The organism is Gorillibacterium massiliense (genome assembly GCF_000455485.1).
Taxonomy (GTDB): Bacteria; Bacillota; Bacilli; order Paenibacillales; family NBRC-103111; genus Gorillibacterium; species Gorillibacterium massiliense.
This window is the reverse complement of sequence record NZ_CBQR020000146.1, coordinates 1-56377: the sequence shown is the minus strand read 5'-3', so window position 1 is coordinate 56377 and position 56377 is coordinate 1. Positions and strand designations below refer to the sequence as shown.

The window sequence follows — 56377 nt, the reverse complement described above, 5'->3', positions numbered from 1 at the left end:
TAGACCTATCTTCTTAGTGAACCGAAAACCCAGATACGTATACGTTATACTAACCTGATTCAATTCTTCGCCGGTAGTTCGCTGTATTCGGATTCCATAAGAAATCGGCTTACCGGAGTTTGTTGCCAACGCAAGACTGCGAAGGCGTGGTACCCTACCTAAAAATATCCCCAATCCCGTACAACCCTGCTTCTTCTTTTTGCATAATCCAATGGATGGTCTCCAGCACACCTTTGGAGAAACCTTCACGGGAATAGGCCTTATGCGATATCTCGATTCTTTCATTATCGTCTGTCGTAAGCTGGACATGATGCTCTCCAATGATGTTTCCTGCCCGCACGCTGTGCATCGTGATGTCCCGCTCGAAACCGGAATCTCTTAATGCATCGGCAATTGCTAAAGCCGTACCGCTCGGTTTATCTTTCTTGAATTTATGGTGATACTCGATGATATCGATATCTGCACTCACGCCGAACTCAACTGCCGCCAACTTAATAAGTTTGAGGAATTTATATACCCCGATGCTAAAATTCGGACACACCACAACGGGGACCCTTTCAGCCAACTGTTGAATTTTATCCATGTGGACAGGCTCAAACCCTGTAGTCGCAAAAATAACGGGCCTTTTGTTCTCGACATACGCATCATAATTATCGAGAAAAGAATCGGCGCTGGTGCAATCCATATACAGATCGCATTTATCTCCCGTCCCCAAAAGCTCATCCTCGATCACTACCCCTGCGATGCCATTGTCCGTTAACGTGCTCAGATCTTTCCCCACAAAAGAACTTCCTTTACGGGTTACAACGGCGCCAATGGAAATTTCCTTATGATCAATGAGCATCTTAACGATATCCCTGCCCAGCTTTCCCGTTCCTCCAACAATACCAACTCTCGTCATCTGATACCCCTCGCGTTAAGATTAGTTAATCGGCAACTCATGAATCATCACATCACGACCTCGTCCATTTCATGAACGTTTTTTCCTTCATACCATTCTTCTCGCAAAATCCCCATTCGAATCGAATCATAATAAATCCCCTTATATAATCTGCATTTTCTTAATTGCCCTTCCAAATGCATTCCGAGCTTTTCCGCAACTCTCATCATTCTTTTATTTCCGGACCAAGTAGCTAGCCCTATTCGAACTAATGGCAGCTCGTTCAATAAATAATCGATCCATAATCGCAGGGCTTCCGTGCCATACCCCCCATTCCAATAGCTGGGGTTATAAATGGAAATTCCAACTTCAAGCCAATTAGATTCTTTATGTACCCAGTAGTAGCTTACAGTGCCGATGATTTCGTTGTTAGCCTGAATGATGACTCTTGAGTTGGGTTGTATATTTCCGATCCGATATAGGGCCGCTTTTTGAAACTCATCGAATGGTATAAATTCCAACGGCTCATAGGGAGCATCCAACTTTGTCCACTCCGCATCCGCATCGCCATATATTTGTTTATATAATTCCTGAAGGTCATCTTCACGAATACTTCTTAAGAGAACATGATCACCCTTTATAAGAATTGGATCAAACCCCATACTTCTCCCACCCGCCTATTTGATTGGAAGCCGTTCATGCCCATAAACAAAAAAACACAACTCAGGTAAGCCATTTTTCCGCCTAATTCCTGATGTGTGTTTTTTGATCTATTTTATTGAACAAGCTGCGTAAAATCACCTTGAATCCTTTCACCACTTAACGCCAATATCCTGCTTATAATGCGTAATATCTCCGTGCAGAAGAATAGTCGGCTCATCGTTATCTATCTCGATTTTGCACAAGCACGCGGGATGAATGAATGGCGGATTCCACACATCTTTCATTAACCGGTTCTCAAAATGCGCCATGATCAGCTTAACTACGACCGTATGAGAAACAATCAAAATCGCTTTGCCCTCATTCTCCCGGACGATTTGATTCAATAGAGTAATCGCACGCTTGGAAACATCAAAAAAAGTTTCGGCGCCCTCCAATTGAAACCTCTCCGGATCATTCCAGAAAGCATGATACTCCTGAGAATACTGCTCTTTGGCTACATCCTGAAGCTGTCCTTCCCATATGCCCAGGTTGATTTCTTTTAGTTCGTCTTTTTTATTGATCGGAAGAGTTCGGCTCCCGTTGATCAATTCCGCCGTCTTCACCGCTCTGTTGCTAGAACTGGAGTAAATCACATCGATGTCTTCATTATGTAGAGATTCCCCTAACCACATCGCTTGTTGGACTCCCAATTCCGTCAAAGGAGAATCTTGATGACCCTGAAAGCGGTGCTCTATGTTCCACTCTGTTTGACCGTGTCTTACGAGATAGATAGTCGTCTTTTTGTTCATGGGTTACCTACCTTCACTAGATTAAAAATTATCTTTTATCTCATCCTTTGAATCCCACATTGACCATGCGGCTTCCAAAAGATTACCCTGGTTATCTTTAAAATAAAAATACTTAGCTTCTCCTACCCCAAGCGTGTGCAAATCATCAACCTCAACACCATTTGCGCGTATACCATTCGATCGATTCATCGATGTTTGAAGTCGGTACATAAACATAGCCTATGCGTGTGAACATGAATGATTTGCTCATCAACCAACACTCCTTCGGACATTTGAATGGAATGGCGATTTGCTTCCAGTAGATTTTAGTAATCATAACCGTTATAAATTGTATCGTCCAGAGAAAGAAGGCGCATCTCTATGCATAAACCCATCAAAAACTTTCTTCTTCCTTTTCTTGTTTTGTGCTTACTTTTTGCTGCTTCTTTTCTATACCTTCATAATTCAAAAAGCAGTGAAGCAATCAATCCTCAAATAACCCCGTCCCAGATTGCTCAAACGTGGAGAAAAGATCTTATATTAACTTATAACGGCCATCATTATGATGTCACCAACAAAAGAACTAAAAAAGTAGATAAAAAAGTTGGAGGTATCGCGTATCATGGGTTTGGATTAATGTTCGATCTATATTCGATTAAAGGCAAAGATGACAGTAAAATCGCAGTGGAAACGAAGGAAGGCTTTCTTATAGCCAACCGGCAAGATTAGCCCCTGACAAATCTAGGTAAAAATAGAGAACCGCTCATTCATGAGCGGTTCGAATCATAAAAACTACTTTATTCATCAACTTCAATGAAATCTTCTTTATGGGCTCTAATCCAGTTGTTCATTCTGCTAATAATAATTTCAGAGTGTTGAATATAGTTGTCGTATCGCTTTTTCACATCAGCAAACAGCTCATTATCGCATTCTAAATCAGATGGACTAATCGGTTTGCTCATTCTGCTGTTTCGATTTACTATAAGCATTTCTATATCATCAAATAATTCAGCCATACTACTGTCTTCCTGAAAAAATAACACTCCATTTTTGATTCCCTTCCAAGATTGAAGTTCATTTATATTGTAAGCGGAGAACCAATAAAACTCGGCCATTGTCTTAGTGTGATTATGGAATGAATAATACAAATATAGCCCCTTCTGGCCCTCGTTTAACTGATTATACATTTCCAATTTTGCTTGGAGATCTTTCCCCCGGACAGCTAAAAGCATTGGCTGAACACATAACCAACTTAAATTACTGCTAGTTAAATCATCTGGCTTGAGCTTTACCCTCATTGATTTCTCCTTCCGTTCATACGGTGCCTTACTTCTTTACTGCATCTACAATTAGAGACACAAACCCCAATACCCCATCCTGATTTCGGTGGTCGTATCGATAGGATCTATAAATAAAGCCGTCATGAGGATCCCATTCGTTAAAATGAAATTGTCCTTCCTCATCGCAGTATTCAAGTAATTGAATTTCAAAACCTGCTTCTTCAAAAACCCTGGTTAAGGTTTTATAGGTATGTACAATCTTATGACTTGCTGCCGGATGATCTTTAGGACCCGGCCCGCCTACTTGCACCACATTTTGATACCATTCATTCTTAAAATAACCATCTGGCACGGCACATCTTATATATCCATTTGGTTTCAAAAAGTCATAGCAAATCCTTGCAGCCTGAATTCCTTCCTCAAAGGATAAGTGTTCCCATACATGCTCCGATAAAATGACATCCATTTTACGGTTTCCAAAATTCTTTTCCCAATCCGACCGCTTAAGTAAGTTTAACTCCTCTTCTTGAGTTTGAATCCATCCCGGGTAGGATTGCGAAGAGGCCCCGACAATTATTTTGATTGGATCTGACGGGCTAGCATCCAGAAATTCTATCATATATAGGTTCCTTTCTTATTCACTCTCATCATAGCCCTAAAAAGAAACCATTGCCCCGTATTCATTAAAAATGGAAGTAGGATTCCAAGCGACTTCCCACAAATTATTTTCCGGGTCCATAAAATGACCATTTCTTCCTCCCCAAGATGCATCGCTTGGCTCCTTAATGATTTTTCCTCCCCTATCTTTTACTTGATTTATAATAAGATCTACCTCTGCGATTTCATCTACATTAATTGAGAAAGTTACACCTTTATATGGAACCGAAATCTCTGAAACTTCCAGCCCCGCATCTTTCAGTAAATCATCCATTGGGAAGATAGAGAGTAAGACGCCTGAAGTTTTAAAAACAGCATAATAATCTGAGCTTATTTCCGTTTCCGTCCACCCCAAATCTTGATAGAACTTTCTGAGTTGTGGCACATTCTTTGCTCCGATAGTAACTAAGCTGATTCTAGCCGGTATCATCGTCAAATCCCTCTTTCTTTAGTTTTGTCATTTATGTAGCTTAATCCTTCGCACTCAAAAAATAATGATAAAACTCTTGGTCTTTCGCATAGCCATTCCGTTCATACAAACGTTGAGCCTGTACGTTATTAATTCCGGTCGACAGTTCTATCCCTTTTGCTTTTATAAGATTAGCGTATTTCCTTGCTTCATCCAGCAATAATTGCCCCAAACCTTGCTTCCTGTAATCTTCGAGTACATATAAATCGTTTAATAGCAGTGATCTTTTCAAAGATATCGAAGAAAAAACGGGATACAATTGGGCAAATCCGCAGATCATGTTCTTTTCCGTATCCCTTATTGCAAAAATAATAGATTCTTGGTGTTCGAAACGTTCAAATAAGAAGTCATAAGCTCCTTCTACATTAGACTGCTGCCCGTAAAATATACGATACTCATTAAAAATAGGTGATAATTCATCCAAATCAGCGATTGTTGATTGATAGGCAACATACTTAGCACTCATTGTTCCTCCGACCCCATTTCAAAAGGTGCAGTCTTTTATTCGTTATCATGGCGGTTCACCGCTTTCTGCCTACGAGAAAACTCAGAGTCAATTGAGTCCTTCAATATAATCGTTTTTCGTAGCTTTCTTTCATTGAACTGGCTACTTCAGCTTCGGATAATTTTAATTTTTTCGTATGTTCGGCTATGATTGCAGATGGTTTCGGTAAGTCGTCCTTGTCGGGCCAAGAGCGATAATCCCAAAGATTGGAACGCTTAAAGGCTTTCGCACATTGGATAAACCCTTCCTCCACCTCAACACCAATTCCTATCATTGGTACTTTTCCATATGCCTCTAGGCGCTGCAGAATCTTTTTATCCTTAATTACTCTAGCTTTTCCGTTTAGTCTCAACGTTTCCTCAAGCCCAGGAATAATAAAAATCAATCCGATCTTTGGGTTCTGAATAATGTTGCCCAATGAATCAAATCTTCGGTTGCCTGGGCGTTCAGGAACGACGAGATGGTTTTCATCCAGCACAAGCACAAACCCCGGCGCATCCCCTCTAGGAGAAACATCGCAATTGCCCGACGAATCACTGGTTGCGATAAAAACGATCGGTGATTTTGCTATAAATTCACGACAGTGGTTATCCATACATGAAATAACCTTATTCTCTACTAATGGGCTGGGATCGTTAAACATTGACCGAAGCTCCTCTGGTGAATCAATGATATCTTTAAAAAATTCCGGTTCCATGTTTCACAACCTCTTATGTAGATTTTTATGATTCATTACCATGATTATACAGCCAACGGGTATCCACGACAAAACGCCCCAGCCATCGCATTAATCGCAGGCTAGGGCGTTTATTGGTTATAAAACAATCGTTTATTCCTATTTATCTTTTGCTATGACGGTATACAGGTTGTTTTTCGCATCATACTTCAGACTGACCGTTACATAATAATCGTGCATATATCCGATGACCGGCTTTATATTTTTATCAGCCATGCGGAAGGTCAGTTGATAGCCATCCGTCCAAATGAAGTTTTGCAGCAAGTAGCCGCGCAGCTCATCCTGCGATTTGATGTTCATCGGATCAATATCCACAAATACATCTTTATCCGGAGAACCCATTAACGGGGTATGATCCCTCATGAAGGTAAAGCGGTCTTTCAGGAAGTAGGTGTATTTGATTTTTCCGCTGTCATCGTCATCCCAGGTCGTGTCCACGAACAGCCATTGATTATTGACATAAACGGAATTCCAAGCGTGAGGTATATCCAAATAACCGGCTTCATAAATACAAGGAATGCCTGCTCTTCGGCACAAATGCATAAACAGCAGCGAGTAGTCTCCGCAGACGCCTCTTCCTTTGTCAATGGTTACAAAAACACTTTCAAGGGATTGCTCATCTAGGTATTTGATGTCGTACGTTACATGCAGAACCACATAGTCATGGATCGCTTTCACTTTTTGTTCCTGAGTCATATTCGGCTTGATGATCTTCGCCAAAATGGCGTCCAGCTTGGCATTCAGCTTTTTGAACGTAGAATCGATCTGCATGTTCATATCCACTTTATCCGTGCTTTTCACGACTTTCGGTTCAATCTTGTAGGGTACTCCCGGCCCGTAGACGCCTTCTTCGAGATCAAAATTCGTCGTTCCGTTTTTAACGGTAAATTTAATGCCATTTTGCGGGGTGAAGAATTCAATCAGCGCACCGCCTGTATCGATTTTTGTATAGTTGCCCGTCGGTTTGATGTTGCCTATAACCGTATCTCCATAATTATCTTCAATAAATGTTTTCATGTCGCTGGTGCTATCAAAAAGCAGTTGGAGCGTGTTTTTTCCAACGATGACTTTAGAAGCGTCGGTAATCCTAGAGGAGAATTTATACCCTCTGATAAAGAACACATCAAGCGAGTTATGATCAAGGATCGCTTCTTCTCTCGTATAGCTGCTCTGCGGTTCGAACTTATCGATTCTGGTTTTCATTCCGTGCTTAATGCAAGTGGCTACCGAAACTTGATCAGCGATGGGGATTTTCGCAGCATCCGTAACTTGTAGATCATCCCAATAATCATCATAAATAATGCCTTTCGCAAACTTTCTTGCTGCCTCCACCCGAGTCATCGGTTTGTCCAAATTCGTCGTGTCGTCGATCATCCCAAAGATATAAGCCAATTTAATGTAGTCCGGGCTGTCGGCATCGAATGCAGGATCGTCAATGACGGTCTTTTCCAGCACCTCTTTGTCGTTATCATTATCCCCTGATCCAAAATATAGCTTGGCCAATTCACCCAGCGTGATCGGCTTATTAAATCCATATGCAAAGGATTCCGGTAAACTTCCATCTATGATGTCTTCCGTTATTTTCTGTTTGGCACGAGGGGAGGGCTCATCTGCAGGGAAAACATAATACTCCAGTTGTTTTTCTTTTTCACGGTCTTCTTGAATTCCTTCGATCTGATAGTCGTAATCGTCGATAAATTCAGCAAGGGATTTCGATCCGTCATACTTATCGTATTGATAGCTTTGGCCTTCCGGAGGATAGATTTCCTTGTGGATAAGCGCGAGAGCGCGTGCTGCTTCTATCTTGGATAGTTGATGCTCTACGAACAAATTTTCAACGGCCGTAGGCAAGTTTTCAAGGATTTCCGGACTTATGGTATTCCCTCTTTGAATCGATTGATTCAAATACCGGATAATATTATCTTTGACTTGCAGATCGGCCTGATTCACTTCGTCTTTTGCTTTGCCCATTGTCGCGAATTTGCCAACCAGATCTTTGAAATCGCACATGTCCTCATCGTCAAAGCTATTAATATCCAAATACAAATGGACTTCTTTTCCTTCCGTATCCCAGCCGAAATTACTGTATTTCGCCGCAATCATAAGCTCTTTGTTAAAATGGTCGGATATCGTTTTGTAATCCTGTTGAGTGAGGCCGCCCAGTTCCTCTTCCTTGATCTCAACGGCAACTTTGATATCGTTAAGCTTCTTCTGGGCTGCCGCTTTCATTTGCTGAGCTGAAATCGGCTTTTTCGTTCTCGGTATCATATCCTTCTTGTCTTCTTCCGACCCGATGATGATGCCATAATCTTTTAAGGGCACAAGCTCATCTTTTTTGTATTGAAGAAACACCTTCTCCAATTGTTGAAACATGCTGTTCAGCGCCGAGTTGTTCGAAAAGTAAGAAGCAGCTAAAGATATCGGAGAACTAACCAACGTTGTTAGCATCACAAAAACAATAAGCAAAGCCGACAATTTCTTCATAGCCTAATCCCCTCTGGACCGTGTTTTTCCAGCCATATTCTTCTATAATATTACAAAACTTTTCAGCATTCTACATGCTAATTAATAGACAGCAAAAAGATGACCTGCTAATACAAAGGCCATCTTCGGGTTTAAGCTGGATATAACGCTGCTGCAACTACATATCGTCAATATTAAAGTCTCTTATTTTACTAATTTCCTTATCCCCCTGAGTTGAGGTTAAGTCAGTCGCCGATACTGCTGTGGTGGTTCCATCATTTGTTGGATTAGCGGCATTGTTTGCGATCTCATGATTGGAGGCTCCCTTGCATCCTGAAATAGCTGCGATTATCAACATGATACTCATTAAGTTCGATATGTTCCGTTTCACAAAGTCGCCCCCAAATTGCCCTATATAACCTTTCCCGAGTTATGGAAGCCCTCATCATTTCGCCAATGCAGATTCTACTTAAAATCAATTTGTTTATTTAGAATTACTTCTTTAATTTTTCTTTCAGCAAATAAAGCAGTCGGAACTAATGAGAATTCGAGATTCTCCAAATTTTCCGGAAGCGGTGGAATAACCATAAATTGCATTTCCGTTTGCGCTCCTCCTCCACGACTTCCGTGTCTTCGAACCGAGTACTGTTGATTATTGATAATATGTAGGAAGAGATTTGGTTTAAGATGAACCTCACCTTGGCTATTATCCAGAAGCTTAATTTCTACAAACACAATACTCGCTTTCTCATATTGCATGGCATGGGTAAGTGTATACTCACAGGATTCTGCAACTGATTTTTTCATAATAGATAATACGTTATTAAGTTCGCCAAGCTCATCTGGAAAATCAAGTCTAATTTGGTCTTGCAAACTCTGCATAATATAATGGATTTGTGATTCATCCAGTTCAAATCTTGTTGACCATTCGGCTATTTGTTCAATTGATGGATAATACCTTCTTCCTTCTACTTTCGTGCGCCTTAGGGAAATCAACTCAATAATTCTTTCGTCGATTTCCTTTATGGTTTGATTATATTCATTTGGAATTCCTCTCAGTTCGCTCCACCCCAACCGTCTCACTCCTTTGGAATTCAATAGGTTGCCAATCTCACAAAATAAAAAACGCATGAAGATCACTCGTTCTGACTGATCTTAATGCGTTATTGGTCCCAAAGAAATTCGATAGTGATTCTTCTACTAACCCTCTATTCCGTCAGGACCGTCCACAACGTCGATGACACCTACAGCCAAAGCGCCGATGGCGGCGGCTTTGACGAGATTTTTGGCCGCGCTTTTTACCTGCTTAGAGTCATTTTCTCGCAAGCCATCCACCGCATCTTTACCGTTCCGGTAGACGTATTCCGCTCCCTGCACCGTTCCCCGCGCCACACTCCGGGCAGCTCCTCCGAGATCGGCGAGCCCGCTGTCTCGCTGAACCGGATCGGCAGTGATCAGACCTGCACCCGTGTCCCATAACCCGCTGGCTGCCGTTCCAAGCGTATCCCCCGTCTTGACGGTCACCTTTTCCACGCTGTCTCCGATCTCCTTGATGAATGGGCTGCCCGCCAATTCACCAACCACCCGAACGCTGCCGCCGATCACGAGACCTGTCATCTTGCCAGTGAAATGGCCGGCTTTTTTCAGAAAATCCATGCTGTTCCCTCCTACACACACCGTAATACGGTCATCTTAGGTTTCTATCTTCTTCATATTACGCCGTGCCCGACGCATCGGTTTCAGAGGGATGAGCTGCTTCACACAGCGGCGAACTGGCTGTTATAGAGTGCCGCATAACCGCCATTCAACTCAAGCAGTTGCTCGTGCGTTCCTTTTTCTTCAATATTTCCGTTCCGCATAAAAAGGATCAGATCGGCCTCGCGAATCGTCGATAACCGATGGGCGATGATGAAGCTGGTCCGCCCCTCCATTAACCGGAGGAAGGCTTTTTGAATGCGCAGCTCGGTGCGTGTGTCGATGCTGCTGGTCGCTTCGTCCAGGATGAGCATCGGAGGATCGGCTAGCATGACGCGGGCGATGGTTAGGAGCTGTTTTTGCCCTTGCGAGAGATTATCCCCGGAAGCCGACAGGAGCGTATCGTAACCTTCGGGAAGCCGCATGATGAATCCATGGGCATGCGAGGCCTTGGCCGCCGCCATGATCTCCTCCTCTGTAGCTTCCGGCTTGCCATAGGCGATGTTGTCGCGGATGCTGCCACCAAACAGCCAGGTATCCTGCAGCACCATGCCGAAGCTTTTTCTCAGGCTATCCCGCGTTAAGCTGCGGATATCCGTTCCATCCACACGGATGCTGCCGCCATCCACATCATAAAAACGCATGAGCAGGTTGACGAGCGTCGTTTTCCCCGCACCGGTTTGCCCTACGATGGCTACTCGTGTTCCCGGTGGAACCTCCAGACTGAAATCGGCAATCAGCGGCCGGTCTGGGGTATAACGGAAGCTCACATGATCGAAAACGATGGTGCTTTGCACAGCCGGCAGTTCGCGTGCGGACGATGTGTCCGGAATTTCCGGTTCGTGATCCAATATGGCAAAAATCCGCTGCAAAGACGCAGTCGCCGCCTGGATCTGTGCCAGCACGCCGGTCACTTCGTTGAAGGGCTTGGCGAACAGATTGGAATAGATCAAGAAACTGGAGAGATCCCCGACTGTAATCCCGCCGTAGATAATATCCAGGCTGCCGATGACGGCGACGATGGAAAAAGTAATGTTATTGACAATGCGGGTGGTCGGGTTGGCCAGTGACCCGTAAAACTGCGATTTGACCCCAACCTTGTACAACTCCTCGTTGCGTTCTTGGAACTCCCGGTTAATGTGCTCCTCGTAGTGAAAAGCTTGCACGATCCGCTGTCCACCAATGATCTCCTCTGCGTACCCGTTCAGGCTGCCGAGAAATTTTGCCTGCTCGCGGAACAATTTTTGGGAACTCTTGGTGATATAGCGAGCGACAAAATAGGAGACAGGCGCCGAAAGAAGCACGACGAGGGTCATCAGCGGGCTGATGTAAAGCATGAAGCCAATCGCTCCGATAATGGTGAAGATCCCCGTGAGAAAAGTGGACATCCCCTGCAGGATTCCGTCAGAGACAGCGTCCATATCGTTGACGAAGCGGCTGATCGTATCGCCGCGGGGCGTGTTGTCATGGAACTTTAGCGGCAGCCGATTCAACTGATCAAACAAGTCGGCGCGCATCCGGTTGACCGTTTGGTAGGCGATCTTGTTCGTCCAATAAGTGAGAATCCAGGCAAACAAACTGCCGATCGCATAGATGACTCCGAGCCCCAGGAGAATGCTGCCAATCGCTCGGAAGCCCACCGCGCCAGGCCCGATCATCCGATCAACAGCCCGGCCGATCAGGAGCGGTCCGGCAACGCTAGCAGCGACGCTGACGAGAGCGGCCAGCACGGAGCCGATGGTGAGGCGGCGGTTGTTTTCGGCATAGGCGATAAGCCGTTTCCAGATTTGCCAGGTTGTCGCGTTCATTGTGCCGCCGCCTCCTTCTCGCTAGCTTCCAACTGAGACAGCGCAATCTCGCGGTAAGTCTCACTTGTACGCATCAATTCATCGTGCTTGCCGACTCCGGCTAAACGCCCTTCATCGAACACAAGGATCTTGTCGGCATGTTGGATCGTGCTGACGCGCTGGGACACGAGGAGCACCGTGGCCCCCTCGCTGTTCTCACGAATGGCTCGGCGCAGCGCTGCATCCGTGGCGAAGTCGAGGGCGCTTGACGAATCGTCAAGGATGAGAATCTCCGGCCGGGCAACCACGGCCCGGGCGATAGTGAGGCGCTGCTTCTGACCGCCGGATAAGTTGAGCCCTCCCCGAGTAAGCGGCGTGTCATATCCTTCAGGCAACTGGCGGATAAATTCATCCGCCTGGGCGATGAGGGCGGCGCTGTGCACCTCCTCATCCGATGCGTCCTCCTTGCCCCAGCGAATGTTCTCCGCCACCGTTCCGGTGAAGAGCATCGCCTTCTGTGGAACAAGCCCAATTTTACAGCGCAGCTCGGCCAGCGGGTAATCCCCCACCGGGACGCCATTTACCTTCACTTCGCCTTTCGTCGTGTCGTAAAACCGCGGAATGAGATTGATGAAGGTAGATTTGCCAGAACCGGTACCGCCGATAAGGCCCACTGTCTCGCCACGGCCTATGGCTACTGTGATATCCGCAAGCGCCAGCTCTCCTGTCGTGCTATATCCGAAGGAGACGCTAGAGAATTCGATGGCGCAGTTGGCTGTAGCTGCCGGAGTGGACAAGGATGTGGTTTCCTTGGAAGCTGTAGTAGCCCCATTTGCAACCGACGGCTCAATCGCCAAAATCTCGCTCACCCGCCCAGCGGAGGAAAACGCCTTGGTGAAAATAATCACCAGATTCGACACAACGATGAGTGCCAGCAGTATCTGCGTGACATAATTGATAAAGGCGATGATCTCCCCCTGGGACATGCGGCCGTTGTCAATCCGAATACCGCCTACCCAGAGGATGGCAATGATGCCTGCGTTGACAACCAGTGTGGTGAATGGATTCATTAATGCGGACAACCGACCGACCCGGATGCCAGTGGCTGTCAGGTCGTCGGAGGCGGCCCGGAAGCGGCCTTTCTCCCTCAGCGCTTTTGCGAAAGCACGGATAACCCGGACGCCGGACAAGTTCTCGCTTAACACGACGGCGAGGCCATCCAGTTTTCGTTGGTAGCTGCGGTAGAGTGGCGAGGTACGGCTAATAATCCAGTAAAGCAGCACGGCAAACACCGGAGCAGTCGCCAGCACCACGAGCGAAAGGGGAAAGTCGAGGATCATCGCCATGACGATCGCCCCAATGCAGATAAACGGAGCGCGGATAGCGAGCCGGATCAGCATCGCCACGGCAAGCTGCAGTTGATTGACATCGTTTGTGAGTCGGTTGGTCAAGGTGGAGGTTCCTAAACGATCCAGCTCCGCGTAGGAAAAAGACGAGATGCGGCGAAACAGCGAATTCCGCAGTAATGTGCCAAAACCCTGAGAGGCGCGTGCCGCATAGTATTGGCAGACGAGTGAGCTCAGATATCCACAAACCGTCATCGCCAGCATCACCCCGCCCATGCGCAGAACATAAGAGGAATCATGGCGAGCCACCCCGTTATTAATGATTAAAGCAACAACCGTAGGCAGCAGCAGCTCCAAGATCGCCTCCAGCAGCTTGAAAAACGGACCGATGATGCATTCCTTGCGAAAATTTTTCAAAAACCCCGTTAACTCGCGCAATTCCATTCACACCCTAGCTGTAGAGTTGACGTTTTTCTTCCATCGGTTATGATTATGGCATATTCGCTGGCATATGAAAAATATACGTTTCATATCGTTTCCATACGATTTGCATATGGATAACCGGTGGTATAAAAGGAGCAGCCTCGAATGGATATCCGCCAATTAACCTATTTTCTTGCTATAGCCGAAGAGGGCCAGATCACGGCGGCGGCCAAGCGGCTGCAGATGGCCCAACCGCCGCTTAGCCAGCAGCTGCGCCTGCTGGAGGAGGAGCTCGGCGTAAAGCTGGTGGAAAGAGAGGCGCGAAACGTCCGGCTCACCGGAGCAGGTGAACTGCTCCGTGACCGCGCACAACAAATCATCAGCCTCACCGAATCCGCCATGCGGGAGATCGAGGATTATGCCAAAGGCTTAACGGGAACGCTATCCATCGGCACCGTATCCTCTTCCGGCGCAGCGCTGCTGGAGGAGAAACTGGCCGATTTTCACCGGGCTTATGCCGGCGTCAAATTTGAGCTGCACGAAGGGAACACTTTCGCTGTCCTCGACATGCTGCGTAAAGGAATCGTGGAGGTAGGAATTGTGCGTACGCCCTTTCCCTCCGCTCCCTTTGAGTGCTTGTACATGGAGCCCGAGCCGATGGTTGCCGTCATGACGCCGGAACTCGCTTGGGAGGATGGGACATCTCCGATCCGCATTAACGAGCTTGCCCAGCGGCCGTTGATCCTCTATCGGCGGTTCGAAGCGATGATACGCGAGGCTTGCGGCCTCGTCGGGTTCGAGCCGGAAATTTTCTGCTTGAACGATGACGCCCGCACAACCTTGCATTGGGCCAAAGCCGGCCTCGGCATAGGCCTCGTGCCTGAGTCGGCCTTACGGATCGCCGGCAGTGGCAACCTAATAACCCGTGAAATCGCGAGCGACGTTTTGAAAACGCGCATCGCCGCCATATGGATGAAGGACAAGTACTTGTCCGCTCCCGCCGGCAAGTTTCTCGAATACTTCGGCAAACTTCCGGCAGACAAGCCGGGAACCGGTCAGAATCGCTAATGCGAGCATTCGCGCAATCTTTCGGAAAGATCCTATGAAGAATAATGGTGTTTTCCGTTCTTGGTTCTACTGTGTGAGTATCTGTTTTGCTCTGTATTCCTATTCATTTCTATTGCTTTTTAAACAAAAAAACATAGCCTCTTGGGAAGCTATGTCTACATGGAAACGAATTTCGCCAATTGGGTTTCATTTGCTTAATCTTGTGAATTCTTCCTCGCTTAATCCTAAAATTTTTATTAGATAATCTCTAAACTCTTGCCCATTCGGATCTATTGCCCTATACACTTTATCATTTAGTTTTACTTGTCGGCATCCTGTCGCGTTTACGTTTACGACATTATTGTTATATATTCGATTAAACTTTAAATCATAGTTTACTCCATTATCCATTGGACAGTGAATGAGTTCTTTAGGAAAAGGAGGAAGCTTCTCAATGTAATCGATTAGAGTTTTTATTTGTTCTACGTTATCTATTGTTTTATTGAAGCTAGCATTCTTGCCAAGATTGTTGAGGGGATCATTTCGTTCTACTTCTAGAAATGGTTTCTGATTTACTTTTGTTATACTGCAGGATGAAAGAAGGAGCATCGTTAGAATTAAAATGGTTATTCTCACATAACTTCCTCCAGTGTTAAGCGAAGTATCCTCTTCTATGAATGATCAACAAGGTTTTTTTCATTCCTCAATGGGGTGTCCGTAACATCTTATATGCAGGAACTCCATCCTCGAAGATTGCATTATCGCACTCAAAAAAACTATACTTCTCAAATAATTCCTTCTGTTTCAGAAGCGGCTCAAAATCTCCTTTCAAAATATTGACTGTTATTTCTCGTAAAGAATCAAGTTTTTCTATAGCAACATTAACTAAACTTGAACCAATTGTTTCATAATCACATACTCCTGAAACACCGAAAAAAGTTATACGATTATGATTCCTGGAAAAAGCTATAACCCCCACACACCGCTTGGCATCTTCATCTATTTCCATAAATACTTCGTTTTGCTTTATCTTCGCCTTCATATAGCTATAGAAATCCTTATAAAAAATTGTCGTATCGGTAATAAGCTGACCAACCATATCATCCGATATTTCATGGGCAAACTGATTCCACGTTTCTAAATCGTCCATACCTAAAGCTTTCATTGTCATAGTCACAACTCCTTGTTTGGCAAAAGAGCTTTACTATTGCTGATTCTTTATCCAATCAACAAGCTTAATAATTAATTCCTTTGAATTACCGTTCACTCTATATTCCTTTTCATGACTAATGATGATCCCCAATTCACGAATATCAACTGAGTAGTTAATACTTGTTCCATCCTTATCTCTATAAACGACCGTCATGATAATTACATCACCCGTTCCACCTCGGAAGGTATTCCATCTTCTAGTGTATGTAACCGTGCCTAATAATAGAGGATTAAACCGAGAAGAGTCAAAACGAATACAATGATTAATGTCCGAGAAATTTTGAATAATTTCCTTCGTCCTTCCAGAATTCCTACCTCCTTTTTGCGCTGATTTCACCTAACGTTCCTGTATTCCCGAACCCTTTCTATCTTAATAATCTGTCCCCTTGAATTAGGTCTTCTATATAAACATCATTCCAAAGTTGCGCTTCAATATATCTATATTGTTGATTAAGTCCATTTAAAAATGCAGCTGCATCATTAGTATTATCATGGATAAAGTTTATTAGTGACTCCTTATTGAATAGATCCATTCTATCTTCGCGATCCAGTATTGACATACTATCCCCATAAGTAAAGCTAATATCATTAGGGTCAATATCATTAAGTGCCAATTTTATTTTCAAACCGTCTTCAAACCAATCGTTTAAATATTTGCTTTCTCCAAGAACAAAATATAGAGGGTGGGCATTCTTAGGTTTCCCTCCTAGTGAAATAAATGAGTTGTATAACCATTCCTCAGTACGAAGTCTTTTTAAGTAGTAACCATCAAAATCTTTTGCATTAAACCTGCTAAATGATGTAAATGAAATCCCTGCATGTTGTGAGAGCTTATCTGCCAAAGAATATGCGTCTTTAGACGAAAGTCGTGTAATACTATTAAATGGCATACATCTACTATCACAGTAATTAGTTATAAATAAATTTTGCAGCACTATTGCAACCTCCCAAAAAAGTAAATTGCACCTGATTAAATGAAAGTTAAGTGGAGTTCAGAACATCACAAAGTTACTATCGGTGTGTCTTCAGTTTCAAAAACCAAGTGAGAAGTCTCCTCTCCTGACTGAAAACCAAGATTCGAATATAAAAATTCAGCGTGATTCCCCGAAGTTACAAATAATCGAATTACTGGATAAAACGATTCCAAGCGGTAATCGCCTTACCTAACATATATCTTCCTAATCCTTTATTCTTGTGGTATGGTTTAACAGCAATTTCAAAAATAAGAGGAGTATCTTCCCAAAGGGAAACCAGACAAACACCAACTATTTCATTTGTTTCTTTTTGGATTAGAATAGTTGATGCTTCTAGTACTTCTTCGTGATTATTTTGTTCAAAATAATAGATTAAATCTCGTTCATATGTATCTATATCCCTTTGATCTGGTCCTGCATAATAGGCTTCATCCATTAACTTAGTAATACTTGTTATGTAGTCCAGATTAGGTTTGACACAAACAATCTCTTTAGGAAGAGGGGACTCAATCTTCTCTGTCGGTTTTATCATACATTTCCTTGTACTCAAAATTTTAAAACCTTCATGCTTAAAAACTTCGATATGTTCGCTTAAAACATTGTAAGCATCTACCCTGTGATTGCCTCCAGAACTCTTGATCACAAAATCCTTTAGAAAAGATACGATATCAACTGTTAAGATGAATGGTGGTATCATAAAAAATGACCCCAATTCATTGTCACTTAAAGAAATTCCAGCTACTCGTTTATTATCTCTATAAATCCAAAAACAATCGCTTGCACCAAGCATCATTTGTTGTAAAAAGGACCAACTTGGTCTAAACCATATATTCTTTCTATAGGTAGCAAAATACTTCGAGTAAATGGTTTGATCAGCCTTTTTAATTGAATATTGAGTAATTGCGTTCATTAACATACCTTCTTTCCCTTGGATTTCACCTAACGTCTCTTGTATTCATCGTGAGGCTTAAGTACGCTAAATTCACTTTAAATGATCTATGTTATTAAGCACCTTAATTCTCCACGCTTCATTTCGGTATTCAATGATATTTATAGAGGTGTTCTGAAAATCAGTTTGTTCTATCACATCACGATCTTCTACTAAATCCATTAAAATAGACCTTATTACATGTCCATGAGTAACTAAAATAACATTTCTATTTTTATAATTTTTTAGTATCTACACTAATCCATTATTACCCCGCTCTTTTACTTGCTGCCTTGTTTCAGCCCCCGGTGGTAATGACTTCCCATAAAGCAGTTTAACTTCTTCTTTCGTTAATCCATCTGCGTCCCCACAGTCCTCCTCAATAAAATAAAACATTTCAATCAAATCATGGATTCCTAAATATCTTGCGATCAAATCTGCAGTTGTTTCTGCTGAAAATTCCAGTCTGTTTCCCCATGTCTAACGAGACAGATTGTTGTCATAGAAAAAGCACCTCAAGGTTCATTTTTTCTTTAGTCTTAATTCGACTTAAATACTATGATCTTTTGGAGGTTATCTATTTGATAAATATTGAAGAATTATCAATATTAGAAGCTAGAAGACATATGGATAATGGAACTTTAACTTCTCTTCAACTTACAAAAATGTATTTAGAAAGAATAGCAAAATATGATAAAAACGGCCCCAGACTAAATTCCGTTTTGGAGATAAATCCTGATGCCCTACACATTGCAGAAGCTATGGATTATGAATTGATGTATATGGGAAAGCGAAGTCTGATTCATGGAATCCCTGTTTTACTTAAAGACAATATTAGTACCGGAGATAAAATGCACACAAGCGCAGGTTCAATGGCACTAGCTCATTTATATTCTGCGGAAGATTCATTCCTGGTAAAAAATTCAAGAGAAGCAGGAGCTGTTATTCTAGGGAAAACGAATATGACAGAATTTGCAAATTTCTTCGCGGAAAACATGCCTCCCGGATATAGCTCTCGAGGTGGGCAGGTAATAAGTCCTTATGACACCTCTAAAACCCCTTCGGGTTCCAGCTCAGGGTCAGCTGTTGCTGTCGCTGCTAACTTATGTTCTGTGGCAGTTGGAACTGAAACAAACGGCTCAATTATTAGTCCTGCAAAAGCAAACTGTGTTGTAGGCATTAAACCAACAGTTGGACTCATTAGTAGAAATGGCATAATACCAATATCTATCAGTCAAGATACAGCAGGACCCATAGCTCGTACTGTTGCCGATGCTACTATTCTTCTTGGTGTGATGACAGGGGTTGATGAGAAAGATCCTGCGACTTGGAAAAGTAAATGGTTGGCACATCAAGATTACACTTCATTTTTAAGTCTGGAAAAAGTATGCGGATTACGTGTAGGCTTCTACAAGATTGATGCTGATAAGTTTAACAGCGAAGATAAGGCATTAATAAGTGAAGCTATTGGTGTTTTATCAAAATATGGAGTAGAAATAGTTGAGATTGAACAGGAGGATTATCGGGTTGAATTCATGGGGTCTTCAGTATGTCTACATGAGTTTAAATCTGGAATTAATTATTACTTATCAAAAATTGATGACGGTTTAAAAACTCGTTGTTTGGCGGACATCATAACATATAATAATGAACACCCTGAAACATGCATGAAATATGGGCAAAAAATACTTGAATTATCACAAGAAACAAGTGGTACATTAACCGAGGAAAAATTTCTACAAGATAGATTAAAAGACATACGAGATATGCGTGTAAACGGTATAGATAAAATGGTAGATGAATTGAAATTGGACGCAGTGCTTTTTTATGGACAAACAAGCATTGCAGCCATCTCAGGATATCCTTGCATTATGGTTCCTGCAGGACTTTCGAAAACATCTGATTGGCAAGGATTTTCTTTTGTGGGTAAAGCTTTCTATGAACCGATTTTAATTAGCTTAGCTTATACCTATGAACACGAGACAAAGAAAAGAAAGCCACCTGAGCTTAATTTTCACGGAACTGTTTTTTGAGTTACTGCCTCAAATCAAACACTATTGGATTCGATTCGTTCATGATTAAAACTCTCAAGTCAATTCTCATTCCAGAAAATAAGGTGATTCACGATCTTCCAAATTGATTGTTTACTTCCATTTTCCAATGCAGCCTGTTCCGCCGCTAAATCAGTAGTATTTCTTTAAATGCTTATTTGAGTTAAGATAAAATTTCTCTTAATTTATAAATTGATTCCTTTAATGCAAAGCTCGTCTTTACTTCTACAACTATTGATAAATCATGTTCACTGGCAAACTTTAATCTGTTTTCAAGTGGGACTACTCCAGTAAACAATGGTTGATGATCCGATTTGCCATTAAAATCGTGCAAATGCATGTGTCTTACCTGTTTAGCATGAGATAAAATAAGCGGCTGCTCAGCATAATTAACTTTTGCATCATGACCGACATCCCAAGTTAAATAAAAATTATCAAACGTACTGCTCAACATATTTAAAGCTCGTTTGATAAAAGAAACGTTAAAATTACAAGCATTTTCAATGCACAGTTTCACCGACAATTTATTAGAAAGATCATAAAGCTCAGCAAAAGAATCTAATAGTAATTCAAGATACTTAGCCTCATATTGCTCATTAATCCAAACCCTCTGTTGTGGTAGTGTAAAATAAATCCCATTATTCAAGTGCATATTCAAAGTTTTGATTTCGGCTGCATGGGCCCATTCAATCGTTTCTTTACAACGTTCGATATGTCCCCTTCTGATAGGTAGATGGAAGGAAGAAAGGTCAATCTCCTCAGGCAGATGAATTGTAAAATCAATTCCGTAGAGTTTCTTTAATCGCATGATTTCATTGGCAGGCATCGACTCAGGTAAGCAAATTGGTAGATTCATGTTGAGCTCTATAAAATCAAGATTCAATTCCTTACAGAGCCTGATATTCTCATGGATATCTCGAAATTCAATTAATGTTGGCATCCCTAACCTCATCGAAATACCCCCAATATTAGTCCCTCAATTTCTTTGTAAGGTAAAGAACAATATCATCGTCTATAGCTACACTATCTCCATACTTAATATAACGATGACCGTTATGTATTCCCTTCCCATCCGGAACGTAACCACGCTTTACATATAAGACTTGAGCTATTCCATAATCTGAAAATAACCCAACACCAATTCCGGCAATAGATGATTTCCGCCCAATTATTTCTTCTGCCTTATCCATTAATTTTGATCCTATGCCTAATCTCCGATATTTTATTAGGACATTAAAATCGTTAATCTCTGGTATATTCTGTTCCTTGAATGACGGGTAATAGGAGTTCCAAATTACATTTAAGTACCCAACAAATACATCATCGATTTCAGCTATTAATGTTACTCTCTTCCCGATTCTTTGTTCAACAATGTATCTTTCGTATTGAACTACTGGTTTGTCCCAACCTTGTTCTCTAAATGCATCTGAAATAGTGATAGGATCATGCTCAGTTATTTCTCGTATCGATAAGTTCATTTATATCTCTCTTTCTTTAAATGGTGTTTAGCTTTTACGAGGATTTCATAGTGCACCATTTGTATACTAGATAATCCGTTCGTCATACTCAAAGGGTACTTCACATGAATATATATCATGGAAAAATCCCTTGAATGGGATATCATCTTCCAAGCATTTAATGAGATACGACAGTTCTTCATCACACACCGGCTCTTCGCCGTTACTCCGCATTACCTCGAATGAATCCATAATATTTTCCATGAGCGATACTTGGATAAATAGGGGGAGTTTTTCCAACATAAATCGTCTATCCCGGTCTCCGATTTGTATCCCATGAGAACTGTTTTAAAATAATCATCCATGAACTTTTTACGTTTACCGGCGTCTGGTTCAAATTGTATCCAGCCCACTCCGCTTGTCCAAAGACCCGCTAGATCAAACATATACCAGCAATAGCACGAATTATCGAAATCATAAACCGTTATTTGCCCGGTATCAAAATCTATCGAATAATTCCCATCGTTGTAATCAAAATGGACCATACCGAAGGATTCACGGTTCCTGTCCAATCCTTCCAAGGTTTTAAGGAGCTTATACAACTTTTCCTTCAGCAGAGGTAACGAGTCAGGTATCAGTTTATCGATATATTCGGCATTGTATTTGTCAAAAAAACTATACCGGTGATGTGCAGGAGTATATCCTTTTGATATTTGGTGCAGTTTCCCCAAGACTTTACCGCAATTAAAGTAATATTCGTTGATTGAGGCTCCTTCCCTGTATCGATAATGATTTTCCACAAGCATTTTCCCCTTAGCCTTTTTAAACAGGCATATAAAATAGGTACGATTTTTAAAAGTTATCCCTTCCAACTGATTTCCCTTCCGGGAGCTGATTATATCTGAGACACTTCCGCCATGATCAAATAAATATCTGACGTATTCAACTTCGCCCAAAAGGTCTTCCCGGCTTCTGTCATTTAAGAAAGCGATACGAAGTATCTTTGCTTCGGTGCCTTCTTTTTCACAGGTATAAACGACATTACGCCCTCCATCATGTGACGGAATCAATTGGATTTCATAACCTTTCAAGTCGTACAACTCCGATATTAGTGGAAGTAAATGTACATCCCCGATTCTAACAACCTCGTTATATGTAATAATATCTTCCCCCTCTCAAATCTCCTCAATAATATGTGTAGATTACCACCTTCTGCCGATGGCTTGAATGGCGATTATCAATATAATTAAACTTACCTTCCATCTAGCTCAAACTCCACAAAGGATTATTTTATGGATTGAATTTTCTTGCATAAGAATTTCCGATAACAACTGGGTGTCCACGAACCCTCACTGGCTTAAGGGGCGCAGCCCCGTGTCCAACAGACTTAGCCAGTTCATTGTTGTCTGCCTGATTCCACTTCTTCGAAATACCTCTGGCAGACCAAGGATCGCTTGCGATCCACAGCATGAAAACATTGTTATATGCGGTACCTGCCTTCATCATGCTTTTCTAACTAAAGGCCTTTTTTAGTCTTACTAACTATCTAGTTTTTCTATTTTCATAAAAATTCTTGAGTATACCTCTTCTATGTTTTCGACGGTTTTTTCATCATTATACAAACCTAATCCTCAGACTTTTAATGTACCATCTTCATTTGATTTATAGACACCGACAGCATAGCTATTACCTGGAGACCAATCCCAAATCCCTCCATATTCAATATCCCTTTCAGTAAAAGGTATATGACTTCTAGTTGAAATAAAAAAGAATGGTATTGGTGAATTTAAATAGATGTCGGCGTATTGTCTTTCTGCTGCTTGATTAAGATTTTCTTCCATAACCAAGACAGCATCATAATCATCTAAGTCTCCTTTATTCAAATCATCAAATGAAATTTTTTTAAAGATAACTTGCTCTTCTTTTATTTGCGGTGGTTCTCCAATGACTGCTATATTTAAAGACTTTCCTTCATATAAATCAAATTTTGTACTCGTACAAGCTGATATGACAAACAAAATAATTAACAAAATAAAAATTACATATTGCCTTCTTTTATTCGCCATATAACTTCTCCTTTATATTCTTCAATAATTTCAATTTTCTCCCTTGTGAATTATAGTTTTGCTTGACAGGTATTGCATATAACGTTCACGAAATGACCCAGCCTTAGATAGCTCTTATCTTAGGCTGGGTCATTTGTTGTCTGATCTTCCTTCCATGATTAACACCTGACAACCAAAGGGCGATAGCCCAGCAGCGTGTTATACTACTTCCTCTTGAAAACCTCTCAAATATTCTCTTTATTTCTCTCATTTAGTCTTTTAAATGCACTTGAATTGTTAACCGGTAATATATATTTCATAATTTGTTCTGCACATTCTTCGATTTTGTTTTCAAATGTGTTTACTTCTATGTCATATATTCCATGTCCATGAATCTTTTCAAATTGCCATTTAGCTTGGCCAATATCCCTATCCCCTCTATTTCTTTCCCGACGTTCCAATTCATGTATAGGACAATTAACCCGCACGAAAACTACTGGATATTCTGAAAGAAGCTCCACACATTCCTCAAGCCAACCTTTCTCTTCGGGAATGTCTAAAATAACATGATCTACAATTACATTAAGTCCTGCATCACTAAACGTTTTTATACTGTTATGCATCGCTGAAGCACAATCTCTAAGAGTATTCCAGTAGTTGATTTCTAAATGTTTCTCTGGGGCCATATTTTCATATACATCTAGCGATAAATGAAAATATGGATCCTTACTTAACGTTTGCAACTTCTTTGTTAAACTTGTCTTTCCTGAACTAGATGTTCCGTTTAAGAAAATAATATGTCCCTTATTCATTAATCTCTTCCTTTGTGTATTTAATTTTACTCGGATGTCGTCTAACGTTGTTGTAATCACGAACCCAAGAGGCTTAAGGCCCGCCAGGACCGGGTGGCTCCGCCACTTAGCCTCGAAGGTTATCCGCCTGACCAAGCCCACTTGAAAGTCTTCCTCAAATATACTTATAGTTTATTTATTCATCGTATTCTTAAGATAATTTATTAAAGCCACAAACAATACTTGTATAATTCCAAAAATAAAGGCTTCAAAAACAACTAAAACTTCAAGGTTCCTATCAAACGGTATAAAATAAGCTTGAGTTTCTGGTATATAAACATGAACGAGCAAAACAGATACTACACAAGTTAAAAGAAAAACTAAAAGTAATTCCTTATATTTTCTAATAAAAAGGACAGGAAATATAACTGCTACTAAATAGAAATATGATGTTTGATAAAGATAATCGAAATACATGGAAACAAAAATTAAAGGTGAGTTCCCCAAGCAAATTACCATAAGTACTATAATTTTCTTTATCCTTTTCACACTCCCTCGATAAAGGACCGTAAGGCCCGGGTGACTCTACCACTTAGCCGATTGAATGTGTCCGCCTGATCCACTCCTCTGCCAATCCCTCGGGCGAACCAAGGGGCTTCAGCCCCGCAACGTGAATGCAGTATTATATGAAGTGACCAGCTCCTTGAATTTGCAACCTTATTCTTGATCCTTGAATCTCAATAATCCAGTAATCACAGAATATCCGCATATTAATTCAAGAAAAAATGGTCCATTGTACTTAATGATTCTGATATAAACATCCGGCTCAGGCAATTCGAAATAGAAAGATAATACAAAATATGTAAGTAAAAGTATCGATATAAAAAATACAATAATTCTACTTCGATTTATTCTAATTTGCTTCGGAACTCCATGAATAAAAGCCAAATAAACTCCTGATATGAAGGATGTTAATATAGGTAACCATAAATTATATCCACGTACGTTAAAATTCTTTATTTTCCATTCATTTGCAAAATCAAGAATAAAACTTGAATAGTATATCAATAAAATTGCTCCAATCAACCATAAAGCGTTGTAATGATATCGAGAGTTAATTCTCAATGAACTTACCTCGCTTTCGTCTGATTCAACATCCTCGAAATGCCTCGGGCTGACCAAGGAGCCGTAAAGCTCCGCAGCGTGAATACGATGTTCTAGGATGTCAGTGCCTACTATGAGATGCTTTCATTTCTTTCGGTTAGTACCACTCATTAAAATGCAGATCAAGAAATTTGACTTCATTCCTATAATGAGCTAAATGTCCTTCTTCAACTAGCCTTATAAACGCTGTGTCACCATTTGCAGCACGGTCTGATAATGTTTTACACATACTATGAATACGTGATATTACCCACATCTTAAGATCACTAGGCTCTTGAATACCATAAGAATTGAAAAATAATTCAATACGTCTCCTTCTTGTAGCTGCATGACTCTCTTTCTTGTAATCATTAACTACTCGATTTTCTTCTCCTGGAGAAAAAGCTGTAAGTGGAACACATGTATATAAAGTATAAGCAATATCCCAATTACGTGGCCCTGGCCCCGCCATATCAAAATCAATAATGCCTACAGGACGTTGATCTTTAAACACAATGTTATACAATGCAGCATCGTTGTGACAGATGACCTCATGTAATGACGGCTCTGGGTACTCATTGTCTGACTTGGTAGATGTTTTAAATCCAACAGTTGCATCGTGGTATTTTCTTAAGAGCTTGGCCAGTTCAACTAAGACCTCGTCTGACCACATATACTTATCAATTTCAGGATACTCGTTTCCAGAAACTACGCCATCAAGGTAAGAGAGGACTTCTCTCCCCTTATCATCTATACCAATGTATCTAGGCGAGTAGGGATAGCCAATCTTCTCAAGGTGTTCAAGTAATTCATGTACAAAAGGATTTGGTTTAGCATTACGTCGAACTGTCTCTCCTACCCTAACTACGTTGTTTATATTTCCTCCAGAAAGGACTTCTTCGCGTTCTAACATTTTTCTTCCCCCTATTGATACCTGCATATCCTTGCACTGATTTCCAATAACGTTTTTGTATTAAGGCACGTTAGCGCCGGGGGCTCTGCCACTTAGCCTCGCAGGGTTGTTCGCCTGATCTGCATTCCTGAAAAGCCTGATACCGCATGCCCGCCCTACAGTGTGTTATAGAATGTTGCCTCTTCCCAGAATCCACCTAAGATAGTCTTTCAAACTTCGAGTCTTATTCCATATATTCCTTGCGGTTTTCAATAACCCTAATTGTTTGCTTATTTATAAACTCCTCTATAATCCTCAGGCAATAATTCTGCTATATTCTTCATTACATATTTCATGGAAAATTCCTCGTATTCACTTTTATCTTGTTCTTTTTCTCTCTTTTGAAACTTGAATTGTTTTCCAATGTAGAAAACATCACTTTTGTATTACATTCTCAAATTTTGCTCCATACATTCCTCTACCTAAATGCGGTTCTATCGCCCATACCTTTCCATCCAAATTCATCATTTTATTCTCAGGACATATATATATCCTTTTATTTTGATTATCATAATTTTCAATTGAATGGCCGATGTTTCCATTTGGATCTAAAAGTATATAATCAAGCTCTTTAATCAAATTAATACTATAGTTAAATAATTCTCCAATCGTTCGACATTTCTGTGCATATTCATATGTACGATCAAATATATACTTCGCATCTCTTGATAACTGCTTCATTTCTTCGTTGTTTCCAATCACTATGGTTTCAGAGTAATCTCCCCAAAAGCCATTCAATTTGGGGCTAAAATCAATTAAGACAATGTCATTCTCTTTCAGTAATACTTCTGATGATGGGAGATGAGATCCTCTTGTACAATAAATCGTATTCTGTCCAAAATTTACAAGCATTGGATACCACAAGTCCTCTGCTCCAAGTGAACACATAATTTCTTCACAAATATCAGAGAATTGCTTCTCGGATATCCCAGGGGTCAAGTATCTTTTAGATTCTTGACATGCAAGAAAAGCAAGTGTTTGAGCGTCCATTTCATTGATCTCCAATCATTGCAATAATTTCGCATAACGTTGTTGTAATCCCGAACCCGAGAAGCTTAAGGCGCGTCAGCGCCGGGTGGCTCCGCCACTTATCCTAGCAGGGGTGTCCGCCTGAATCTACCTCAGGAAAAACCTCAGACCAAGGTTGGCGGAGCCGGCCGTAGCGGGAATACGGTGTTATCTGACTGATACACCTTCTTCGAATAACGGTGAAGTTTCATTTATATGTTTCATAATTTGTTTAATGCTTTTCATATAGTTTTACACTTTATTAGTTATGTATATGTATTATTAGTTTCTATTTGTTTTATCATTAATATAGATATCAAATGCCTTGATTCCTCTGTGGGCAAGCTTAATAAACAAAATCAAACAATAGATACCTAATCCAGCCAATACCAAATAAAATAGATAAATTAAGATTGTAAAAAAAGTTGTGGTTTCCATAATGTGATCTACTCCTAATTTATTTAGATTGTATTGCATATCTTTCATCTAACGTTGTTGTATTCACGAACCCGAGAGGCTTAAGGTGCGTCAACGCCGGTGGCTCCGCCACTAAAATCTTACTGTCTGCCGGTAAACTGTGCTTTATTTTACTCCATCCATATATTTGAATCTTGAATATGTAACAATCAACTATTATTTAACAGATATTAAAATTGCTTTCAATTCTTCAAAAACACCCGGGCTTGACACAATTACCTTATAACCATTCAAGCAATTTGGAAGAATTGAGCTGTTTTCAAGACTATAGTGCCCCACGGTTGCTTTAGCTTCACTGGCAATCAACTTCGCTGCTGCAACATCCCATGGGGATAATTCTTCTTCATAAAATCCCTGTAAGCGACCACAGGCAACCCAACAAATATCCAGAGCTGGGGATCCTAGTCTCCTAATATCTCTTATTTTAGGTAGTACTAATCTTAATGTTTCAACAATATAGTCCACATTTTCTTTAATATGAGGAAATCCAGTTCCAATCACACATTGTTTTAATGTATTGGCGCTTTTAATCTGTATTTTATGATTGTTCAAAAAAGCCCCCTTACCTCTAACAGCATAAAATGTTTCGTCCAAAAATGGATTATGCACTACTCCTACCTCAACTATGTTATCAATTGCATAAGCAATAGATATAGCTACTTGATAATGATTATTGGCATAACCAACAGTTCCATCTATAGGATCAATAATCCACGTAGGCTCTTTTATTATAAGACTATTTTCTATATCACTTTCTTCAGATATAAATTTGTGCTTAGGAAAACCCTTCGAAATTTCTGTTTTTATAATTTGATCTGATACTAAATCTGCAGTTGTTACTAGTTCGTGTCCATTTTTTAAATATTCATCGTATCCATCATTTTCTCTAATTTCTTTAATTTTCAGTCCAGCTAGCTTCGCGACACGAATTGCCTCGATTAAAATTTTATCCATCACATGATCCTCCATTTCAATTGCGTAAAAGTTCTGATAGCTACATACGAAGATTAGAAATCGCAGGGTTGTCTACTGACTCCACAACTCGAAAGGCCTCGGCCAGATCAAGCGCCACAAGGCCCACCGCGTGAATACTGTGTTAACTGAAGTGGCCGACTTCTTGAACATGCCATCTTAATCATGATTCTTAAATTTGAAAAAGCCAGAAACTGCTGAGTATCCACAAACTAATCCAAGAAAAAATGATCCCCTTGTTATTCTTGTATAAATACCAAAATTGAATATAGGCAATTTCAAATAAAACAATAAGACAATATACATCAATATCACAAAAGATATTACAAATACTATCAATTTACCTGGATTTATTCTGAATCTTGTAGGGATTCCATTTATAAAAGCCAAATAAATTCCTGAAATTAAAGAGTTAAGAACTGGGATCCATAAACCATATCCACGCGTATTGTATGTCCTTGCTCGCCAATCACTAGCAAAATCAAGTACAAAACTTGAATAATAAATCAATAAAACTGCTCCAATTGACCAAAGAATAGAGTAAAGAAATCGTGTTCTAATCAATGCGAATACCTCTCTTTTGAGTTAAGAATTTCGGTCATTTCATATAACGTTGTTGTATTCCCGAATCCGAGAGGCTTAAGCGACCATCGGGAGCGGGTGGCTCCGCCACTTAGCCTCGCAGGGTTGTCTGCCTGAACAACTTCCTCGAAAATCTTCGGGCAGACCAAGGTCGGCGTTGCCGGCCGCAGCGGGAATACGGTGTTAGATGAAGGTCATGTCTGCTTTGAGATCATCGTTATCAGGTAACAAACTCCGTACGATTTGATGAAGGTTTCTCATTTCATTCCTCCTGAATTACGGCCAATAATCCTCTTTCGCGTGGTTTCACCTAACGTTGTCGTATTCCCGAATCCGAGAGGCTTAAGGTCCGCCAGGACCGGGTGGCTCCGCCACTTAGCCTCGCAGGGTTGTCTGCCTGATCAACTTCACTGAAAATCCTCGGGCAGACCAAGGGCCGAAGGGCCCGCAGCGGGAAAACGGTGTTATCTGCTGTTGCCTCTTCTCGAGCAACCTACACCACATCTTTATAATCTTTTACTAACTACTTCCCCGTTTTTACTTACAAAATAGTGTTTTGACCTTACCTGTCTCTATGCGTAATCGTAACTAGGTAACCCTAACATTCAGACAATGACTAGATCCGGAAACTTAAATCTTTATTACAGTAACTCATCAATCTCTACATAATAAAAAACGCATGAAGATCACTCGTTCTGACTGATCTCGATGCGTGTTTGACTTGGGTTATATATTCCTGGCTTTTAGTCATTTACAGTCCTTATTATAAGGGTTTAGGCAATTGCAGATAACGTTCCCGCATTTACGACGCCGACGTAGTCGGTGTGTCCCGGCATATACTTCCTGGCTTCTTAACTTCCGGGACCAAGGGGCGGCTATGCCGAACCGCTGCGTAAATGTATTGTTATATGCTGTCGAGACTTCTCCGCGTTACTCAATATAATTTCTTCATTCCCTTTTATCTTGTTCAATCTTTACATTCTTGTTCATCTTTTTAATGTGTGGACTTTATAGTGTTGATAGTTATTTATGATTTGTAGTCTTGTTTGAGCTTCTCATCTTCTGTTCTTTCGTTATTCATTTATATTTCTCTTATTGTCTTATCGTAGTTCTATTCTTCATTTACTTGTTAACTAGGCTTTATACAAATATACCACTACCCCTAATTAATGGTAATGGCTAATTTGATCTTCATATATAGTTTCTCTCGATTGCATATAACGACGTGTTATGGGATGATTTCACCAGATATTATGTTTTTATCTATAAGTACTATATCCTTCATCTAGATTAGAAACATAATCACACACTCTATCGTAATTAATTATTTTTAAATTCGTTGATTCAATAATAATTCTATTTTTTCGATCTCTATCATTTGTGTCCATTTGATTTCTTCTGCTAATCACTAAACAATAGTGAATCCTTGTAATAGGAACATTTATGCCTTTCTCAATAAATTTATGCTCATTAAAAAATGTTGTATTATTTGATTCCATCCACTCTTTCCATTGATTAATCTGACCTAAGCCAGAATTAGCCGATGCTGATAATTTATAACCATCAGTTAAAACAAATGTTGAAGCCGGTGATTCGAATTCAACAAGGATTAAGCTGTATCCATCAGAGTTTCTACCACATAAAACATAATCTGCTTGCATGCTACTTCCTAACTTCATTTCTGGAAAGAGATACGTCTCTTTGTGACCAAAATTATACTCTTTAAATATTGAAGCCGGGATAAACCACTTTCTATTTTTCTTAATGTAATCTTGAATATCATGCTCATTTTTCGCAGAATTAATGACCTTCCTTAGTGCATTTACTTCTAAATCTACAGATGTTCTATCTCTATGATAATGCCATACAACATTATTGGGAAATTTAGAATTGAAGTTATAAATAGACTTTCTCGTCTCATCATCAAACTTTTCAATTGGATCGGAAGCTTTGGAAAAATCAATTTGTCCCTGACTCCAAAATTCATTATATTCTTTAATAGCTGCTTCGTATTTTCCTGTTGGTTTAGTATAATCAACTTCATATAAGTTCATATAATTCCTCCATATATTGATTTTATCAATATTTCTTTATTTGCTTTGGTGAACTTGTCCCATAACGTTCCCGCGATTCCCGCTGCTCCCCACTTTTAACGCATTAGCGGAAAAAGTGTCGCGGTGCTTGCTTCGCAAAAACCGCGATATCAAGGGGAATGGTGGGAATCGTTCCCACATTTACGACGCCGACGTAGTCGGTGTGTCCCGGCATCGGCTTCCTTGATGCTTAACTTCCGGGACCAAGGTCGGCTATGCCGACCGCAGCGTAAATGTATTGTTATATGCTGTTGAGACTTCTTCGTGTTACCCATCTTAATCTCTTCGTTCTTTATTATCTTGTTCAATCTTGTTCAATCTTTTTAATCTTGTTAATCTTTTTATGTTTGGCTTTTATAGTGTTGATAGTCATTTATGAATTGTAGTCTGTTTTGAGCTTCTCATCTTTTGTCCTTTCGTTATTTAGTTATAAATCTCTTATTGTCTAATCCTTGTTCTATTCTTCATTTACTTGTTTATTAAGGCTTTATACAAATATACCACTCCACCTAATTAATGGTAATGGCTAAATTGTTCTTTATATACGGTTTCTCTCGATTGCATATAACGTTATTGTATTCACGAGCCCGAGAGGCTTAAGGCGCGTTAGCGCCGGGTGGCTCCGCCACTTAGTCTCGCAGGGTTGTCCGCCTGATCACACTACACTGAAAAACCTCGGGCGGACCAAGGAGTCGTAAGGCTCCGTAGCGTGAATATGGTGTTAGACGAAGTTCTACTCATCTATGAATAACCCTTCAAAAGGAGTAATGAGTTTTTCATATTTCTCTAGATCTTCTAATGCTTCTTGTACTACATCTTCTTTGTTTCCGTATATTCCTTCTGTCGCTAAATAGTATCCATCACTTAAATGATCTAGAAATGAAAATTCCGTAACTGCTTTATCTGTCATACAACCGTGTTCATACAAACGAAAAATATATGTAAAGAATTCATCTTCTGTTATCTTCTGTTTTAAGAAATCGGAGCGGATCAGACTAAGCATAATTCGCATTGGGTTATCAAATTCAATTGTTCTGTATATTGTCTTCAGAATAGATAAAGTATCTTTAATAGATTTGGAACCCGACAAAGAGAGTTCAATAAATTCGTATGGAACTTCTAAATGTTCAATACAAAAGTCAGCCCATTTGACTACATTACTTCTTTCAACATAGCCGATGGCTACGGCAAGATAATAAATGCCTGCTGTAGTTTTTAAATCTTTCATATATATCTTCAATCCTTTGTAGAATTTCGTCTAACGTTCTTGTATTCCCGAATCCGAGAGGCTTAAGCGAACGTAGTGAGCGGGTGGCTCCGCCACTTAGCCTCGCAGGGTTGTCTGCCTGACTTCACTCCCTCGAAAATCCTCGGGCAGACCAAGATCGGCGTAGCCGGTTGCAGCGGGAATACGGTGTTAGACGCAGTGTCCCTTCTTCGATTAACTTCCATAGATTGTTATTACTTCTTCAGAAATATTAACTTAAATACCTCACCTTGTTTTTCTGATATGTAAGTGGTAAATCCAACCATCTCACCTATAGAGGTATAGTAAAATATACTCTGCTCTTTCCCTTCCCAAGACACTCCATAAGTTGGCTTTATCTGCTTTCCCATAATATCAATATCGAGTTGGACTAGAAATAAATCCTTATCTCCCCCCTGATATTTAGGAATTGTCACGTCCCAAATAATAAATTCTCCACCATTTTTCAAAACTCTATGGACCTCTTGAAAAACCTTTATATGGTCATCGCGATTTATATACATTAGGGTAAAAAAAGAGGTTACAGTTTCAAATGTCTTCTCAATAAACTTTAAATCTCTAGCATCCATAATTATCTTTAATGGTCCGTCACCGGCTTCTCTCAATTCTTCTTCTCTTGGATCAATTGCAACAACTCTCTCCTTTAAAAGCTGTCCAATAACCCCCTCCCCACCACCTCCTAAATCCAATACCATTCCCTCACAATTGAATTGTGTTAATACTATTTTTTGTGTTTTGATAATATAATTCATGTTTTTGTTCACCTTAATAGTTATTAAAATTTGCTTCATTGATAATCATTTTATTATAGGACATTGCGTCTAACGTTGTTGTATTCCCGAACCCGAGAGGCTTAAGCGAACGTAGTGAGCGGGTGGCTCCGCCACTTAGCCTCGCAGGGTTGTCTGCCTGATACCACTCCACCGAAAAACCTCGGGCAGACCAAGGAGCGGAAGCGACGCAGCGGGAATACGGTGTTATACGCTGTTCTCGACAGCTTGAGATACTAAATAAAATCTTAATCCTCCCAGAAAAAGAAACAATCAAATATTCTGTATCCATTTTCATTTATAATAGTTGGGATAGATATCTCAAACTCAATTGGCTGTTCAAGATAATCCCTCGTCAAGAGAATGTAACCATAATCGTTCAAAATATTCCTTATGCTATGTTCAATCTGATCCCAATCTCCGTTCGGCAATCTGCCAATAGTATTTGTCGATAAAAACTCAAAACTTCCTCCGTGGGAATGTCTAGTCACTTTACTTCTTCCAAATGTAGCAACAGGAGCATGCCTTGAAATGTAAAGCAATAAGCCTTCAATGGTTTGAATACCATTAAGAATTTCTGTCGATGATCCATCCTTCTTGTAGCAAAATATATTTACAAAAGAAGCATATCCGCTACCAAAGCTATCAAAATCTACTTCCACCTTCAGATTATTAACTGATCCTAAACTCCCTACTACCCTCTTTATGTAGTGATCTATTTCTAGTTCTTTCATCGGAGAGTTATCGTAAGGATAGAAATTGAAAACTAACTTCTGTTCCACAATCATTTTCAATTCTTCTTCGGTGTACAACATGCATTTATCCGCCTTTCGAGAATTGCGTATAACGTTGTTGTATTCACGAACCCGAGAGGCTTAAGGTCCGTAAGGACCGGGTGGCTTCGCCACTTAGCCTCGCAGGGTTGTCTGCCTGATTAGCTTCCTCGAAAATCCTCGGGCAGACCTAGGTCGGCGTAGCCGGCCGCAGCGGGAATACGGTGTTATACGCAGTTACCGACTTCTCTGAAAAACAAAAACTGTATGTCCTAATCTTTTTTTGGTTTTCTGATTGTCCAAGTTGTCATAAAATCTGGGTCTACAACTACTTCACCTGTTTTTTTTAGTCTGTATTCACCACTTGGAGCTTCCTGAAATGCATTCAAATCAGGAGGCAATGTATATTCATTGTTCGGGTCATCATTCAGATGAATATAAACACCACGGTCATCTATTCTATTAATGCGCCCATGTAATTGATGCCTTTCTAAAAGATTATCCTCATGATCTAAAATTGTAATACCAATAATAACGTATTTATTTTTTATTTTCTGGAATGCTACCTCATTTTTTTGATTATTCATGGTTACTTTCATCCCCTCAGAAAAATGGTCTGATTATTTGAGAATATCTTTATATGGTTTCGATAATTGCGTATAACGTTGTTGTATTCACGAACCCGAGAGGCTTAAGGCAGCTTGCTGCCGGGTGGCTCCGCCACTTAGCCTCGCAGGGTTGTCTGACTGATTCTGCGTCACCGAAAAATCCTCGGGCAGACCAAGGTCGGCGTAGCCGGCCACAGCGGGAATACAGTGTTAGGTGAAGTAGGTGCCCTCTTGAAAAATCCCAGTAATCATTTATCTGAAAATAACAAATTACATCTTAGACATACCAGTGTGCCATCATCTATTTTTTCTCCACAAGAAGGACACACAATATACTTATCACTGTTCAAAACACTCAGTGGGGCCTCTTCATCATCAAATTTGCTATTCCCTTGTTCTAATACTTGTTTTATTGCTTGAATATTCTTAGCCATTGTAGAATTATCTATTGCTGTCTTTATTACAAGATATAATATTGCGATGGATAAAATTGCGCTTATTATCCAAATGATTATATAATTCATAAATTCTTCTCCTCATCATTTAGAGATTTAATATAAATTGCAACTATTTCACCTAACGTTGTTGTATTCCTGAATCCGAGAGGCTTAAGGTCCGTCAGGACCGGGTGGCTCCGCCACTTAGCCTCGCAGGGTTGTCTGCCTGTTCCACCTCTCTGGAAAATCCTCGGGCAGACCAAGGCCGGCGTAGCCGGATGCAGTAGGAATACGGTGTTATCCGAAGTTGACTTCTTCATTGATTAGCTTGCAAAATTCTCGTGATTTAATGTGTCTTCAATTGCCGTATCCATCTGCTCTTTAGTAATTATCAGTAAATTGGTTGTGTCAAAAGTATTCTTCTCAGCGTAACGAAGATAACGTAAGTATCTAACTAATTTAACAAATGCTCTAAGTTTCTCAGGAGTCCACGGAACAACTACTCCTAACCTTCCTAAAGCTGATGCATTAATTGCTCCTCCCATAAGATGCTTCCTGCTTACAAAGTTCTCTATTTCTATTGCCATTAAACATCTCGCATTGTGATTCAGATATCTAATATCCTCAAAACTAGACCCCTCGACAAACCCATCGTACATCTCCAAATTGATTCGGTTATAATCCACTAACTTCCTAAGAAATAATTCAGACCTCGGTTGCTCAATCATTTGATCGTAAAGATTTCCCAACCTTTCATGAGTTGCAAAAGGTCCAACAGCGACATCTATACGAGGTGAGTAAACTGCTAAATTGTATTCATCTCCCATAGAGGGCCATTCATCAATCACGTCATTTGTTAAAAAGACTTGGCTAAGTTTCCAGACTAGTTCTATTTGATATTCTTGAATTACACTCCTCTTTATATATTTTCCATTAAATTGATTAAAATCTCTCATGGTTTCATCCTTTCAAGTCAATTTCGGATAACGTAAAAGCATTTACGACGTCGAGAACCTTAAGGCACCGTTCAGGTGCCGGGTCCGCTTGCGGACTTAGGTTCGCAGATGTGTCGCCAGAATCCGCTTCTTTGCTCTATTCTACGTTGGCGACCAAGGGACGGCGAATGCCGGCCCGCAGCGAAAATGCGGCGTTAGGCGAAGTAAAGGCTGTTCCGCTAGTTATACTATTCCTGTTTCTTTATGCCTTTCCTTAATCAATCGCTACTCCGATTCCGCTTAGCAATCATGTCCGGAATGCTCTCACGTCACTCGCCTCCGGTGGCCATTTTGAATAACTAAGGTGACTGTAAAATAAAGCGCAAGGCTATGAAAACCAGTGATTTTGTCCCTTTATCCTCAAAACATTAGAACACATGTTCCTATTTCGCCTGTAAACAAGTTTGACGTTCTTTCGATTTTTCAGTTACTCTACTTCTAGGGGCGCTGCTCAAAAAACGAGTTTTCTTCCCATCGCCCCTAGAAGTAGAGTTCTGCATGCTTCCTTTCGGCAGCATGTTTTTGATTTTTTACAGGACTTTTCAGGTTTTCATCCACGCTTTATTTCCCTTTCTTCTATTCAAAATCGCCGACGTCCTGCATTCCGGCCGAAGGGTTTTGGTAATCTTTGATTACCGAAGGCCTTTGGAATGATTGCTCTTCAGCCTTTATTTTGCCTAACGTCTTATTTGCGAACTTCGTGAATACAGCTCACTTTTGATGTATTTGCGTACTTCGGTAATAACCCACATAGCGTGGAGTTATTGCATTTGTCCATTCGGTTTGCACTCTTCCCCACTACCCCCAATAACAAAAAAACGCATCAAGATCAGCCTTTCTGACTGAGCCTTGATGCGATCTTTCGTTGGTTGCGAAATATTAGGATAAATACCGCTTCATATGCGAGAACAAAAATTCGTAATAAGTCCGATCATGCGGGCAAACGTCGGATAAACTGAACTCTCGTTCAACCTCTACAAGCTTCCCATCTGTTGCGACCTCCGCCGCATCCTTCGCCGGAGCAGCGTCCACCTCAACGCCATACGCCTTCACGGTTTCCCGGCTGCCTTCTACGAGCTGTCGGAAGTCATCTAAATCGACTTCGAACAAGCCTGTGATCTCGCTTCGCTGAAACACATACTCGCGCAGCGGTCGGGAGTCCTGGTGCAGGAAAATGTGGCAAAACTCCCGGTCGATCAAATTTTCCGAAACCATCTCCTCTGGAAAAATACCGCAGGAGTAGAGTGCTTGAAAAGGAACCTCCAGCCCCAGCTCTTCCTGCAGTTCCCGCACGCCGTCCTCTACGCTCTCCCCGGCCGATAGATGACCGGCACAGGAAATGTCCAAGAACCCGGGAAAGGTATCCTTGTCCGGGTGGCGTTTTTGGAGCAGCAGCTTCCAGCGGCCTGACTCCGATGGTGAAAGGACCCAACAATGAAAGGTTTGGTGCCAATAGCCGAGCCGATGAACCTCGGGCCGTGGGACCGTCCCCATTTTCTGCATGTGTTCGTCAAAAATATCGAAAAGCTCCGGCAGTTTATATTCATAGAGGCCGATGGCTGTTCCGTCCGGCATGATCCGCAGCTCCACTCGCTGAAATCCGCTTCCTTCATATAAGCGAACCAGCGGTTCTCGATCCTCGTAGATTTCCAAACGGATGTAATCTTTCCCGCGTGCTCTTGCCTCCTGTTTCACCCATTGCAACAAGTCGGCGGCGATCCCTTTGCCAGAATGCTTGCGGGGAACGCCGAATTTTTTCAGGAAAACCGTCTCTCCCAGCGGGATATTCGGCCACCAAAACGGGTTCTCCTCCTGCAGTATGAAAACGCCCACCGGCTCTTCCGCCTTATCGCAGATATACCAGTCCGCGTCGCCATGCTTTTGAAGGAATTGGTCGCGCTCCAACCCTTCAAGACTCCACATCTCCTGACCGTTATCCTGCAGCCAAAGGGCTAGAGTCCGCAAAATATCCAGAAACGTATCCAGTTCGTTTTCATCGATTTCTCTCACGATTCGTCCTTGACCATCACATTCCGGTATGCCCATGCTACTCCGTTTCCTCCCAGTTCTCGTTCAACAAGACCATGTGGATGTGATCTTCCCATACGCCGTTGATATACAAATATTTTGGAGACAGACCTTCATTCGCAAAACCAAGCTTTGTCACAACGCCCAAGGAGGCTTTGTTTCTCGGCATGATGTTAGCTTCGATCCGGTGCAAGTGCAGGTCTTGGAAACCATACTCAATCAGCCGCTCAACCGCTTCGGTCATATAGCCTTTTCGGACTTCCTCTCCTGCCAAACGATAGCCCAGATGGCACGATTGAAACGCGCCTCGAACAATGTTGCTAAGAGAAGCGGAGCCGATGATAGTGTCGGGCTGCTCTTTTTTGGCGATCCATACTTTAAGCAATTGCCCTCTTGCCATCTGGATCGTTTCGCCGGCTAAGATGGTCTTGTGAGTTTTCAAGGTGTAAAATTCCGCGTCGCGGCGGGGTTCCCATTCCTGCAAAAAGTCCCGATTCCTTGAAAAATAATCCAAAACCAACTCAGCGTCGGATTCTCCCAAAATGTGCAGGACAAGCCGGTTCGACTGCAAACTTTTCACTCCGTCACTGCTCCTTTTCCGTTTGATCTCCGGTCTGTTTTCCCCCGCTTCCTTCGGCGGGTTACCCAGTATAGTCTTCCTTTTAGCTTAAATCAACCAGATGGCTTTAGCAAAACGGATCTCGTACGCGGATAGATGAAGCGATCATGCCGAGTTCAAAAGCGTTCTGAATTGGGATCAGCCAAACGGGTGAAGCTTTTGAACCGAGTGCCCTGATAGGTCAGTTCCCCGTAATCCCCTTCCACGGTCAAGCCGTACTGAGCATCCCGCACTTGCAATTCCAGACGGACACCATCGTCCAGCTCGAAGGTCAGGTAATAGTCGGTATGAGCGCTGGAGTCTCCGGAACCGCCGCTGACCCGCGTTCTTTTGCTGACTACCCGGCAGATACGAGTGAGGATAGGGGAGTTGTTGTTTTTTGTCCATGTCGTCAGTCCGCTGATAATTGCAAATAAAATAATGCCGACAATAACCACAAGAAACAGTTGAAAAATAACCGGCATGTGAAACGAACTGCCAAAGCCCGGCTCCTCAAAGTTTCCCATCCGTTTTCCCCCTCATAGCGATTTCATTCACCCAGCGGTAACAGCGGTCCAACTCTTCATCGCTGATCCGGTCGGAGCGATGTTCAAAGTGGATGGCCACCTCGGGATTTTCCTCCAACGCAATGGTTAAATAATCCTCAATGGGTGCCCAACCGTCTTCCGGCTTTTGATCCGGCAATACGGGATGATGACGGTGGCGCATTTCCCCATCGTATTGAAAGGTCCATAAATGAATCAGTTCAGCATATTTGCCGTACTTGCGGATAACGCTGCGGGCGTCGAAGCTGGGGTCTAGCTTTTCCTGTAAAAAGAGCCTACCTGTGTCCAGGCATACCTTCACTCGTGGATATTTCTGCAACAGCTCCACCACGATATTCGACTCAGTCACGTACCGGTTCAAGCCGTCAAACTCCAGCACCGGCGTGAATCCATATTCCAAGCTTTTCGCCGTCAGCCAGGCAAACAGCGCTTCGCTCCGTTCCGTAAATTCTTCGTAAGGATACTCGCTTTCTCGTACATATTCCCGTTCGTCGGTAAAATTCCACACCCGCAAATCCAACTTGTCGGCGAAAATGACGGGCTTCGGATAATGGAAAAGAATATACGTCGGGCTTAGCCGGCTCGCATAAGCCAACTCGTCTTCGATCCAATCCCAAGCTTGTCGTCTCACCTCATCATCCCGAGACAGGAATAAAGCATCCCGCATAGAAGAACGGCCGGTCCAGGCTCGCAGCGGGAAATGAATACCTACCGGAAAAGGCCGGGCTTTAGACTCCGCCAGCAGCTTTTCTACGTCTTCCTCGTTCTCAAACATGCAGGCTTCTATGCCTACAATTCCTTCCCGAAAATCCCGGATGTATTTGCCCTCATCGTAAAAACCATATAAGCCGATCTGAAACCGGTTCATGTAAGCCGTCCTCTCCAACCTCTTTACCAAATATGGAAGATCACTAATGTATACGACATGATCTGCAAGAAGTAGCGGATTGTGGGGGTATTTTCCTACCGATAAAAAATGCACCTGAGCCGCTCGTCAAGTAGGGCCCGGATGCATTGTTTTTCCTAGCCGATCATCCAAACAAAAGCTCATGCAGTTCATCGAACGAGCTAACGGTATAGTCCGGCATCTCCTCGTATTTCCAGGTATTCTGATCACGGTTCAACCAGCAGGCTTTCAAGCCCTCGCGTTTTGCTCCCAGAACATCTCCCGGTGAATCTCCGATGTGCAGTACCCGTCCCGGTGCGAGATTGGCGTCTTGCAAAAGGCGCTTAAACATGTGGTTATACCGATCGTTTTTATATGACTGATAGCTCTCGGAGGTGAACAGCGAATAAGGCTCTCCAACAAAAGCGCCTGGAATCATCACGTCGTCGGCATCACTGACGATAAACAGAGGATACACACCGCGGGCCGCGGTTAGAAATCGTTCCGCATCCGGGTAAAGCTCCGCCCGCCCGTGTTCGGCCAACATCAACTCGGCCGCCTTTTCAGGGTCGAATTGGATGCTGTTCCGTTCAAAGCAGTCGGCAAAACTGAACGCAAAGATGCTCGCCATGGTGGAAAAATCGCCCTCATTCTGCCGCATCCGCTCATGGAGCAGGCCAAGCACTTGCCGGGAGAGCTCCGGCGTCTGGTCCGCGTTGTATTTTTCACCCAAGACGACTTCCCATACGTTATCTTTGCGACTGGCAAAATCGACGAGAGTTTGAAACATGTCCAAGCTGATGGCGTCAAAAGGTTTCATTTTCTTCACCTATCTTTTCTATGGATTCGGAGTGGAGGCAAAGGCAATCAAATTGCCGTCAAAGTCGCGGCAATAGGCGACGTAATCGCCCCAATTGCGGATTTTTCCCGGGCTTACTCCGGTCGCTCCGGCGGCTAATGCTTTCTCGTACTCCCGGTCAGGCTCATCCACGTACAAGTATAATTCGCAGCGGGGATACTCGGCGTTTTCATTGGGATTTGGCAGGGTATAATCGAGCACCCGGGTAATCCCGTCTCCCGGCATAAGTCCTACCTTGGTCCTGGTGCTTATTTGGAATTCGGTCATACCCGGAACATCCAGCGACGGTTCTCTGTCCAGCAACTTGGCGTAAAACTCCTTGGACTTTCTCTGATCCCTGACGAAGAGGATAAAAAGCACAGGTAATTCTCGGCTCATGACAGCGGCTCCTTTTTTTCGCAAAATCATTCTTTGAATCTATTGCGCCCTATCTCCTCTCGCGCTACGATAAATGAGATTTCACCAACCGAAAGGGGCAGATCGCATGGCTGGCACTAATAAAATCATTAAAGGCGGCGGTGGCTTTCACCACGTTGCCATTAAGGCAGTAGATTTCGAGAAAACCGTAGCCTTCTATACGGAGCTCCTCGGATTCGAAACTAGGCTGACATGGGGAGAAGGCGACGGCCGCGGCGCTCTGCTGGATACGGGTGACGGCAATTATCTTGAAGTATTTGCAGGCGGCGAAAAGGGATTGAAGCCTGCGGGTGGCTTTTACCATATTGCGCTGCGTACTGATGATGTTGACGGCCTGATCGAGCGGGTACGGGCGACCGGAGCGGAAATCACGGTTGAGCCAAAGGATGTAGTCATCCAAAGCGCCGTGCCGGTGCCGATTCGCATCGCCTTTTTCAACGGCCCGGACGGAGAGAGTATCGAACTGTTCCAAAGCACGGGAGCGATAAAACTGTAACTCTATCATAATCGAAATCATGACCGGAAAAAACGGGTAAGAAAACATGATGAAACTTCGCAAATAACCGCATCTCCTCGACGGATGCCATGGAGGATGTTTTTGATGAATAAACGAGGAGTGCCGACAAGCTTGTTGCTCTCTGTTCTTTTGCTCCTGCCGGCGACGGCGGCAATTTCGGTTGATCCGGTAGCAGCATCGGCTCCGACAGCTGGAGCCTTTCAAGATGTGCCTGCCACCCATTGGGGAGTGGCCCATATCCGTTGGGCAGCGGATAACGGCATCATCAGTGGTGATGGAAACGGTCTATTCCGGCCACAAGATCCTGTGACGGAGCCGGAATTTTTGGCGATGTTGACCCAATCATACCCTAGCGAAATTGCCGTGCCGCGGATCGGCCCGAACAATAATTGGTACGCTCCCTATTATCTATTAGCCGAAGAATTCTCTTGGCCACTGACGTATAAAACCACCGGAAACGCCTTTACTCGCGGCGACGTCGCCAAGCTGATCACCAGCGCCATTGGCGTGAATGCAGAAACGACGGAGGAAGCGGTCCGTTACCTGCTAGGTCACGGCTTGGCGAATGGAAAAACCGCCAATACGGTTGCCGGATATAATGCCGATGATCCCTTGAACCGGGCGGAGGCTGTATCCTTCCTGCACAATTTGAGGGATCAACGAACCGCATTGCTGGATGAAAGCAAAGCCGACTTCATGACGCTCCTTGGCATTAGCCTGGGAGATAGTGAGGCAGCAGTGAAAAAGCTGATGGGAGAACCGAACCGGGAAGACCCCAGTGGCTACGGATTCACCTGGTACATCTATAACAAGAACTTGGCGAAATACGCCCAATTCGGTTTTTCCAATGGAAAGGTCGTCGCGATGTTTTCCAATGCCCCCGGCGTTTGGAAGCTGAAGAGCGGCGGCGCCGTCAGCGGGACGAAAGCGGAAGCAGCCAATCGCGCCGGTCAAAGCTTGGACGAGAGCGAAAATGAGTTTTCCGATACTGGGCATTATGTCCGGACGACTTATTATTTTGATAAACATGCGGACAATCGGGTGGAAGGCATCCTTCAAGCCAGCAACAGCGCCGTTCTTTCCAGTCTGTACAACCGTTCGGAAGCTCTAGAACGAGCTATGGAGCGGCAGGTTTTAGATATGACCAATGTCTTCCGGTATAAATACAAGGTGGCTTCTCTTAAATGGGACAGCCAAGTGGCGGAGGTTGCCCGCGCCCACAGCGCCGACATGAGCAAACGGACTTATTTCAATCACAACTCTCCAGAAGGGCTGACTCCTTTCGACCGAATGGAAGCTCAAGGATTAAATTACTTATCCGCAGGCGAAAACATAGCATCCGGCTACGAGGACGCCCCATCCGTCCATACCGGCTGGATCAATTCCTTAGGCCACCGGAAGAATATACTGGAACCGGCGTACACACGACTCGGAGTCGGCATCGACGGACTGAATTACACCCAGGACTTTTATACTCCCATGCCGTAACTCAAAATGGCTAAGGACACTCCCTTCGCAATGAAGCAGCCTTCGGGCTGCTTTTTTTACGGTGATGGGCTGATAACGCCCCTTCAATGAGCAGCGTAAGCCTAACATTTTAGCGAATAACATTAAATATTTAATGTAAAACATTAAATTTTCTCTTGATTTCATCTCGAAAATTTGATTAGATGGAAATGTAAGTTAAACCAGCGTCAACGAAAGGAATGGTTAGTCATGAAGCAAACGGGCAACGACAACCAGATAAGCCTTTTCGAAAAAGCCATCAAAACCATTTGGTATTTCATTTGGGGAGCGGGGATATTGGCCATTCTCTTTATCGCCGGCTTTCTGATTCTGAGGGAAAAGGGAAGCTTGCCGCCGGGCCATGGGGGGCTGGAATTCACGGCTCCGGGTTTGAAATTAACGGCGGATACCAAGCTATTCACGAATGTGTCCCGATACATTTATACGGTACTCGGAATTCACCTGCTGGCAGTATGGATTTTATTGCTATTTTCCGTCCGCCAACTGCTGCTCATTCTGGAGTCCATGAGAAAGTCCGGTACCCCCTTTCAATGGGAGAATGTCGGTCGCGTAAAACAAATCGCCTATTCTTTCTTTTCTTATTCTCTCCTTGTCTTGCTAACCGGGTTCATCCAGCAGGCATTGTTTCAAAGACCGGCCGTCAGTAGCTTAGATGGCATTGAGTTGACGTCGAGTGTTGCCTTTCCCCTTTGGCCTGTTGTCTGCGGCATCTTTATATTGGCCATTGCCAGGATCTTCCGTTTGGGATTCCAGCTGCAACAAGATCACGATTCCATTATTTGAGGTGAAGCCCGTGCCCATCATTTTACGGCTGGACAGAAAAATGGCGGAATGTAAAATGTCCCTGAACGAACTAGCGGACCGGATAGAGATCTCCAATGTCAATCTGTCTCTCTTGAAAAACGGCAAGGTGAAGGGCATCCGGTTCAACACGCTGGAGGCCATTTGCAGGGAATTGCAGTGCCAACCTGGGGATTTGCTAGAGTATGTACCGGAAGATTAACAGCAAAAAAAGCGGCTGATCACCGCTTTTTGTGTTTTACCTCTATTGTCGGTCGGGACAGATATCCCGTACATCCTGCGGAAAACTTTTCTTTTTCATAGCGGCAGACTTTCGATAGCTTTGCGGATGACCCCGCAGCTCTGGTCGAACTGTATCATTTCCCGGGAATTTAGATTCAACTCCAGAACTTCCTCGATACCGTGACGGGTAAGGATGGCGGGGACGCCGACACTGATCTCCCGATAGCCGTACTCCCCATCCAGGATGGTGGAGACCGCCATGATTTTGTGGTCGTCGTTTAGGATGGAGCGGCAAATAGCGGCGATGGCGTTGCCGATCCCAAAATGGGTGGAGCCTTTGCGCGTGAAGATTTCCCAGCCTGCGTCCCGAGTCCGGCGGGATAGCTCATCCAAATCCATGTGGGCAAACCGTTCTTTATGCTGTCTCAAGATATCGAGGAGCGGCTTGCCGCCGATCGTAACATGGGACCATGCGGTAAATTGAGATTCGCCGTGTTCACCCAACACATAGCCCTGCACGCTGCGGGGGTCAATTGGCAAATATTCGGACAGTAAGATTTTGAGGCGTGCAGTATCGATGGAAGTGCCGGTGCCGATGACCCGATTTCGGGGCAGCCCTGACATCTTCCAAACCATATAGGTAACCACGTCCACCGGATTGGATGCCGCCAAAAAAATGCCGTTGAACCCGCTCTCCATAATCCGCTTAATCATGTCTTTATGGATGGCATATGCACTATCCAGCACTTCCATCCGGTCACCAGCTTTTGCGGGATTGGCACCGGCGCACAGTACGATGATATCCATATCGCCGCATTGCTCGTAGGTACCTGTATAGATTTTTGTGCGGGAATGAATGAAATCCATGCCGTGGGATAAGTCCAGCGCTTGAGCGTAAGCCCGCTCAGCATTGCGATCAATGAGTAAAATCTCATCGCAGATGGATTGATTGATCAAGGAATAAGCACAACTGGATCCCACCTGGCCCAGACCAATTATGGCAATTTTACGGACATTACTCCCCATATTTACGCTCCTTCCACGTTGTAACCAATGGTTATATAGGGAGAAACACTCTCCTTATGTTATCTATAATAACATATGCATGACGCGGAGAATGTGAAGATTGCCTCATTTTATATTGTCGGCTTACGGCTGTCGATTCGCCTCATGCTCCCGCTTCAAAACGCTCATGATAATCATATCGATGTAGCGCCCATTCTTATAGAGCTTCTCCTTCAGACGTCCTTCCTCCTTGAAGCCGCACTTTTCGTAGCATTTGCGACCCCGTCGGTTCGCCTCATGCAGCTCCAAGTACACCCGGTTCAGATTCATGCTGTCAAAAGCAAAGTCCAACAGAAGCCGGATGGCTTCCGAGCCATAGCCCGCACCCAACAGGTCTTTGCGGCCGATTACAATGCCCAGCTCTGCAGAGCGGTTTTTCCAGTCCAGTTGAAACAAATCGATCTGGCCGATGTACTCCGCCGAATCCTTAGAGGCGATGACAAACCCTTTAAAATCAGACTTTCCTTCTAAAACACCATTCAAAAAAGCTTCACTGGCGTTAACCGTTTGCGGATACAAGAACCTATCCGACAGATGCTCCGTAATTTCGCCATCGTTGCACCACTGGCGGATATACGGCAAATCTTCTTTTTGATACTCTCGCAGCATGATTCGGTCGCCAAAAAGTCTCGGCATGAGTCCATCTCCTTTTTTCTATGTATATAGAAAAACATTAGGAACGAATATGTTGAAGCAAGGCGTTGATGCGATTGAAGGTTTTCTTCCAAGGCGACCGCGTGTCCGGTTGAAGCTCAATCCCGGTGACGGCGGCAACCCGGGTAACGACTTCGTCGATAGACAAGCCGTCCGTTTCGATATGCGGCTGAAAGCAGGTGTGTGAGGACAGCCCTTCCATGCAGCGGTCCACTTGTTTAGACGCCCATGAATGTCGATCTAATCTTCTGCCAAGCCGCTTGGTCAGCTCCTTTTTGGATACCCATAACGCGACATGGTGAACCGTATGTCCTTCTTCTCGCAACCGACCGACGATTTCCTGAAAATAATCCGGATTGACCACCGTCATTGGAATGAGAATCACCCGATCGGACTTCCCGGCGATGTAGGAGAGCAATTCATAGTTAAAGCTCCGCCAAATGGGAAAGTCCTGAAAATCCTGAAATTGCAGCTCGCGAGGAATGTTTTTGCGAAAAAAATATCCGATATTCTCGGGATCGAAGACGTATGACCCGGGCAATCTGTGGTGTAAATCGAAGGCTGTTGTTGTCTTTCCAGCTCCGAATGAGCCGTTTATCCAAATAATCACCCCGTCGCCCCCCTATAAACGTCAGATTAATCCATAGCTAAGGTAGAGGCAATGATTTTCTTCCGTATGCGTTCTTGGGTGGCCCAAATGAAAACTGCCCATGAAGCGCTCGAACATCCATGATTTATCTGGTGCCATACCTGCCTATACTTCTTTTCAGCGTAAGAGTAAAATGATGACGTGGCAAATTTCGGCTATCTCATATCGGGCTTGCGAGTTATCATTCTGCGATAGAAACGGGTGAATCGTGATGGATTCGTCGAACGCTAGCGGAAGAACAGGGAATTCGGCAAATGAGCATTACCGGAAATTCGGCAGTACGGACATGAGGCTTTCGCCTCTAGGACTAGGCTGTTGGCAATTCAGCCGGGGCAAAGGGATGGTAGGCGGCTTTTGGGGAGCGGTGGATGATGCCGTCGTTCGGGAAATCGTGGCACTTTGCTTGCAGGGCGGCATCAACTGGTTCGATACGGCGGAGGTATACGGCGGCGGAGAGTCGGAAAAGGCGCTATCGGCAGCGCTGAATGCGGCAGGCTCACTGGCGGATGAAGCCTACGTCGCCACCAAATGGTGGCCGGTGATGCGGACGGCGGGCAGTATTCCCGCAACCATCGACAAGAGGTTGGAAAGCCTGTCGGGACGGCGGATCGATCTGTACCAGGTGCACCAGCCCTTTTCCTTCTCCTCCGTTTCCAGTGAAATGAAGGAGATGGCCAAGCTGGCGGAGCAGGGCAAGATCCGGCACATCGGGGTCAGCAATTTTTCCGCCAAGCAAATGAGTGATGCGGACAAAACACTCCGTCAGTATGGGCTTCGGCTCGCCTCGAATCAGGTCAAATACAGCATGTTGGACCGGAGCATCGAGCGCAACGGCATCTTGGAGGCGGCAAAAGAACTGGACATCGCCATCATCGCCTACTCGCCACTTGCACAAGGCATTTTGACCGGCAAGTTCCATCAGAACCCGGCGCTCATCAGCAATCTCTCCGGCATGCGCAAGCGAATGGGCGGAATTAGTCCGAAAAAGCTGGAGATCACCCGTCCCCTCATCAACAAACTAACGGAACTTGCCGCGAAATATGAAGCGACTCCGGCGCGAATTGCCTTAAACTGGACGATCAATGCCCACGGGGAAACGGTCTTCGCCATTCCCGGCGCCTCCAGAGCCTCCCAAGCGGAGGAAAACGTCAAAGCGATGACCTTCCGGTTGACTGACTCTGAACTTGCGGAGTTAAGCGAAATGGCAGACCGTGTAGCCCAAAAATAAGCAAAAGGGAGAGTGGCTTGGCGAGATTGTCGTCTTTTGCTTGCGCTTCTCTCCTCTGATACAATGAATCCGTGTGAAAAGGTTCCAATTAGGAGGTACGTGTACATATGAACAACTTTACTTTCCATAACCCGACGCAGCTGCACTTTGGAAAAGGGTCCCTGTCCCTGCTGCAAAACGAGCTTCCGGCTGCAGGCGAAGCAGTTCTGCTCGTCTATGGCGGTGGCAGCATCAAGAGAAGCGGACTGTATGACCAAATCCTCGGCATCCTGAAGGAAAACGGCAATCCCGTCCACGAGCTTTCCGGCGTCGAACCCAATCCCCGGATCACAACGGTAGCCAAGGGAGCAAATATCTGCAAAAAGGAAAATATCCGCCTTATTCTTGCGGCCGGCGGCGGCAGCGTCATCGACTGCACCAAGGCCATTGCGGCCGCAGCAAAATACGACGGCGATCCGTGGGATCTCATCACCCACAAAGCTCCGGTTCAAGACGCGCTGCCTTTCGGCGCGATTTTGACTTTGGCGGCGACGGGTTCGGAAATGAACAGCGGCTCCGTCATCACCAACTGGGAGACGAAAGAAAAATACGGTTGGGGCAGCCCCCTCGTCTTCCCCGTCTTCTCCATCCTCGATCCGGAATTCACCTATACGGTGCCCCGGGATCAAACCATCTACGGCATGGTGGACATCATGTCCCATGTCATCGAAAGCTATTTCAACCATACGTCCAATGCACCGGTGCAGGACGCCTTCTGTGAAGCGCTGCTGCGCACGGTCATTGAAACCGCGCCTAAGCTGCTGAACGATCTGACCAACTACGAGCTGCGGGAGACGATTTTGTACTGCGGCACCATGGCCTTGAACGGGATGGTGTCCATGGGAACCGAAGGAGACTGGGCTACCCATAATATCGAGCATGCCGTCAGTGCCGTTTACGATATTCCCCACGGCGGCGGTTTGGCTATCCTCTTCCCCAACTGGATGGAGCAGGTGCTGGATTCCGGCGTCAGCCGGTTCAAGCAGTTCGCCGTCAACGTATTCGGCGTGAGCGCCGAAGGAAAGAGCGACCGCGAAGTGGCGCTGGAAGGCATCAAAGCTCTGCGCACCTTCTGGACTTCCATCGAAGCGCCGTCGCGTCTGGCTGATTACGACATCGATGACAGTCAGTTGGACGTGATGGCCGACAAGGCGATGGTGTATGGCCCCTTCGGCAACTTCCAAAAGTTGAACCGGGAAGACGTGCTGGCAATCTACCGCCGGTCCCTGTAAGTTTATCTCCATGAAGCACAAAGACGAGCCCGTTCGATCCTGAGCGGCCCGTCTTTTTTATTTGGTGAAGCTGAATCGGTCACGATTCTTTCGCCTTCAGCCGTCCTGCCGCCGAGCCGAAAAGGTTCGCCGCTTTTACAAACAATGAAAAAAGGACGTATCCCAGCAAGCCGCCCGTCGTATTCAAAATCATGTCATCCACGTCAAAAGTGCCGATAAACAGAACCAGCTGCAGACTCTCCAGCAATAAACTTAGAGCGAAGGATTTGACGAGCACACTCCACCACGTTTTCTTGGCGGCGCCCATTATAGGCAGGAATAAGCCCAAGGGGATGAACACTGCAATATTCCCCCACAGATTCAAAAAGCCGCTGCCGGTATTAAGCTGAAGATCCCGGGAGATTTCCTTAAACGGAATCAAGTTGCCTAGCTGCAGCCCTATCTTGATCCGTTCCGGATGCTCTACAGCACCGCGCAATTGGGACAAAAGAAACTGTGGCTCGACAGGCCCCAGCTTGAACAGGATGATTTTAGCCAATCCATACAGATAAATCGAAAACATCACGAAAAGCAAATTGTGTTTCCACTTCTTCATTTCTCTTTCCTCCTTACCCCTCCGTTTCTTAAGGGTAAAGAAAAAGGTTTAAAAAGAAGCGGCATAATTCTAAAAAATTTCTTAAGCTTTTCCGTTCACCGGCAAACGCACCTGAAAACGGGTGCTGATGACACTGCTTTCTACGGAAATTGTACCTTCGTGCCGGTCCACGATATTTTTAGCGATGAACAACCCAAGCCCCGTGCTCCCTTCCCGGTGCGTGCGGGCGCGGTCCCCGGTATAGAACATGTCGAACAGATGAGGCAACTCCTCCTCGGGAATGAGGTTGCCGTAATTGACGACCTCCACCACCGCATCTCTCCCATCCATCCGGCAATTTAGATCGACGTAGCGGCCATCTTTGCCATACCGTGCAGCATTGGTCAGCAGATTCTCGAAAACTCGAGCCAACAGATCGCCATCCGCCCATATCGTCATTTGCGGAGCGATGTCCGTGCGGACAGTGAGATGGTTTTTCTCGAACACCGGATACAATTCCTCGTTCAACTGCGCCAGCAGCTCGCTGAGGTCGATAGCCTTTTTATCCACGGGAAGCCGACCGGAATTCATTCGCGTCACTTCGAACAACTCTTCGATCAGTTTTTGCAGCCGCTCCGATTTAGCAAAGGCGACAGCCGCATAATGCCGGATCTGATCTTCAGACAACCCCTTATCCCGGAGTATGAAATCCAAATAACCCAGTACGGAGGTTAACGGTGTTCGCAAATCATGGGCTAGGTTCAGGACCAATTGATCCTTGCTGGTCTCTGCGAAATCCCCCCGCTCCACGGCAAGCCGCAGCTTTTCCGCAGCAAGATTGATGTCGGTGGCAATGTCCTCGAACTCATCCCCTGAGGCAATCCGGACCTGACCGTTGAAATCGCCGCCAGCCAACCGGTGAATGCCCTCCGATATTTCCTTAAAGTAATCGACGTAACGCTTCGTAAGGAAAAAGAAGATGATGAAGGATAGCGGCAAAAAGAGAATAAGAAAAAAGTTAAGGTCGCCGATTTGGTGAATCAATTCCCGATAGCGCGCTAGCGGGTCCTCCGCCAGTACATTAGCCTTGTAATAGTGTTGGAGAATGCGGTAGATCGTATAAGTCACGATGCCGGAAATCACCATGCTCCATCCGAATAAGGCAACCATTTTCGCCCGAAAGCTTCGCAGCATATCACCCATTGAACGTGTATCCCACTCCCCAAATGGTTTTGATCCACTTGTCTTTGTCTTCTCCCAGCTTCTTTCGCAAGGTGCGAATGTGCACCATCACCGTATTGCCGCCCTCGAAGTAAGCTTCCCCCCATACCTGTTGAAAAATATGCTCCGTGCTGAATACTTTTTTCGGGTGCCGGGCTAGTAAATAGAGAATATCGAACTCTTTAGGCGTCAACTCTATGGGCTGGCCAAAAAGAGCAACGGTGCGCTGATCGGGATCGATGACTAGACCCGCGATCTCCACGACGACTGAGTCTATCTTCGACTGATTCAACTGTAAAGAGCGCCGAAGTTGGGCATTGACCCGGGCGACCAGCTCCATCGGATTAAAGGGCTTGGTCATATAATCGTCGGCTCCGATCACGAGCCCCGTAATTTTATCCATATCCGACGTTTTGGCACTTAGAAAAATGACCGGCAACGGCGCCTGCTCGCGGATTTTGCGAATCGCCTCGAACCCGTCCATTACCGGCATCATAATATCGAGGATCGCCAAGTCGACGGACTGCGTCTGAATAGCGTGAACCGCTTCTTTCCCATTGGAAACCTTGATGGTGCGGTAGCCTTCTTTCTCCAAGAGCAGACCGATCAAATCGGCGATTTCCGGCTCGTCGTCGGCAATTAAAACGGTAATGCGATTCATCGGTTTCGTTTCACTCCTGTGCGGATCGTTATCGAATGGGCATCTACCCTTCCTTCTAGTGTATCCAATTGTGCATGGGATAGGAAGGGCCGAAGCGCTTCAAACACCTTCAACGTGACGTAGCCGTCGTCAAAACCCAATCGCTCACCGACGCCCTACGTCATCTGGAGAAAAACGGGCATTAAAATGGAATAAAATCTGACGAATGACCCCGGCCGAAATGGTCGGGGTTTTCATTAGAATGGGTTTATTTATTTCCAAACTTTTCAGATAAATTGGATGATTCTGTCATGACAAAATGTGATATTTCCTGTAAAATTATTCAATATAAGCCCTCTTGATGTAAAAGATTTGATTCCTTTGACGCAGCTTAGCCGGTGCTTTTTGGTACAAAAGATAGAGATGCGGATGGAGAATTTTCAAATGGCCAATTTCCAGACGGTTGATATAAATTGCCCGGGTTGCGGTGCGCCGGTTTCCAGTGATTCGAAGGAATGCGATTATTGCGGCAGGCAAATCGTAATCTCCACTTTTTCCAGCGTATATGGCAAGTCGGCGCGGGAGGCACAACCCCACATAAATTCGAATAGACAAGCTCTAGCGGATAGTCCCCAGCAGTCGACGGACAGCTTTACAACCGCCATATGCGCTTTGAAGCAAAAGCAATACGATAAAGCGTTGGCTCTATTCGAATCGGTTATCAAGGAAAACTTTGATGATTCCGAAAGCTATTTTTATGCAGCCGTCTGCTTGCTGAAAGGAAAGAAGGCCTTCCTTACACCCTTTGCGGACATTAAAAAAGCGGAAGATTATCTGAATGCGGCGTCTGCCATCGATAACCGCGGCATCTATGATTATTTTCTCGCTTATATCAAATTCGATTTCTATGAGCGGAAATCACTGAACACCTCACCGGATTATAGAGAAGTCCTCCTTAGGGCGGAAAGCAATCACGTCACCCCATCCGACAAAGATTCGCTTTTCGAGCTTTTGAACGTATCGCGTCCGGAAGGCTTATAAGTCATCATAAATTGCTTGCCACGGCAGTTTATATATTATTCGCACACCGAACAAGGAGGATGTTTATGAATTTCGTGAGGAATAAAAAATACTTTTTTCAAGTAAAATTCACAGGGCAGATTCTCATTATTATCTTAGGCGCAATTATGCTTTTCGCTCCGGGCGTTGGTAAAGTTTTCGGTATTATTCTCATTGCCCTTGGTGCTTATTTGATCTATGCCAAAATTAAAGGCCAGCCAACCGATGCGGAAATTGACGAAATTTATGCCAAGGAAATGGAAGTCGGGCTCCAGCGCGCTTTAGGCAAGCTTGGCGTCGATGAAGACGAAGTCAAGCTGATCGATCCGATCGTCATTGCCGGCCCTTCCCACAAAACGATCTCAACCCCTGTATGGCATAAGCATGGCAAAGATGGATTTTGGAGATCCTCCAACTACGAAACCGTTATTTTATACTTCAGCGAAAAACAGGTCTATTGCTACACCTACCGGTTCTCCATCATTGGAAACGAGAAAAATGAAAGCACCGATGAGTACTTCTACAAAGATATCGTTTCCGTATCCACATCCTCCGAAAATAAAGAGTTCCGGAACGCAAACGGCAGAATCCAGCCCGTAAAATACGAAGAGTTCAAACTGACAACTTCCGGCGGCACGTCGATTACATGTACGATCAAAGACGCCGGATCGGTAGAAAAATCGATCCAAGGCATGAAGCAATTGCTTCGTGAAAAGAAAGGCGCATGATTGAGGCAGGCTCCCAATGAACGGAGCTAGGTATCAAACTATCATGATCTTTCCTTCCTTTCCTTGTGGCGGGTGAATGGGGCGAAAGGACCGAATCTATTCAGATCAAAACATGCATGATAAAAAGACCGCATGCCTCTTGAAAGAGAGGAAGCGGTCTTGTTTTTTTGGTGGCGTGCAGAGTTTCTTGCTTTTCATTAAGCCCTAGCTTTCAGCGATTCTTCGATGTCTATCGCAAGCTCTTGCGGTTCCGTTCTCGCGGAATAGCGGCGAATGATATCCCCGTCCCGGCCCACGAGAAACTTGGCAAAGTTCCACTCGATATCCTCATTGGCGTTGTTGGGTGAATGGCTTTTCAGATAGGCGTATAAAGGATGGGTCCCCTCGCCGTTCACTTCGATTTTGGAGAAAAGCGGGAAGGTGACGCCGTAGTTTACTTTGCAAAAGGATGCGATCGCTTCTTCTCCCTCCGGCTCTTGGCCGGCGAACTGGTTACAAGGGAAACCGAGAATCTCCAAGCCGCGGTCTTTATACTGTTCGTAAAGCTTTTGCAGCCCTTCGTATTGGGGGGTCAGCCCGCATTTGCTGGCTGTGTTGACGATAAGCAGAACCTTTCCCCTGTAATCGGATAAGGCTTTATCCTCGCCTTTAATCGTTGCTGCGTAGTATGCATATACGCTCATGGAAACGGTCATCTCCTTTGGATTCGTCATCTCTATCATCATACCCAAGATCGGGGCGATCATCCAGTAGAAGGAATCTGCAACATAGAGCGTGGGTCGTACGTAACAACGCATAACGTTACCGAAACGCGTTCGATGGAAACGAAGTCAGCGGTGCAGATACGGCGGAACGGGACGGGGAATGGAAAAAGGAGTGAGCGTCCATGATGCTGTTTGTGTTATTGTTCATCGTGATGGGGATATTGAATGTGATCTTTCCGGGAGTAGGCTGGCGCATGCGCTACGGTTGGATGATGAAAGGCGATGCGGAACCGAGTGACGCTTACCTGTTCATGTCGCGGATTGGCGGCATTGTTGTCGTGATAATCGGACTTTATCTTTTGGTTCATGGAAGCTTTGTTTTCTCTGGATTTTAATAGATTGCCGACAGTTGGCAAAAGGAGCTGAACCAATGTTTATCGATGCGCATATCCATTTGGATCAATATGCGGAGGAAGAGCGGGAGCCGCTTATGGCGAAGCTAGCGGCGGAAGGAGGAGAAGCGGTCATCGCCGTGTCGATGCACCGCGAGTCCTGCGAGGCGAATCTCCGCCTCGCCCGGGCTTGGCCGAAGCGGGTATACCCCGCCTTCGGCTACCACCCGGAACAGCCGGTCCCGGACGACGCGGAGCGGGACCGGCTGTTCGCCTGGATCCGCGCCCATGCGGCGGAGATGACGGCGGTCGGCGAAGTCGGCCTGCCGTATTACTCCCGCATGGACGCGGAACAACGGGGCGAGCCCTTTGCGCTGGCCCCGTATGTGGATTTGCTCGAGCGGTTTGTCCTCTTGGCTAAAGAGCTGGACAAACCGCTGGTGCTGCACGCCGTCTATGAAGATGCGGACATGGCGTGCAGCCTGCTCGAGCGCCACGGCTTTAACCGGGCGCATTTTCACTGGTTCAAAGGCTCGGAAGATACCATCCGGCGCATGGCGGAGAACGGCTACTACGTCAGCTTCACGCCGGATATCGTCTACGAGCCGGAGATCCGCCGCTTGGCGGAGCTGTATCCTGCAGATCAGGTGATGGCGGAGACCGATGGCCCATGGCCCTTCGAGGGGCCGTTTGCGGGTCTTGCCACCCGCCCTGATATGGCGCAGGACGTTATCGCCACCTGGAGCGAAATCCGCGGCGTGCCATTGGAAGACGCCCGCCGCCAGTTTTACACCAACACCAAGCGATTCTACGGTCTGAAATAAGCTTCAGGTTCCGGTATTGAGCTAAGTTGCTGCAAATATGCAGTTATTCCGGTGATATGACGTCAATAAGGATGTAATACCTGCAAAAGTGCAGGTATTTGTCTCCATCCGACTCCACTATGGAGAATCACGGGAAAACACCTGCATATTTGCAGTAATTTTATGGAATGAGTGTACGAAGACCATAATAACTGCGTTTTTGCATCTATTCCCCAAAAATCGTCCGATAGACTTTCCACCGGCTTGACAGACTTTCCCGCAAGCACGGCAGTTTGCTCCTTAAGGTGAAGATCTCAAATGCGGAGACTACAGGGAGGCTCAGCCTGAGATGATACCGGTCCGCTGACCAATCCTAACTCGTACTCACGCTCACTACCAATCCTTACCTGTAATCATACTACCTACCAATCCTTACCTGTACTCTTACTCACTACCGATCGTTATCCTATATTCTCACTACCTACCAATCGTTATCCTGTACTCGCGCTCACTACCGATCGTTATCCTATACTCACACTACCTACCAATCGTTATCCTGTACTCACGCTAACTTCCCAACTCTAACTTAATCTCGCGCTTACTAAAGAAAGACCCCGCCAGCGCTCATGCCGCGTGGTCAAGACCCCATTTAGCGGACAGCTAGAAAAAACCCTACCCAATAAGCTATCGCCGGTATTCAGTCGGTGACAGCTTA

Annotated in this window: 63 protein-coding genes and 1 pseudogene; 14 read left to right on the top strand and 50 right to left on the bottom strand. The window is 44.1% G+C overall.

The genetic code is table 11. From position 1 onward, the window contains the following. Positions 1 to 154: 154 nt before the first annotated feature. From dapB to TJ79_RS28235, 4 genes are all read right to left on the bottom strand, one after another. Positions 155 to 901: a 4-hydroxy-tetrahydrodipicolinate reductase gene (dapB, locus tag TJ79_RS19775; protein ID WP_040952071.1), complete on the bottom strand. Its 747-nt coding sequence runs from the start codon at positions 899 to 901 to the stop codon at positions 155 to 157. Positions 902 to 948: 47 nt separating this feature from the next. After that, positions 949 to 1542, bottom strand: coding sequence for a GNAT family N-acetyltransferase (locus TJ79_RS19770; protein ID WP_052339779.1), 594 nt, complete (start codon positions 1540 to 1542; stop codon positions 949 to 951). A gap of 150 nt (positions 1543 to 1692) precedes the next feature. Next, complete coding sequence (locus tag TJ79_RS19765) at positions 1693 to 2331, bottom strand: histidine phosphatase family protein (protein WP_040952070.1); 639 nt, start codon at positions 2329 to 2331, stop codon at positions 1693 to 1695. Positions 2332 to 2352: 21 nt separating this feature from the next. Continuing rightward, positions 2353 to 2520 carry a VOC family protein gene (locus tag TJ79_RS28235; RefSeq protein WP_238323081.1) on the bottom strand — a complete coding sequence of 56 codons (168 nt, stop codon included), beginning with the start codon at positions 2518 to 2520 and terminating at the stop codon, positions 2353 to 2355. Between the two features lie 171 nt (positions 2521 to 2691). Between TJ79_RS28235 and TJ79_RS19760 the strand changes: the two genes are divergently transcribed. Further along, entirely contained in the window at positions 2692 to 3039 is a 348-nt protein-coding gene (locus tag TJ79_RS19760) for a hypothetical protein (RefSeq protein WP_040952069.1), read from the top strand. Between the two features lie 68 nt (positions 3040 to 3107). Here TJ79_RS19760 and TJ79_RS19755 read toward each other — a convergent pair whose 3' ends face one another. From TJ79_RS19755 to TJ79_RS19705, 11 genes are all read right to left on the bottom strand, one after another. Next, positions 3108 to 3608, bottom strand: coding sequence for a hypothetical protein (locus TJ79_RS19755; RefSeq protein WP_040952068.1), 501 nt, complete (start codon positions 3606 to 3608; stop codon positions 3108 to 3110). Positions 3609 to 3636: 28 nt separating this feature from the next. Next, positions 3637 to 4197 carry a class I SAM-dependent methyltransferase gene (locus TJ79_RS19750; protein WP_420319400.1) on the bottom strand — a complete coding sequence of 187 codons (561 nt, stop codon included), beginning with the start codon at positions 4195 to 4197 and terminating at the stop codon, positions 3637 to 3639. 48 nt (positions 4198 to 4245) lie between these two features. Then, positions 4246 to 4677 carry a VOC family protein gene (locus TJ79_RS19745; protein WP_040952066.1) on the bottom strand — a complete coding sequence of 144 codons (432 nt, stop codon included), beginning with the start codon at positions 4675 to 4677 and terminating at the stop codon, positions 4246 to 4248. A gap of 40 nt (positions 4678 to 4717) precedes the next feature. Then, positions 4718 to 5182 carry a GNAT family N-acetyltransferase gene (locus TJ79_RS19740; RefSeq protein ID WP_040952065.1) on the bottom strand — a complete coding sequence of 155 codons (465 nt, stop codon included), beginning with the start codon at positions 5180 to 5182 and terminating at the stop codon, positions 4718 to 4720. Between the two features lie 100 nt (positions 5183 to 5282). Beyond that, on the bottom strand, positions 5283 to 5918 hold the full coding sequence (locus TJ79_RS19735) for an MSMEG_1061 family FMN-dependent PPOX-type flavoprotein (RefSeq protein WP_040952064.1): 636 nt from the start codon (positions 5916 to 5918) through the stop codon (positions 5283 to 5285). 138 nt (positions 5919 to 6056) lie between these two features. Beyond that, positions 6057 to 8441, bottom strand: a complete 2385-nt coding sequence (locus TJ79_RS26175; protein WP_052339778.1) for a transglutaminase domain-containing protein — start codon at positions 8439 to 8441, stop codon at positions 6057 to 6059. A gap of 157 nt (positions 8442 to 8598) precedes the next feature. Next, the gene (locus TJ79_RS19725) at positions 8599 to 8811 is read right to left on the bottom strand and encodes a hypothetical protein (RefSeq protein ID WP_040952063.1); all 213 of its coding nucleotides are present in this window, start codon (positions 8809 to 8811) and stop codon (positions 8599 to 8601) included. A gap of 74 nt (positions 8812 to 8885) precedes the next feature. Continuing rightward, entirely contained in the window at positions 8886 to 9494 is a 609-nt protein-coding gene (locus TJ79_RS19720; RefSeq protein WP_040952062.1) for a hypothetical protein, read from the bottom strand. A gap of 126 nt (positions 9495 to 9620) precedes the next feature. Continuing rightward, complete coding sequence (locus TJ79_RS19715) at positions 9621 to 10076, bottom strand: hypothetical protein (protein WP_040952061.1); 456 nt, start codon at positions 10074 to 10076, stop codon at positions 9621 to 9623. 101 nt (positions 10077 to 10177) lie between these two features. Continuing rightward, on the bottom strand, positions 10178 to 11923 hold the full coding sequence (locus TJ79_RS19710; RefSeq protein ID WP_040952060.1) for an ABC transporter ATP-binding protein: 1746 nt from the start codon (positions 11921 to 11923) through the stop codon (positions 10178 to 10180). Then, positions 11920 to 13686, bottom strand: coding sequence for an ABC transporter ATP-binding protein (locus tag TJ79_RS19705; RefSeq protein WP_202903347.1), 1767 nt, complete (start codon positions 13684 to 13686; stop codon positions 11920 to 11922). Before TJ79_RS19705 ends, TJ79_RS19710 begins: the two co-directional genes overlap by 4 nt. 150 nt (positions 13687 to 13836) lie before the next feature. Here TJ79_RS19705 and TJ79_RS19700 point away from each other — a divergent pair, with 150 nt between their 5' ends. Beyond that, positions 13837 to 14739, top strand: a complete 903-nt coding sequence (locus TJ79_RS19700) for a LysR family transcriptional regulator (protein ID WP_040952058.1) — start codon at positions 13837 to 13839, stop codon at positions 14737 to 14739. 186 nt (positions 14740 to 14925) lie between these two features. On the opposite strand, the gene TJ79_RS19695 is transcribed toward TJ79_RS19700, so the two are convergent. The 6 genes from TJ79_RS19695 to TJ79_RS28690 all read right to left on the bottom strand — a co-directional run bounded on the left by TJ79_RS19695 (position 14926) and on the right by TJ79_RS28690 (position 18084). Beyond that, the gene (locus TJ79_RS19695; protein ID WP_040952057.1) at positions 14926 to 15354 is read right to left on the bottom strand and encodes a hypothetical protein; all 429 of its coding nucleotides are present in this window, start codon (positions 15352 to 15354) and stop codon (positions 14926 to 14928) included. A 67-nt stretch (positions 15355 to 15421) separates the two neighbouring features. Continuing rightward, entirely contained in the window at positions 15422 to 15889 is a 468-nt protein-coding gene (locus TJ79_RS19690) for a GNAT family N-acetyltransferase (RefSeq protein WP_052339777.1), read from the bottom strand. A gap of 33 nt (positions 15890 to 15922) precedes the next feature. After that, complete coding sequence (locus TJ79_RS27605) at positions 15923 to 16267, bottom strand: hypothetical protein (RefSeq protein ID WP_162162976.1); 345 nt, start codon at positions 16265 to 16267, stop codon at positions 15923 to 15925. 28 nt (positions 16268 to 16295) lie between these two features. Further along, complete coding sequence (locus tag TJ79_RS19685) at positions 16296 to 16865, bottom strand: hypothetical protein (RefSeq protein WP_040952056.1); 570 nt, start codon at positions 16863 to 16865, stop codon at positions 16296 to 16298. Positions 16866 to 17055: 190 nt separating this feature from the next. Beyond that, positions 17056 to 17814, bottom strand: a complete 759-nt coding sequence (locus TJ79_RS19680) for a GNAT family N-acetyltransferase (RefSeq protein WP_040952055.1) — start codon at positions 17812 to 17814, stop codon at positions 17056 to 17058. Between the two features lie 72 nt (positions 17815 to 17886). Then, complete coding sequence (locus tag TJ79_RS28690) at positions 17887 to 18084, bottom strand: histidine phosphatase family protein (protein ID WP_081757024.1); 198 nt, start codon at positions 18082 to 18084, stop codon at positions 17887 to 17889. A 329-nt stretch (positions 18085 to 18413) separates the two neighbouring features. Between TJ79_RS28690 and TJ79_RS19675 the strand changes: the two genes are divergently transcribed. Next, positions 18414 to 19865: an amidase family protein gene (locus tag TJ79_RS19675; protein WP_040952054.1), complete on the top strand. Its 1452-nt coding sequence runs from the start codon at positions 18414 to 18416 to the stop codon at positions 19863 to 19865. A gap of 181 nt (positions 19866 to 20046) precedes the next feature. Here the strand turns inward: TJ79_RS19675 and TJ79_RS19670 are convergent, their stop codons facing one another. The 22 genes from TJ79_RS19670 to TJ79_RS19565 form a co-directional block, all read right to left on the bottom strand. Next, a complete protein-coding gene (locus TJ79_RS19670) occupies positions 20047 to 20835 on the bottom strand; it encodes a sugar phosphate isomerase/epimerase family protein (RefSeq protein WP_052339776.1) in 789 nt (262 codons plus the stop codon). A 16-nt stretch (positions 20836 to 20851) separates the two neighbouring features. Beyond that, positions 20852 to 21361: a GNAT family N-acetyltransferase gene (locus TJ79_RS19665; protein WP_040952053.1), complete on the bottom strand. Its 510-nt coding sequence runs from the start codon at positions 21359 to 21361 to the stop codon at positions 20852 to 20854. 212 nt (positions 21362 to 21573) lie between these two features. Further along, positions 21574 to 22431 (bottom strand): phosphotransferase enzyme family protein, encoded by an 858-nt coding sequence (locus tag TJ79_RS19660; protein ID WP_238323080.1) that lies wholly within the window; start codon positions 22429 to 22431, stop codon positions 21574 to 21576. 540 nt (positions 22432 to 22971) lie between these two features. Further along, positions 22972 to 23406, bottom strand: a complete 435-nt coding sequence (locus tag TJ79_RS19655; RefSeq protein WP_238323079.1) for a hypothetical protein — start codon at positions 23404 to 23406, stop codon at positions 22972 to 22974. A gap of 224 nt (positions 23407 to 23630) precedes the next feature. Next, the gene (locus TJ79_RS19650) at positions 23631 to 24197 is read right to left on the bottom strand and encodes a chloramphenicol phosphotransferase CPT family protein (RefSeq protein ID WP_040952134.1); all 567 of its coding nucleotides are present in this window, start codon (positions 24195 to 24197) and stop codon (positions 23631 to 23633) included. A 171-nt stretch (positions 24198 to 24368) separates the two neighbouring features. Continuing rightward, positions 24369 to 24653, bottom strand: coding sequence for a hypothetical protein (locus TJ79_RS28230; RefSeq protein ID WP_238323078.1), 285 nt, complete (start codon positions 24651 to 24653; stop codon positions 24369 to 24371). Between the two features lie 784 nt (positions 24654 to 25437). Beyond that, on the bottom strand, positions 25438 to 26232 hold the full coding sequence (locus TJ79_RS19640) for an aminoglycoside phosphotransferase family protein (RefSeq protein ID WP_040952051.1): 795 nt from the start codon (positions 26230 to 26232) through the stop codon (positions 25438 to 25440). A gap of 414 nt (positions 26233 to 26646) precedes the next feature. Beyond that, on the bottom strand, positions 26647 to 27261 hold the full coding sequence (locus tag TJ79_RS19635; protein ID WP_040952050.1) for a M24 family metallopeptidase: 615 nt from the start codon (positions 27259 to 27261) through the stop codon (positions 26647 to 26649). A gap of 651 nt (positions 27262 to 27912) precedes the next feature. Beyond that, complete coding sequence (locus TJ79_RS19630) at positions 27913 to 28710, bottom strand: inositol monophosphatase family protein (protein ID WP_052339774.1); 798 nt, start codon at positions 28708 to 28710, stop codon at positions 27913 to 27915. 1859 nt (positions 28711 to 30569) lie between these two features. After that, positions 30570 to 31364 (bottom strand): Shedu anti-phage system protein SduA domain-containing protein, encoded by a 795-nt coding sequence (locus TJ79_RS19625; RefSeq protein ID WP_040952048.1) that lies wholly within the window; start codon positions 31362 to 31364, stop codon positions 30570 to 30572. A gap of 772 nt (positions 31365 to 32136) precedes the next feature. Further along, entirely contained in the window at positions 32137 to 32631 is a 495-nt protein-coding gene (locus TJ79_RS19620; protein ID WP_040952047.1) for a hypothetical protein, read from the bottom strand. 233 nt (positions 32632 to 32864) lie between these two features. Further along, positions 32865 to 33422 (bottom strand): class I SAM-dependent methyltransferase, encoded by a 558-nt coding sequence (locus TJ79_RS19615; RefSeq protein ID WP_040952046.1) that lies wholly within the window; start codon positions 33420 to 33422, stop codon positions 32865 to 32867. A gap of 266 nt (positions 33423 to 33688) precedes the next feature. After that, positions 33689 to 34255, bottom strand: a complete 567-nt coding sequence (locus tag TJ79_RS19610; RefSeq protein WP_040952045.1) for a hypothetical protein — start codon at positions 34253 to 34255, stop codon at positions 33689 to 33691. Positions 34256 to 34485: 230 nt separating this feature from the next. Then, positions 34486 to 34800: a hypothetical protein gene (locus TJ79_RS19605; RefSeq protein WP_040952044.1), complete on the bottom strand. Its 315-nt coding sequence runs from the start codon at positions 34798 to 34800 to the stop codon at positions 34486 to 34488. A 269-nt stretch (positions 34801 to 35069) separates the two neighbouring features. Beyond that, complete coding sequence (locus tag TJ79_RS19600; protein ID WP_040952043.1) at positions 35070 to 35345, bottom strand: hypothetical protein; 276 nt, start codon at positions 35343 to 35345, stop codon at positions 35070 to 35072. A 236-nt stretch (positions 35346 to 35581) separates the two neighbouring features. Beyond that, a complete protein-coding gene (locus tag TJ79_RS19595) occupies positions 35582 to 36214 on the bottom strand; it encodes a hypothetical protein (RefSeq protein ID WP_040952042.1) in 633 nt (210 codons plus the stop codon). A 918-nt stretch (positions 36215 to 37132) separates the two neighbouring features. Then, positions 37133 to 38299, bottom strand: a complete 1167-nt coding sequence (locus TJ79_RS26170) for a bifunctional GNAT family N-acetyltransferase/NUDIX hydrolase (protein WP_052339773.1) — start codon at positions 38297 to 38299, stop codon at positions 37133 to 37135. Position 38300: 1 nt separating this feature from the next. Beyond that, complete coding sequence (locus tag TJ79_RS19585; protein ID WP_040952041.1) at positions 38301 to 38861, bottom strand: GNAT family N-acetyltransferase; 561 nt, start codon at positions 38859 to 38861, stop codon at positions 38301 to 38303. A 155-nt stretch (positions 38862 to 39016) separates the two neighbouring features. Continuing rightward, positions 39017 to 39406: a DUF2500 domain-containing protein gene (locus TJ79_RS19580; RefSeq protein WP_040952040.1), complete on the bottom strand. Its 390-nt coding sequence runs from the start codon at positions 39404 to 39406 to the stop codon at positions 39017 to 39019. Further along, positions 39393 to 40313 (bottom strand): TIM barrel protein, encoded by a 921-nt coding sequence (locus tag TJ79_RS19575; protein ID WP_040952039.1) that lies wholly within the window; start codon positions 40311 to 40313, stop codon positions 39393 to 39395. The genes TJ79_RS19580 and TJ79_RS19575 overlap by 14 nt, the downstream gene beginning before the upstream one ends. A gap of 163 nt (positions 40314 to 40476) precedes the next feature. Then, positions 40477 to 41151: an HAD family hydrolase gene (locus TJ79_RS19570; protein WP_040952038.1), complete on the bottom strand. Its 675-nt coding sequence runs from the start codon at positions 41149 to 41151 to the stop codon at positions 40477 to 40479. 18 nt (positions 41152 to 41169) lie between these two features. Continuing rightward, on the bottom strand, positions 41170 to 41568 hold the full coding sequence (locus tag TJ79_RS19565) for a VOC family protein (protein ID WP_040952132.1): 399 nt from the start codon (positions 41566 to 41568) through the stop codon (positions 41170 to 41172). 106 nt (positions 41569 to 41674) lie between these two features. On the opposite strand from TJ79_RS19565, the gene TJ79_RS19560 reads away from it, so the two are divergent. The 4 genes from TJ79_RS19560 (at position 41675) to TJ79_RS19545 (ending at position 44654) form a co-directional block, all read left to right on the top strand. Further along, entirely contained in the window at positions 41675 to 42103 is a 429-nt protein-coding gene (locus TJ79_RS19560) for a VOC family protein (protein WP_040952037.1), read from the top strand. A gap of 105 nt (positions 42104 to 42208) precedes the next feature. Then, complete coding sequence (locus TJ79_RS26165; protein ID WP_052339772.1) at positions 42209 to 43612, top strand: CAP domain-containing protein; 1404 nt, start codon at positions 42209 to 42211, stop codon at positions 43610 to 43612. Positions 43613 to 43840: 228 nt separating this feature from the next. Further along, entirely contained in the window at positions 43841 to 44434 is a 594-nt protein-coding gene (locus TJ79_RS19550) for a DUF2975 domain-containing protein (protein ID WP_040952036.1), read from the top strand. A gap of 10 nt (positions 44435 to 44444) precedes the next feature. After that, the gene (locus TJ79_RS19545; protein ID WP_040952035.1) at positions 44445 to 44654 is read left to right on the top strand and encodes a helix-turn-helix domain-containing protein; all 210 of its coding nucleotides are present in this window, start codon (positions 44445 to 44447) and stop codon (positions 44652 to 44654) included. Positions 44655 to 44749: 95 nt separating this feature from the next. Here TJ79_RS19545 and TJ79_RS19540 read toward each other — a convergent pair whose 3' ends face one another. From TJ79_RS19540 to TJ79_RS19530, 3 genes are all read right to left on the bottom strand, one after another. Further along, complete coding sequence (locus tag TJ79_RS19540; protein WP_040952034.1) at positions 44750 to 45700, bottom strand: L-lactate dehydrogenase; 951 nt, start codon at positions 45698 to 45700, stop codon at positions 44750 to 44752. A 123-nt stretch (positions 45701 to 45823) separates the two neighbouring features. Next, the gene (locus TJ79_RS19535) at positions 45824 to 46375 is read right to left on the bottom strand and encodes a GNAT family N-acetyltransferase (protein WP_040952033.1); all 552 of its coding nucleotides are present in this window, start codon (positions 46373 to 46375) and stop codon (positions 45824 to 45826) included. 37 nt (positions 46376 to 46412) lie between these two features. Then, on the bottom strand, positions 46413 to 47003 hold the full coding sequence (locus TJ79_RS19530) for an AAA family ATPase (protein ID WP_040952032.1): 591 nt from the start codon (positions 47001 to 47003) through the stop codon (positions 46413 to 46415). A 250-nt stretch (positions 47004 to 47253) separates the two neighbouring features. On the opposite strand from TJ79_RS19530, the gene TJ79_RS19525 reads away from it, so the two are divergent. Then, the gene (locus tag TJ79_RS19525; RefSeq protein ID WP_081757021.1) at positions 47254 to 48270 is read left to right on the top strand and encodes an aldo/keto reductase; all 1017 of its coding nucleotides are present in this window, start codon (positions 47254 to 47256) and stop codon (positions 48268 to 48270) included. 107 nt (positions 48271 to 48377) lie between these two features. Then, positions 48378 to 49541 (top strand): iron-containing alcohol dehydrogenase, encoded by a 1164-nt coding sequence (locus TJ79_RS19520; RefSeq protein WP_040952031.1) that lies wholly within the window; start codon positions 48378 to 48380, stop codon positions 49539 to 49541. Positions 49542 to 49620: 79 nt separating this feature from the next. On the opposite strand, the gene TJ79_RS19515 is transcribed toward TJ79_RS19520, so the two are convergent. From TJ79_RS19515 to TJ79_RS19505, 3 genes are all read right to left on the bottom strand, one after another. Beyond that, positions 49621 to 50136: a VanZ family protein gene (locus TJ79_RS19515; protein WP_040952030.1), complete on the bottom strand. Its 516-nt coding sequence runs from the start codon at positions 50134 to 50136 to the stop codon at positions 49621 to 49623. An 81-nt stretch (positions 50137 to 50217) separates the two neighbouring features. After that, positions 50218 to 51318 carry a sensor histidine kinase gene (locus tag TJ79_RS19510; protein ID WP_040952029.1) on the bottom strand — a complete coding sequence of 367 codons (1101 nt, stop codon included), beginning with the start codon at positions 51316 to 51318 and terminating at the stop codon, positions 50218 to 50220. Further along, complete coding sequence (locus tag TJ79_RS19505; RefSeq protein WP_040952028.1) at positions 51311 to 51997, bottom strand: response regulator transcription factor; 687 nt, start codon at positions 51995 to 51997, stop codon at positions 51311 to 51313. The genes TJ79_RS19510 and TJ79_RS19505 overlap by 8 nt, the downstream gene beginning before the upstream one ends. A 95-nt stretch (positions 51998 to 52092) precedes the next feature. On the opposite strand from TJ79_RS19505, the pseudogene TJ79_RS28590 reads away from it, so the two are divergent. The 3 genes and pseudogenes from TJ79_RS28590 to TJ79_RS19495 all read left to right on the top strand — a co-directional run. Then, positions 52093 to 52182 (top strand): annotated as a pseudogene (locus TJ79_RS28590) (winged helix-turn-helix transcriptional regulator); the annotation flags it as partial. Positions 52183 to 52405: 223 nt separating this feature from the next. Then, the gene (locus TJ79_RS19500) at positions 52406 to 53017 is read left to right on the top strand and encodes a hypothetical protein (protein WP_238323077.1); all 612 of its coding nucleotides are present in this window, start codon (positions 52406 to 52408) and stop codon (positions 53015 to 53017) included. Positions 53018 to 53082: 65 nt separating this feature from the next. Further along, on the top strand, positions 53083 to 53763 hold the full coding sequence (locus tag TJ79_RS19495) for a hypothetical protein (RefSeq protein WP_040952026.1): 681 nt from the start codon (positions 53083 to 53085) through the stop codon (positions 53761 to 53763). Positions 53764 to 53960: 197 nt separating this feature from the next. Here the strand turns inward: TJ79_RS19495 and TJ79_RS19490 are convergent, their stop codons facing one another. Continuing rightward, positions 53961 to 54446, bottom strand: coding sequence for a glutathione peroxidase (locus TJ79_RS19490; protein WP_040952025.1), 486 nt, complete (start codon positions 54444 to 54446; stop codon positions 53961 to 53963). Positions 54447 to 54649: 203 nt separating this feature from the next. On the opposite strand from TJ79_RS19490, the gene TJ79_RS19485 reads away from it, so the two are divergent. Then, the gene (locus tag TJ79_RS19485; RefSeq protein ID WP_040952024.1) at positions 54650 to 54862 is read left to right on the top strand and encodes a DUF6199 family natural product biosynthesis protein; all 213 of its coding nucleotides are present in this window, start codon (positions 54650 to 54652) and stop codon (positions 54860 to 54862) included. Between the two features lie 35 nt (positions 54863 to 54897). Beyond that, positions 54898 to 55683, top strand: a complete 786-nt coding sequence (locus tag TJ79_RS19480) for a TatD family hydrolase (RefSeq protein ID WP_052339771.1) — start codon at positions 54898 to 54900, stop codon at positions 55681 to 55683. Positions 55684 to 56377: the final 694 nt, after the last annotated feature.

Excerpts from the sequence above, each read along its gene's own strand:
- dapB (WP_040952071.1), bottom strand. The coding sequence starts at position 901 with ATGACGAGAGTTGGTATTGTTGGAGGAACGGGAAAGCTGGGCAGGGAT.
- TJ79_RS19770 (WP_052339779.1), bottom strand. The coding sequence starts at position 1,542 with ATGGGGTTTGATCCAATTCTTATAAAGGGTGATCATGTTCTCTTAAGA.
- TJ79_RS19765 (WP_040952070.1), bottom strand. The coding sequence starts at position 2,331 with ATGAACAAAAAGACGACTATCTATCTCGTAAGACACGGTCAAACAGAG.
- TJ79_RS28235 (WP_238323081.1), bottom strand. The coding sequence starts at position 2,520 with ATGAATCGATCGAATGGTATACGCGCAAATGGTGTTGAGGTTGATGAT.
- TJ79_RS19760 (WP_040952069.1), top strand. The coding sequence starts at position 2,692 with ATGCATAAACCCATCAAAAACTTTCTTCTTCCTTTTCTTGTTTTGTGC.
- TJ79_RS19755 (WP_040952068.1), bottom strand. The coding sequence starts at position 3,608 with ATGAGGGTAAAGCTCAAGCCAGATGATTTAACTAGCAGTAATTTAAGT.
- TJ79_RS19745 (WP_040952066.1), bottom strand. The coding sequence starts at position 4,677 with ATGATACCGGCTAGAATCAGCTTAGTTACTATCGGAGCAAAGAATGTG.
- TJ79_RS19740 (WP_040952065.1), bottom strand. The coding sequence starts at position 5,182 with ATGAGTGCTAAGTATGTTGCCTATCAATCAACAATCGCTGATTTGGAT.
- TJ79_RS19735 (WP_040952064.1), bottom strand. The coding sequence starts at position 5,918 with ATGGAACCGGAATTTTTTAAAGATATCATTGATTCACCAGAGGAGCTT.
- TJ79_RS26175 (WP_052339778.1), bottom strand. The coding sequence starts at position 8,441 with ATGAAGAAATTGTCGGCTTTGCTTATTGTTTTTGTGATGCTAACAACG.
- TJ79_RS19715 (WP_040952061.1), bottom strand. The coding sequence starts at position 10,076 with ATGGATTTTCTGAAAAAAGCCGGCCATTTCACTGGCAAGATGACAGGT.
- TJ79_RS19710 (WP_040952060.1), bottom strand. The coding sequence starts at position 11,923 with ATGAACGCGACAACCTGGCAAATCTGGAAACGGCTTATCGCCTATGCC.
- TJ79_RS19700 (WP_040952058.1), top strand. The coding sequence starts at position 13,837 with ATGGATATCCGCCAATTAACCTATTTTCTTGCTATAGCCGAAGAGGGC.
- TJ79_RS19690 (WP_052339777.1), bottom strand. The coding sequence starts at position 15,889 with ATGACAATGAAAGCTTTAGGTATGGACGATTTAGAAACGTGGAATCAG.
- TJ79_RS19680 (WP_040952055.1), bottom strand. The coding sequence starts at position 17,814 with ATGAACGCAATTACTCAATATTCAATTAAAAAGGCTGATCAAACCATT.
- TJ79_RS19670 (WP_052339776.1), bottom strand. The coding sequence starts at position 20,835 with ATGAGGTTAGGGATGCCAACATTAATTGAATTTCGAGATATCCATGAG.
- TJ79_RS19665 (WP_040952053.1), bottom strand. The coding sequence starts at position 21,361 with ATGAACTTATCGATACGAGAAATAACTGAGCATGATCCTATCACTATT.
- TJ79_RS19655 (WP_238323079.1), bottom strand. The coding sequence starts at position 23,406 with ATGGCGAATAAAAGAAGGCAATATGTAATTTTTATTTTGTTAATTATT.
- TJ79_RS19650 (WP_040952134.1), bottom strand. The coding sequence starts at position 24,197 with ATGAATAAGGGACATATTATTTTCTTAAACGGAACATCTAGTTCAGGA.
- TJ79_RS28230 (WP_238323078.1), bottom strand. The coding sequence starts at position 24,653 with ATGTATTTCGATTATCTTTATCAAACATCATATTTCTATTTAGTAGCA.
- TJ79_RS19640 (WP_040952051.1), bottom strand. The coding sequence starts at position 26,232 with ATGTTAGAACGCGAAGAAGTCCTTTCTGGAGGAAATATAAACAACGTA.
- TJ79_RS19635 (WP_040952050.1), bottom strand. The coding sequence starts at position 27,261 with ATGGACGCTCAAACACTTGCTTTTCTTGCATGTCAAGAATCTAAAAGA.
- TJ79_RS19630 (WP_052339774.1), bottom strand. The coding sequence starts at position 28,710 with ATGGATAAAATTTTAATCGAGGCAATTCGTGTCGCGAAGCTAGCTGGA.
- TJ79_RS19625 (WP_040952048.1), bottom strand. The coding sequence starts at position 31,364 with ATGAACTTATATGAAGTTGATTATACTAAACCAACAGGAAAATACGAA.
- TJ79_RS19620 (WP_040952047.1), bottom strand. The coding sequence starts at position 32,631 with ATGAAAGATTTAAAAACTACAGCAGGCATTTATTATCTTGCCGTAGCC.
- TJ79_RS19615 (WP_040952046.1), bottom strand. The coding sequence starts at position 33,422 with ATGAATTATATTATCAAAACACAAAAAATAGTATTAACACAATTCAAT.
- TJ79_RS19610 (WP_040952045.1), bottom strand. The coding sequence starts at position 34,255 with ATGTTGTACACCGAAGAAGAATTGAAAATGATTGTGGAACAGAAGTTA.
- TJ79_RS19605 (WP_040952044.1), bottom strand. The coding sequence starts at position 34,800 with ATGAATAATCAAAAAAATGAGGTAGCATTCCAGAAAATAAAAAATAAA.
- TJ79_RS19600 (WP_040952043.1), bottom strand. The coding sequence starts at position 35,345 with ATGAATTATATAATCATTTGGATAATAAGCGCAATTTTATCCATCGCA.
- TJ79_RS19595 (WP_040952042.1), bottom strand. The coding sequence starts at position 36,214 with ATGAGAGATTTTAATCAATTTAATGGAAAATATATAAAGAGGAGTGTA.
- TJ79_RS26170 (WP_052339773.1), bottom strand. The coding sequence starts at position 38,299 with ATGGGCATACCGGAATGTGATGGTCAAGGACGAATCGTGAGAGAAATC.
- TJ79_RS19580 (WP_040952040.1), bottom strand. The coding sequence starts at position 39,406 with ATGGGAAACTTTGAGGAGCCGGGCTTTGGCAGTTCGTTTCACATGCCG.
- TJ79_RS19575 (WP_040952039.1), bottom strand. The coding sequence starts at position 40,313 with ATGAACCGGTTTCAGATCGGCTTATATGGTTTTTACGATGAGGGCAAA.
- TJ79_RS19570 (WP_040952038.1), bottom strand. The coding sequence starts at position 41,151 with ATGAAACCTTTTGACGCCATCAGCTTGGACATGTTTCAAACTCTCGTC.
- TJ79_RS19565 (WP_040952132.1), bottom strand. The coding sequence starts at position 41,568 with ATGAGCCGAGAATTACCTGTGCTTTTTATCCTCTTCGTCAGGGATCAG.
- TJ79_RS19560 (WP_040952037.1), top strand. The coding sequence starts at position 41,675 with ATGGCTGGCACTAATAAAATCATTAAAGGCGGCGGTGGCTTTCACCAC.
- TJ79_RS26165 (WP_052339772.1), top strand. The coding sequence starts at position 42,209 with ATGAATAAACGAGGAGTGCCGACAAGCTTGTTGCTCTCTGTTCTTTTG.
- TJ79_RS19550 (WP_040952036.1), top strand. The coding sequence starts at position 43,841 with ATGAAGCAAACGGGCAACGACAACCAGATAAGCCTTTTCGAAAAAGCC.
- TJ79_RS19540 (WP_040952034.1), bottom strand. The coding sequence starts at position 45,700 with ATGGGGAGTAATGTCCGTAAAATTGCCATAATTGGTCTGGGCCAGGTG.
- TJ79_RS19535 (WP_040952033.1), bottom strand. The coding sequence starts at position 46,375 with ATGCCGAGACTTTTTGGCGACCGAATCATGCTGCGAGAGTATCAAAAA.
- TJ79_RS19525 (WP_081757021.1), top strand. The coding sequence starts at position 47,254 with ATGGATTCGTCGAACGCTAGCGGAAGAACAGGGAATTCGGCAAATGAG.
- TJ79_RS19520 (WP_040952031.1), top strand. The coding sequence starts at position 48,378 with ATGAACAACTTTACTTTCCATAACCCGACGCAGCTGCACTTTGGAAAA.
- TJ79_RS19515 (WP_040952030.1), bottom strand. The coding sequence starts at position 50,136 with ATGAAGAAGTGGAAACACAATTTGCTTTTCGTGATGTTTTCGATTTAT.
- TJ79_RS19510 (WP_040952029.1), bottom strand. The coding sequence starts at position 51,318 with ATGGGTGATATGCTGCGAAGCTTTCGGGCGAAAATGGTTGCCTTATTC.
- TJ79_RS19505 (WP_040952028.1), bottom strand. The coding sequence starts at position 51,997 with ATGAATCGCATTACCGTTTTAATTGCCGACGACGAGCCGGAAATCGCC.
- TJ79_RS19500 (WP_238323077.1), top strand. The coding sequence starts at position 52,406 with ATGGAGAATTTTCAAATGGCCAATTTCCAGACGGTTGATATAAATTGC.
- TJ79_RS19495 (WP_040952026.1), top strand. The coding sequence starts at position 53,083 with ATGAATTTCGTGAGGAATAAAAAATACTTTTTTCAAGTAAAATTCACA.
- TJ79_RS19490 (WP_040952025.1), bottom strand. The coding sequence starts at position 54,446 with ATGAGCGTATATGCATACTACGCAGCAACGATTAAAGGCGAGGATAAA.
- TJ79_RS19485 (WP_040952024.1), top strand. The coding sequence starts at position 54,650 with ATGATGCTGTTTGTGTTATTGTTCATCGTGATGGGGATATTGAATGTG.
- TJ79_RS19480 (WP_052339771.1), top strand. The coding sequence starts at position 54,898 with ATGTTTATCGATGCGCATATCCATTTGGATCAATATGCGGAGGAAGAG.